47 protein-coding genes, 1 tRNA gene and 1 riboswitch (1 of these 49 running past the window's edge) are annotated in these 57,671 nt (G+C 66.9%); of the genes, 22 read left to right on the forward strand and 26 right to left on the reverse strand.

Features of this window, described 5'->3' with window-relative positions; translation table 11 throughout:
• Positions 1 to 36: 36 nt before the first annotated feature.
• Positions 37 to 1,254 (reverse strand): penicillin-binding protein activator, encoded by a 1,218-nt coding sequence (locus VH567_RS13595; protein WP_423326802.1) that lies wholly within the window; start codon positions 1,252 to 1,254, stop codon positions 37 to 39.
• A 10-nt stretch (positions 1,255 to 1,264) separates the two neighbouring features.
• Here VH567_RS13595 and rsmI point away from each other — a divergent pair, with 10 nt between their 5' ends.
• The 4 genes from rsmI to VH567_RS13615 all read left to right on the forward strand — a co-directional run bounded on the left by rsmI (position 1,265) and on the right by VH567_RS13615 (position 4,399).
• Complete coding sequence (rsmI, locus tag VH567_RS13600; protein ID WP_423326940.1) at positions 1,265 to 2,110, forward strand: 16S rRNA (cytidine(1402)-2'-O)-methyltransferase; 846 nt, start codon at positions 1,265 to 1,267, stop codon at positions 2,108 to 2,110.
• 48 nt (positions 2,111 to 2,158) lie between these two features.
• Complete coding sequence (locus tag VH567_RS13605) at positions 2,159 to 2,557, forward strand: YraN family protein (RefSeq protein ID WP_423326803.1); 399 nt, start codon at positions 2,159 to 2,161, stop codon at positions 2,555 to 2,557.
• Between the two features lie 162 nt (positions 2,558 to 2,719).
• Positions 2,720 to 3,676, forward strand: coding sequence for a glutathione synthase (gene gshB / locus VH567_RS13610; protein WP_423326804.1), 957 nt, complete (start codon positions 2,720 to 2,722; stop codon positions 3,674 to 3,676).
• A 123-nt stretch (positions 3,677 to 3,799) separates the two neighbouring features.
• A complete protein-coding gene (locus VH567_RS13615; RefSeq protein ID WP_423326805.1) occupies positions 3,800 to 4,399 on the forward strand; it encodes a DedA family protein in 600 nt (199 codons plus the stop codon).
• A gap of 1 nt (position 4,400) precedes the next feature.
• On the opposite strand, the gene VH567_RS13620 is transcribed toward VH567_RS13615, so the two are convergent.
• Positions 4,401 to 5,300: a tyrosine recombinase XerC gene (locus VH567_RS13620; RefSeq protein ID WP_423326806.1), complete on the reverse strand. Its 900-nt coding sequence runs from the start codon at positions 5,298 to 5,300 to the stop codon at positions 4,401 to 4,403.
• A 63-nt stretch (positions 5,301 to 5,363) separates the two neighbouring features.
• Here VH567_RS13620 and VH567_RS13625 point away from each other — a divergent pair, with 63 nt between their 5' ends.
• Both VH567_RS13625 and VH567_RS13630 read left to right on the forward strand, forming a co-directional pair.
• Positions 5,364 to 6,824: a diguanylate cyclase domain-containing protein gene (locus VH567_RS13625; protein WP_423326807.1), complete on the forward strand. Its 1,461-nt coding sequence runs from the start codon at positions 5,364 to 5,366 to the stop codon at positions 6,822 to 6,824.
• A gap of 41 nt (positions 6,825 to 6,865) precedes the next feature.
• Positions 6,866 to 9,037, forward strand: a complete 2,172-nt coding sequence (locus VH567_RS13630; protein WP_423326808.1) for a primosomal protein N' — start codon at positions 6,866 to 6,868, stop codon at positions 9,035 to 9,037.
• Positions 9,038 to 9,267: 230 nt separating this feature from the next.
• Here VH567_RS13630 and VH567_RS13635 read toward each other — a convergent pair whose 3' ends face one another.
• From VH567_RS13635 to VH567_RS13655, 5 genes are all read right to left on the reverse strand, one after another.
• Entirely contained in the window at positions 9,268 to 9,522 is a 255-nt protein-coding gene (locus VH567_RS13635) for an ATP synthase F1 subunit epsilon (RefSeq protein WP_093399766.1), read from the reverse strand.
• A gap of 132 nt (positions 9,523 to 9,654) precedes the next feature.
• Entirely contained in the window at positions 9,655 to 11,136 is a 1,482-nt protein-coding gene (atpD, locus tag VH567_RS13640; RefSeq protein ID WP_056488474.1) for a F0F1 ATP synthase subunit beta, read from the reverse strand.
• A gap of 17 nt (positions 11,137 to 11,153) precedes the next feature.
• Complete coding sequence (locus VH567_RS13645; RefSeq protein ID WP_333928625.1) at positions 11,154 to 12,047, reverse strand: F0F1 ATP synthase subunit gamma; 894 nt, start codon at positions 12,045 to 12,047, stop codon at positions 11,154 to 11,156.
• 121 nt (positions 12,048 to 12,168) lie between these two features.
• Positions 12,169 to 13,698, reverse strand: coding sequence for a F0F1 ATP synthase subunit alpha (gene atpA / locus VH567_RS13650; protein ID WP_055873607.1), 1,530 nt, complete (start codon positions 13,696 to 13,698; stop codon positions 12,169 to 12,171).
• A 4-nt stretch (positions 13,699 to 13,702) separates the two neighbouring features.
• Positions 13,703 to 14,257, reverse strand: a complete 555-nt coding sequence (locus tag VH567_RS13655) for a F0F1 ATP synthase subunit delta (protein ID WP_187505215.1) — start codon at positions 14,255 to 14,257, stop codon at positions 13,703 to 13,705.
• A gap of 316 nt (positions 14,258 to 14,573) precedes the next feature.
• Here VH567_RS13655 and VH567_RS13660 point away from each other — a divergent pair, with 316 nt between their 5' ends.
• The gene (locus VH567_RS13660) at positions 14,574 to 15,251 is read left to right on the forward strand and encodes a dienelactone hydrolase family protein (protein WP_423326809.1); all 678 of its coding nucleotides are present in this window, start codon (positions 14,574 to 14,576) and stop codon (positions 15,249 to 15,251) included.
• Positions 15,252 to 15,514: 263 nt separating this feature from the next.
• On the opposite strand, the gene VH567_RS13665 is transcribed toward VH567_RS13660, so the two are convergent.
• Positions 15,515 to 16,360: an oxidoreductase gene (locus tag VH567_RS13665; protein ID WP_423326810.1), complete on the reverse strand. Its 846-nt coding sequence runs from the start codon at positions 16,358 to 16,360 to the stop codon at positions 15,515 to 15,517.
• Between the two features lie 113 nt (positions 16,361 to 16,473).
• Between VH567_RS13665 and ada the strand changes: the two genes are divergently transcribed.
• On the forward strand, positions 16,474 to 17,526 hold the full coding sequence (ada, locus tag VH567_RS13670; protein ID WP_423326811.1) for a bifunctional DNA-binding transcriptional regulator/O6-methylguanine-DNA methyltransferase Ada: 1,053 nt from the start codon (positions 16,474 to 16,476) through the stop codon (positions 17,524 to 17,526).
• Here ada and VH567_RS13675 read toward each other — a convergent pair.
• The gene (locus tag VH567_RS13675) at positions 17,502 to 19,004 is read right to left on the reverse strand and encodes a S1C family serine protease (RefSeq protein WP_423326812.1); all 1,503 of its coding nucleotides are present in this window, start codon (positions 19,002 to 19,004) and stop codon (positions 17,502 to 17,504) included. The two genes, ada and VH567_RS13675, sit on opposite strands and share 25 nt — an antisense overlap.
• Before the next feature lie 135 nt (positions 19,005 to 19,139).
• Between VH567_RS13675 and VH567_RS13680 the strand changes: the two genes are divergently transcribed.
• The 3 genes from VH567_RS13680 to VH567_RS13690 all read left to right on the forward strand — a co-directional run bounded on the left by VH567_RS13680 (position 19,140) and on the right by VH567_RS13690 (position 23,852).
• Positions 19,140 to 20,675, forward strand: coding sequence for a CpaF family protein (locus VH567_RS13680; RefSeq protein ID WP_277983403.1), 1,536 nt, complete (start codon positions 19,140 to 19,142; stop codon positions 20,673 to 20,675).
• A 499-nt stretch (positions 20,676 to 21,174) separates the two neighbouring features.
• Entirely contained in the window at positions 21,175 to 22,392 is a 1,218-nt protein-coding gene (locus tag VH567_RS13685) for a hypothetical protein (RefSeq protein ID WP_423326813.1), read from the forward strand.
• A 2-nt stretch (positions 22,393 to 22,394) separates the two neighbouring features.
• On the forward strand, positions 22,395 to 23,852 hold the full coding sequence (locus tag VH567_RS13690; protein ID WP_423326814.1) for a hypothetical protein: 1,458 nt from the start codon (positions 22,395 to 22,397) through the stop codon (positions 23,850 to 23,852).
• Here VH567_RS13690 and VH567_RS13695 read toward each other — a convergent pair.
• Both VH567_RS13695 and phaR read right to left on the reverse strand, forming a co-directional pair.
• Positions 23,842 to 24,030, reverse strand: coding sequence for a hypothetical protein (locus VH567_RS13695; protein WP_423326815.1), 189 nt, complete (start codon positions 24,028 to 24,030; stop codon positions 23,842 to 23,844). The two genes, VH567_RS13690 and VH567_RS13695, sit on opposite strands and share 11 nt — an antisense overlap.
• Before the next feature lie 12 nt (positions 24,031 to 24,042).
• Entirely contained in the window at positions 24,043 to 24,591 is a 549-nt protein-coding gene (gene phaR / locus VH567_RS13700; RefSeq protein ID WP_423326816.1) for a polyhydroxyalkanoate synthesis repressor PhaR, read from the reverse strand.
• An 89-nt stretch (positions 24,592 to 24,680) separates the two neighbouring features.
• Between phaR and VH567_RS13705 the strand changes: the two genes are divergently transcribed.
• The 4 genes from VH567_RS13705 (at position 24,681) to VH567_RS13720 (ending at position 31,406) form a co-directional block, all read left to right on the forward strand.
• Positions 24,681 to 25,676 carry an alpha/beta hydrolase gene (locus VH567_RS13705; protein WP_423326817.1) on the forward strand — a complete coding sequence of 332 codons (996 nt, stop codon included), beginning with the start codon at positions 24,681 to 24,683 and terminating at the stop codon, positions 25,674 to 25,676.
• Positions 25,677 to 25,709: 33 nt separating this feature from the next.
• Entirely contained in the window at positions 25,710 to 26,912 is a 1,203-nt protein-coding gene (locus VH567_RS13710) for an acetyl-CoA C-acetyltransferase (protein ID WP_423326818.1), read from the forward strand.
• Between the two features lie 147 nt (positions 26,913 to 27,059).
• Positions 27,060 to 30,332, forward strand: a complete 3,273-nt coding sequence (locus VH567_RS13715; RefSeq protein ID WP_423326819.1) for a TonB-dependent receptor domain-containing protein — start codon at positions 27,060 to 27,062, stop codon at positions 30,330 to 30,332.
• A gap of 72 nt (positions 30,333 to 30,404) precedes the next feature.
• A complete protein-coding gene (locus tag VH567_RS13720) occupies positions 30,405 to 31,406 on the forward strand; it encodes a 2OG-Fe(II) oxygenase (RefSeq protein ID WP_423326820.1) in 1,002 nt (333 codons plus the stop codon).
• Here the strand turns inward: VH567_RS13720 and alr are convergent.
• From alr to VH567_RS13755, 7 genes are all read right to left on the reverse strand, one after another.
• Entirely contained in the window at positions 31,399 to 32,427 is a 1,029-nt protein-coding gene (gene alr, locus VH567_RS13725; RefSeq protein WP_423326941.1) for an alanine racemase, read from the reverse strand. The two genes, VH567_RS13720 and alr, sit on opposite strands and share 8 nt — an antisense overlap.
• 102 nt (positions 32,428 to 32,529) lie before the next feature.
• Positions 32,530 to 33,309 carry an ABC transporter ATP-binding protein gene (locus VH567_RS13730; RefSeq protein ID WP_423326821.1) on the reverse strand — a complete coding sequence of 260 codons (780 nt, stop codon included), beginning with the start codon at positions 33,307 to 33,309 and terminating at the stop codon, positions 32,530 to 32,532.
• Complete coding sequence (locus VH567_RS13735) at positions 33,300 to 34,268, reverse strand: FecCD family ABC transporter permease (protein WP_423326822.1); 969 nt, start codon at positions 34,266 to 34,268, stop codon at positions 33,300 to 33,302. The genes VH567_RS13730 and VH567_RS13735 overlap by 10 nt, the downstream gene beginning before the upstream one ends.
• 157 nt (positions 34,269 to 34,425) lie before the next feature.
• Complete coding sequence (locus VH567_RS13740) at positions 34,426 to 35,226, reverse strand: ABC transporter substrate-binding protein (protein WP_423326823.1); 801 nt, start codon at positions 35,224 to 35,226, stop codon at positions 34,426 to 34,428.
• A complete protein-coding gene (locus VH567_RS13745) occupies positions 35,223 to 37,121 on the reverse strand; it encodes a TonB-dependent receptor plug domain-containing protein (RefSeq protein WP_423326824.1) in 1,899 nt (632 codons plus the stop codon). The genes VH567_RS13740 and VH567_RS13745 overlap by 4 nt, the downstream gene beginning before the upstream one ends.
• A gap of 114 nt (positions 37,122 to 37,235) precedes the next feature.
• A riboswitch (cobalamin riboswitch) is annotated at positions 37,236 to 37,450 on the reverse strand.
• Between the two features lie 319 nt (positions 37,451 to 37,769).
• Positions 37,770 to 39,824, reverse strand: coding sequence for a TonB-dependent receptor (locus tag VH567_RS13750; RefSeq protein WP_423326825.1), 2,055 nt, complete (start codon positions 39,822 to 39,824; stop codon positions 37,770 to 37,772).
• Positions 39,825 to 40,211: 387 nt separating this feature from the next.
• Entirely contained in the window at positions 40,212 to 40,637 is a 426-nt protein-coding gene (locus tag VH567_RS13755; RefSeq protein WP_423326826.1) for an organic hydroperoxide resistance protein, read from the reverse strand.
• Positions 40,638 to 40,756: 119 nt separating this feature from the next.
• Here VH567_RS13755 and VH567_RS13760 point away from each other — a divergent pair, with 119 nt between their 5' ends.
• A complete protein-coding gene (locus VH567_RS13760) occupies positions 40,757 to 41,206 on the forward strand; it encodes a MarR family winged helix-turn-helix transcriptional regulator (RefSeq protein WP_423326827.1) in 450 nt (149 codons plus the stop codon).
• A 42-nt stretch (positions 41,207 to 41,248) separates the two neighbouring features.
• On the opposite strand, the gene VH567_RS13765 is transcribed toward VH567_RS13760, so the two are convergent.
• Complete coding sequence (locus tag VH567_RS13765) at positions 41,249 to 41,380, reverse strand: hypothetical protein (RefSeq protein ID WP_423326828.1); 132 nt, start codon at positions 41,378 to 41,380, stop codon at positions 41,249 to 41,251.
• On the reverse strand, positions 41,377 to 41,523 hold the full coding sequence (locus tag VH567_RS13770; protein WP_423326829.1) for a hypothetical protein: 147 nt from the start codon (positions 41,521 to 41,523) through the stop codon (positions 41,377 to 41,379). Before VH567_RS13770 ends, VH567_RS13765 begins: the two co-directional genes overlap by 4 nt.
• Before the next feature lie 180 nt (positions 41,524 to 41,703).
• Here VH567_RS13770 and VH567_RS13775 point away from each other — a divergent pair, with 180 nt between their 5' ends.
• Complete coding sequence (locus VH567_RS13775) at positions 41,704 to 43,185, forward strand: amidohydrolase family protein (protein WP_423326830.1); 1,482 nt, start codon at positions 41,704 to 41,706, stop codon at positions 43,183 to 43,185.
• A gap of 74 nt (positions 43,186 to 43,259) precedes the next feature.
• Here VH567_RS13775 and VH567_RS13780 read toward each other — a convergent pair whose 3' ends face one another.
• Positions 43,260 to 44,264 (reverse strand): serine hydrolase, encoded by a 1,005-nt coding sequence (locus tag VH567_RS13780; RefSeq protein WP_423326831.1) that lies wholly within the window; start codon positions 44,262 to 44,264, stop codon positions 43,260 to 43,262.
• 472 nt (positions 44,265 to 44,736) lie between these two features.
• Between VH567_RS13780 and VH567_RS13785 the strand changes: the two genes are divergently transcribed.
• Positions 44,737 to 46,488: a chloride channel protein gene (locus tag VH567_RS13785; RefSeq protein ID WP_423326832.1), complete on the forward strand. Its 1,752-nt coding sequence runs from the start codon at positions 44,737 to 44,739 to the stop codon at positions 46,486 to 46,488.
• A 200-nt stretch (positions 46,489 to 46,688) separates the two neighbouring features.
• Here the strand turns inward: VH567_RS13785 and VH567_RS13790 are convergent.
• Positions 46,689 to 46,763 (reverse strand) — tRNA-Val (locus tag VH567_RS13790).
• A 44-nt stretch (positions 46,764 to 46,807) separates the two neighbouring features.
• Positions 46,808 to 47,185, reverse strand: coding sequence for a cell cycle two-component system response regulator CpdR (gene cpdR / locus VH567_RS13795; protein ID WP_423326833.1), 378 nt, complete (start codon positions 47,183 to 47,185; stop codon positions 46,808 to 46,810).
• A gap of 136 nt (positions 47,186 to 47,321) precedes the next feature.
• On the opposite strand from cpdR, the gene VH567_RS13800 reads away from it, so the two are divergent.
• The gene (locus VH567_RS13800) at positions 47,322 to 48,206 is read left to right on the forward strand and encodes an N-formylglutamate amidohydrolase (RefSeq protein WP_423326834.1); all 885 of its coding nucleotides are present in this window, start codon (positions 47,322 to 47,324) and stop codon (positions 48,204 to 48,206) included.
• Positions 48,207 to 48,250: 44 nt separating this feature from the next.
• Here VH567_RS13800 and VH567_RS13805 read toward each other — a convergent pair whose 3' ends face one another.
• Both VH567_RS13805 and VH567_RS13810 read right to left on the reverse strand, forming a co-directional pair.
• Complete coding sequence (locus VH567_RS13805) at positions 48,251 to 51,391, reverse strand: TRCF domain-containing protein (RefSeq protein WP_423326835.1); 3,141 nt, start codon at positions 51,389 to 51,391, stop codon at positions 48,251 to 48,253.
• Between the two features lie 242 nt (positions 51,392 to 51,633).
• Positions 51,634 to 52,590: a Gfo/Idh/MocA family protein gene (locus tag VH567_RS13810; protein ID WP_423326836.1), complete on the reverse strand. Its 957-nt coding sequence runs from the start codon at positions 52,588 to 52,590 to the stop codon at positions 51,634 to 51,636.
• Positions 52,591 to 52,722: 132 nt separating this feature from the next.
• Between VH567_RS13810 and VH567_RS13815 the strand changes: the two genes are divergently transcribed.
• On the forward strand, positions 52,723 to 54,537 hold the full coding sequence (locus tag VH567_RS13815) for an IlvD/Edd family dehydratase (RefSeq protein ID WP_423326837.1): 1,815 nt from the start codon (positions 52,723 to 52,725) through the stop codon (positions 54,535 to 54,537).
• Between the two features lie 366 nt (positions 54,538 to 54,903).
• On the opposite strand, the gene VH567_RS13820 is transcribed toward VH567_RS13815, so the two are convergent.
• The gene (locus VH567_RS13820; RefSeq protein ID WP_423326838.1) at positions 54,904 to 55,617 is read right to left on the reverse strand and encodes a FadR/GntR family transcriptional regulator; all 714 of its coding nucleotides are present in this window, start codon (positions 55,615 to 55,617) and stop codon (positions 54,904 to 54,906) included.
• 144 nt (positions 55,618 to 55,761) lie between these two features.
• On the opposite strand from VH567_RS13820, the gene VH567_RS13825 reads away from it, so the two are divergent.
• Both VH567_RS13825 and VH567_RS13830 read left to right on the forward strand, forming a co-directional pair.
• Positions 55,762 to 57,366 carry a sodium/sugar symporter gene (locus VH567_RS13825; protein WP_423326839.1) on the forward strand — a complete coding sequence of 535 codons (1,605 nt, stop codon included), beginning with the start codon at positions 55,762 to 55,764 and terminating at the stop codon, positions 57,364 to 57,366.
• 2 nt (positions 57,367 to 57,368) lie between these two features.
• On the forward strand, positions 57,369 to 57,671 hold the start of the coding sequence (locus VH567_RS13830) for a 2-dehydro-3-deoxygalactonokinase (protein WP_423326840.1). 561 nt of this gene lie beyond the right edge of the window; 303 of the gene's 864 nt are visible here — the first part of the coding sequence; it begins with the start codon at positions 57,369 to 57,371; its stop codon lies beyond the right edge, outside the window.

Below are 57,671 nucleotides of genomic sequence, written 5' to 3' on the forward strand. Positions count from 1 at the left end.
CCCAGACTGGGCACCCGCCTTCGCAGGTGAACACGCTTACTTCCCGAAACCGGCCGGCGCCGGCGAGACCACGGTCGTCGTACCGCTGCGGATTTCCTTCACCTCCAGCGCGCGCTCGGCGACGTTGTCCTTGCCGAAGCGGAACGCGCCGTCGATGCCGGCAAAGCCGTCGCCGTCGCGCAGGCGGTTGACCGGGAACGGCGTGCCGGGCTTCCAGTCGCGGGCGATGCGGACCGTCAGCAGCACCGAATCATAGCCGAGGCTCGACAAGCGGTACGGCCCCGTGCCGAACCGCGCGCGGTATTTGGCGGCGTATTGGCGGTACAGCGTGTCCGACACGCTCGCATACCATGCGCCGGCCAGCGCGGGCTTGGCGGCGATGCCGGGCTCCGAGTTCCACAATTCGGTGCCGAGGATACGCGTCGATGCGCCGCCGCCACGCTTGACCAGCGCCGCCGCCGCCGCCGCGTTCGAACCGCTGTCGGCGATCAGCACCGCGTCGTACGGCGCTTTCGCCGCAAGCCGCGTGACCGCGCCGGAAACGCCACCGGGGCCCCGCGCATACGTCTGGAGCGAGACGACCTGCCCGCCCGCACCCTCGACGGCGCGGAGGAACGCGGTCGAGGCGCGTTCGCCGTACAGGCCGTTCGGGACCAGTCCCGCGAAGTTGGTGACGCCGCGCTCCTTCGCGAAATCGACGACCCGCGCGACCGACTGGGTCGGGACATAGCCCATCAGATACGCACCGTTACCCGCCACGCCGAGATCGTTGGAGAAGCTCAGCACCGGAATGTTCGCGGCGCGCGCGATCGGCGCGACCGCGCGGACATCGTCGGCGAGCAGAGGCCCGAGGATCAGCTGCGCACCCTCGGCGATCGCGCGCTGCGCGGCGGCGGCGGCACCGGTCGCGGTGTCGTAATTGGTGATCCGGACGCGCTGGTTCTGCGTATCGAGCAGTGCCAGCATCGTCGCGTTGGCGATCGAGGTGCCGACACCGGCGTTGCTGCCCGACAGCGGCACGAGCAGCGCGACGCGGTTACGCTCGGCATCGCGCGGGATGCCGGTCTCGACGCCGATCTCGGGGCGATCGGCAGGACGCGTGGTCGGGCGCTGCTGCGATGGCTCGACGGGACCACGCGGGACGATCGTCTGGCACGCGCCGAGCAGGCACGCCGCGGCAAGCGTCGCCCAGCGCCCGATGGCCCCTCGTCGCATGGTACGTGCCGATTGCCCTATCGTCGTCGCGTCTGCCATGACCGTCCCCATGAACCCTGAAACTCTTCTCGATCCCGGTCTCTACATCGTCGCGACCCCGATCGGCAATCTTGGCGATCTGTCGCCGCGCGCCGCCGACATCCTCCGCAGGGCCGACGTGATCGCGGTCGAGGACAGCCGCGTGACCGCCGGTCTGCTCCGCCATGTCGGCACGAAAACGCCGATGGTGCCGTATCACGATCACAGCGCGGAAGGCGTCCGTCCGGCGCTGATCGCGCGCATGGCGACGCAGGCGGTGGCTTTGGTGTCGGACGCGGGGACGCCGCTGATTTCCGATCCCGGGTTCAAGCTGGTGCGCGACGCGCGCGCCGCGGGGCATCTGGTGGTGACGATCCCGGGGCCGTGCGCGGCGGTGGCGGCGCTGACGCTGGCGGGGCTGCCGACCGACCGGTTCCTGTTCGTGGGCTTCCTGCCGTCGAAGCTGCACGCGCGGGCGGAGGCGATCGCCGAAGTCGCGACGATCCGCGCGACCCTCGTAATGTATGAATCGGGCCCGCGGCTCGGCGCGTGTCTGGCGGCTCTGCTGGAAGGGCTCGGCGACCGCGAGGCGGCGGTCACTCGCGAGATCAGCAAGAAGTTCGAGGAAGCGGTGACGGGGACGCTGTCGACGCTCGCCGCCCGCTATGCGGATGCGCCGCCGCGCGGGGAGATCGTGATCGTCGTCGCGCCGCCGGGTGAAGCGCCGCCCGCTAGCGCGGAGGATGGCGACGCGGCGCTGACCGAAGCATTGACGCGGCTGTCGACTGGGCAGGCCGCAAGCGAGGTCGCGAAGAAACTCGGCCTCGACCGCAAGGCCCTCTACGCACGGGCGCTGGAATTGAAGCCGAAGCCCTGATCTCCCCTCCCGCTTGCGGGAGGGGTCGGGGGAGGGCATGCCACGGACATGCCGCCCCCGCCCTCCCCTATCCCCTCCCGCAAGCGGAAGGAGACGCACGACCGAAAGGTCGCGGAGGCGGCAGGTCGGCGCGGCGAGCGGCTGGCCGGATGGTGGTTGCGCCTCAAGGGCTGGAGCATCCTCGATCGCCGCGTCCGCACACCGGCAGGCGAAGTCGATATCGTCGCGCGCAGAGGCAACCTGATCGCCTTCGTCGAGGTAAAAACCCGCGCGACCGCCGCCGAACTCGACTTCGCGATCGACGAACCCCGCCTCGCCCGCGTCGCGGCAGCGGCGGAATATCTGATGCCGCGCTATGCCGGACCCGGCGACGATATCCGCGTCGACGTCATCCTGCTCGCCCCCGGCACGCGCCCGCGGCATATCGAGAATGCCTGGATCGGGTAGCGATCAGGTGAGCGTGGGTGACAAATCCCGCCCGCCTTCCTAAGTCCCGATCCGAACCATCCCAACCCGTCACCCCAGCGGACGCCGGGGTCTCTCCGTAACTGGGAGACCCCAGCTTCCGCTGCGGTGACGGAAATCGGGATGCATGGAAGGAATGCGAGAATGAGCCTCACCGTCGCCGTCCAGATGGACCCGCTCGACAGCATCAACATCGCCGGCGATTCGACGTTCGCGCTGATGCTCTCGGCGCAGGACCGTGGCCACACGCTCTTCCATTACTCGGCCGAGGATTTGAACTACCGCGACGGCCGGGTCTGGGCGAAGGTACATCCGGTCACCGTGCAACGCGTGGTCGGCGATCACTTCAGCGTCGGCGAACCCGTCAACCTCGACCTCGGCGACGAGGCCGATGTCGTGCTCATGCGCCAGGATCCCCCGTTCGACCTCGGCTATATCACCGCGACACATCTGCTCGAGCGGATCGCGGACAAGACGCTCGTCGTGAACGATCCCGCGCAGGTCCGGAACGCGCCCGAGAAGGTGTTCGTGCTCGACTATCCGCAGTTCATGCCGCCGACGTTGGTCACGCGATCGCTCGACGAAGCGCGCAAATTCCTCGCCGAGCACGGCGCGATCGTGATCAAGCCGCTGCACGGCAATGGCGGCAAGGCGATCTTCAAGGTCGAGTCGGACGGCGCCAATTTGTCGGCGCTGATGGAGGTCTTCAACATGACCTGGCGCGAGCCGCACATGGTCCAGGCGTTCCTCCCCGACGTCGCGAAGGGCGACAAGCGCATCGTGCTGATCGACGGCGAGGTCGCAGGCGCGATCAATCGCCTGCCGGGCGAAGGCGAGATCCGCTCGAACCTCGCGGTTGGTGGCTCGGCGGAGAAGTCGGAGCTGACCGACAAGGAGCGCGAGATCTGCGCGGTGCTCGGGCCTGAGCTCAAGAAGCGCGGGTTGCTGTTCGTCGGGATCGACGTGATCGGGGGCACGTGGCTGACCGAGATCAACGTGACCTCGCCGACCGGGATCGTCGCGATCGAGCGGTTCGATGGGACCGATGTTTCCGCGATGATCTGGGAAGCGATCGAGGCGAAGGTCGCGGCGCGTGTCTAACTACTCCCCTCCCGCATGCGGGAGGGGCCGGGGGTGGGCTCCCGGCCAATTCCAATCGCAGCAGCAGCGGACAGCCCGCGCCCACCCCCTGCCCCCTCCCGCATGCGGGAGGGGAAGAAGCGCATGACCGAATTCATCCTCGATCTCATCGCCTGGGGCGGATATTTCGGTATCTTCCTGTTGATGGCACTCGAGAATATCGTGCCCCCGGTACCGTCCGAAGTCATCATGGGCCTCGGCGGCATGGCGGTCGCGCGCGGCAACATGAGCGTCGTGCCGCTGATCGCCTGGGGCACTGCGGGCTCGGTGGTCGGCAACTACTTCTGGTATTATATCGGCCGCAACATCGGCTACGAACGCTTCCGTCCGTTCATCGAGCGCAACGGCCGCTGGCTGACGATGGAATGGTCCGACGTCGAGACGATCCACCGCTTCTTCATGAAGCGCGGCGGCTGGGTGATTTTCGTGTTCCGGTTCATGCCGACCTTCCGCACCGTCATCTCGCTACCCGCGGGGATGACGCGCATGCCGATCTGGCAGTTCGTGATCTGGACCGCGGCGGGCAGCGCGATCTGGAACACCGTGCTGACCTATGCCGGCATCCTGCTCGGCTCGCATTTCGAAGAGCTCGACCGCTATGTCGGGCCAGTCGCCGTCGCGACGTTCGTCGTCATCATCGTCGGCTATGTCTGGCGCGTCGTCACGTGGAAGCCCAAGGGGTAATTCACGCCCGCGGATGGGCGTTGCGGTACACGTCCATCAGGTGCGCCGCATCGACCTGCGTATAGACCTGCGTCGAACTCAGGCTCGCATGTCCGAGCAACTCTTGGAGCGCGCGCAGATCCGCCCCCCGCCCCAGCAGATGCGTCGCGAAACTGTGGCGCAGCGCATGCGGCGTCGTGCGATCCCCCAGCCCCAGCCGCGCGCGCGCCATGCGGACCGAGCGGCGGATCATCACCGGCGACAGCGGGCCCCCCTTGGCTCCGCGGAACAACGGCTCGGCGCGCGCGATCGGCCAGGGCGTCTGCGCCGCATACGCCTCGATCGCCTCCCGCACCTGGGGCAGCAGTGGCACCACGCGTGTCTTCGCCCGCTTGCCCATCACCCGGATCGTCTCGCCAAGCGGCAATACCGCGCCCGTCAGCGCCAGCGCCTCGCCGATCCGCAACCCCGCCCCGTACAGCAGCAGCAGCACCGCCCAGTCGCGCGCCGCGATCCAGGGCTCGGCGGCATCGTCCGCCACCTCCTCGGCCAGCGCCATGACCTCGGCAGGCGAGATCGGCCGCGGCACGCCCGTCTTCACCCGGGGCCCGCGCAACCGTGGCTGCTCCGCCGCCGCGTTCGCCCAGGACAGGAAACCGCGCACCGCCGACAGTTCGCGCGCGGCCGACGCATTGCCCAACCCGGCATCGCGACGCTGCGCCAGATACGCCCGCAGGTCCGCCGCCGTGACCCGTGCGAGCGTGGTACGATCGACCCGCTCGCCCCAATGACCGACCAGAAACGCCGTCAGTCGCTCGGCCGATGCCTGGTACGCGCGCACCGTATGCACCGATCGCCGACGATCGCGGGCAAGGTGCTCGGCCCACCGCATTGACGGCGGCAGGGGATCGATCCTGTCCATTGGGTGGACAGTAGCGCGTTCGAACGGCAAAGAAAATTAACGCACCCCCTATATCGAACAACCATGTCACCAGCCGACCTCACGACCGATGTATTCGCGGACGAAACGCGGCGGGTTGCGGCATTGCACGCGCTGGCGCTGCTCGACAGCGAGCCGGAACGTGAATTCGACGCGCTGGTCGCGCTGGCTGCGGAGATGCTGGATTGCCCCACCGCGTTGCTGACGCTGGTCGACAGCGAACGGCTGTGGATCAAGGCTGCGGCCGGCGGCGAGCGCGGCGAGATCAGCCGCGATATCGGCATGTGCGCCTACACGATCCAGAACGAGGATCCGCTGGTCATCGAGGATCTGGGCGACGACGTGCGGTTCGCGCTGAACCCGCTGGTCATGCCGTCGGACGGCGCGCGCTTCTATGCGGGAGCGCCGATCCACGCGATCGACAGCGGGGGCGAGCGCCACGCGATCGGCTCGATATGCGTGATCGACTCGGTACCGCGCAGCCTGAACGACGCCGGTCGCCGCGCGCTGATGCATCTCGCCACGCTGGCCGAGACCACCATCGCCGCCCGCGCCGCCGCGCACCAGGCGATCGCGATCGCCACCACCGCGGATCGCCAGGCGGCGGCGCTCGCACGGCAGGATCGCATCTTTCGCCAGGCGGAACGGATGGCCGCGATCGGATCGTGGCGCGTGGCGCTCGACGACGAACAAGTCGAATGGTCCGACGGCGTCTATCGAATCTACGGCCTGCCGGTCGGCGACATGCCGGAAATGCCCGTCGCGATGGGCTTCTATCCGCCGCACGCGCGCAAAGAACTGGCGGGGAAACTCGACCGAGCGATCACAACCGGCGAGCCGTTCGACGTCGAAGTCGACTTCACCACCGTACAGGGCGAGGCTCGTCGCGTCCGGGTGCTGGGCGAACGCGAAACCGTCGATGGGACCCCGGTCGGCCTGGTCGGCGTGTTCCAGGACGTGACCGAACGCCACGCGCTGGAAACCACGCTACGTCGCTCCGCCGACACCGATTCGCTGACCGGAATCGCCAATCGCGCCGCGTTCGATCGCGCGCTGGAAGCGGCGATGGCGCGATCGCATGCCAATGACACGCCGCTGTTGCTCGCGCTGGTCGATTTGGACGGCTTCAAGGCGATCAACGACACGCTTGGCCATACTGCAGGCGACGACGTGTTGCGCGGCGTCGGACGCGTGCTGCAGGCGCCATGGCTCAAGAACAGTTTTGCCGCCCGTCTCGGGGGCGACGAATTCGGCCTGATCATCGAGGATCCGGAGATGATCGCGGTCGCGGAGCAGGTCTGTGTCCGGCTGCAGGACGCCCTCCGCTTCCCGATCGCACTGAACGGACTGGCGATGGTCAGCGCCGGGACGGTCGGGCTCGCCGCGCTTGAGCCCGACTGCCATTCGATCCGTGATTTCGTCCACCGCGCCGACACGATCTTGTACCAGGCCAAGCGCACGCGGGTCGGCGAACGACGCCGCAGCGACAACCGCAACGCCGCTTAGACGGTTCACGCGGAGTCGATCTGTCCCCATATACGGACACGATGTCGTCCCGCGCCCGTGTCCTGATCCTCAACGCCGCCCTCGGGCCGCTCGACTACCGCGTGCCTGCCGGCATGGAGGTTGGGCCGGGCTCGATCGTCGTCGCGCCGCTCGGGCCGCGGCAACTGCTCGGCGTGGTGTGGGAGGCGGAGCGGATGCCGTCCGATGCGGAGGTCGGCGACAACCGGTTGCGCAACCTGCTCGCGGTCGCCGACGTGCCACCTTTGGGGGCGCCGCTGCGGCGGCTGGTCGAGTGGACGGCGGATTATTACCTCGCGCCGGCGGCGTCGGTGTTGCGGATGACGCTGGCTTCGACGTCTGCACTGGAGGGCGCGCGGACGGCTATCGAGTATAGGTCGACCGGAGTCGTGCCGCCTCGCCTGACGCCGCAGCGGGAGCAGGCACTGGAGCGGATCGGTGATCGCCAGGGGCTGATCCGCGAACTGGCGACGCTGGCGGAGGTGAGCGACGCCGTCATTCGCGGGCTGGTGAAGGTCGGTGCAATCGAGGCGGTCGAGGTAAGTATCGACGTCCCCTACCCCGTGCCCGATCCCTCGCATCACGAGCCGGTCCTGTCCGACGACCAGCGCGCGGCGGCGGATGCCCTGGTCGCTGGCGTGGCGGAGCACGCGTTCCACCCGACGCTGCTCGACGGCGTTACGGGCTCGGGCAAGACCGAGGTGTATTTCGAGGCGGTGGCGCAGGCGATCCGCGATGGGCGGCAGACCTTGGTGTTGCTGCCCGAGATCGCGCTGACCGAGCCGTTCCTCAAGCGCTTCCACGACCGGTTCGGGTGCGAGCCTATCGCGTGGCATTCAGGGCTGCGCTCGACTCAGCGGCGGCGCGCTTGGCGGGCGATCGCGAGCGGCGAGGCATTGGTGACGGTCGGCGCGCGCTCGGCGCTGTTCCTGCCGTACCGCGACCTCGGGTTGATCGTCGTCGACGAGGCGCACGAGACCAGCTTCAAGCAGGAAGAGGGCGTGCACTATCACGCGCGCGACGTCGCGGTGATGCGCGGCAAGTTCGAGGGGTGCCCGGTGATCCTCGCCTCCGCGACGCCAGCGATCGAGACTCGCCAGCAGGTCGTGACCGGGCGGTATGCGGAGTTGAAGCTGCCGGGGCGGTTCGGCGCGGCGGAGATGCCGACGATCGAGCCGATCGACCTGATCAAGGAACCGCCCGAACGCGGCCGCTGGCTGGCACCGCGGCTTGTGAAGGCGATGCAGGCGACGCTGGAGCGGCGCGAGCAGTCGTTGCTGTTCCTCAACCGGCGGGGCTATGCACCGCTGACATTATGCCGGACGTGCGGGCATCGGTTCCAATGCCCGAACTGTACGGCGTGGATGGTCGAGCATCGCCTCACGCGGCGGCTGGCGTGCCATCATTGCGGGCATGCGGAGCCGACGCCGCGCGTGTGCCCGGAATGCAAGGGCGAGGATACGCTCGTCGCGTGCGGGCCGGGGGTGGAGCGGATCGCGGACGAGGTGACCGCGCTGTTTCCGGAGGCGAAGACCGCCGTGGTGACGTCGGACACGATCTGGTCGCCGGCCAAGGCGGCGGAGTTCGTTGGGCGGATGGAGGCGGGCGATATCGACATCGTCGTCGGCACGCAGCTGGTGACGAAGGGATATCACTTCCCAAACCTGACTCTGGTCGGCGTGGTCGATGCGGATCTCGGGCTAGACGGCGGCGACTTGCGCGCGGCGGAGCGCACGTTCCAGCAGATCCGGCAGGTGTCGGGGCGTGCGGGGCGCGGCGAGAAGCCGGGCCACGTGTTTATCCAGACGCACAGTCCCCGTGCTCAGGTCATGCAGGCGCTGATCACCGGCGATGCGGATGCATTCTACGCCGCGGAGACCGATGCGCGCAAGGATGCGGGGGCGCCGCCGTTCGGGCGTTACGCCGCGATCGTTGTATCGTCGGAGGACCAGGGTTGCGCGCACGATACCGCCAAGCTGGTGGGGCGGAGTGCGCCCGAGGTCGAGGGTATGCACGTCTATGGGCCTGCGCCCGCGCCGCTGGCGATGTTGCGGGGGCGGCATCGGTATCGGCTGCTCGTCCATGCGCGGCGGGCGCTGGATGTGCAGGATGTCATCCGGGAATGGTTGGGGAAGCTGGACTGGCCGTCGAAGGTTCGAGTGACGGTAGACGTCGACCCGTATAATTTCCTGTAGCGGCGGGCGCGCTCCCACACCGGCCTGTGCCACCACCCCGGCGGAGGCCGGGGCCCAATTGGGGGACGCAGGTGACAGGCGCCGCGCTTCGTTACTTCGACCGTTCCAACTGGGCCCCGGCCTTCGCCGGGGTGGAAGCAGAAGAGTAGGAAGAAAATTTGTTCACCCGCGAAGGCGGGTGCCCAGTCTGGATCCCCGCCTTCGCGGGGAAACAATCTTGTTAGGTACGCTTACTCGCCAGCGTGTTCGGCGAGGACGGTCAGGCCCTTGGCGTTGACCTCGGCGAACCCGCCCTTGATCGCGATGATCTCGGGGGTGCCGTTCTGCGTGCGGTATACCTGAACGCCGCCGTCGCGGACCGTCGACATGAAGGGCGCATGGCCTTCAAGGACGCCGAAATCGCCTTCGGTGCCGGGGACGACGACCATGTAGACCTCCTCCGAGCGGACGAGCTTTTCTGGCGTGACGAGTTCGAAATGCAGCATGTCTGGGTCTCACTCCCCTCCCGCATGCGGGAGGGGCCGGGGGTGGGCTCGCGCTAACAGCGTCGCGCGACGTGGAGGGCGGGKGCCCACCCCCCAGCCCCCTCCCGCTAGCGGGAGGGGGAGCAGTAGAAGTTACGCTTCCGAAGCCATCTTCTCGGCCTTGGCGACCGCTTCGTCGATGCCGCCGACCATGTAGAACGCCGCCTCGGGAAGGTGGTCGTATTCGCCCTCGACCACCGCCTTGAACGAGCGGACCGTGTCCTCAAGCTGGACGAACTTGCCGCTGATGCCGGTGAAGACCTCGGCGACGTGGAACGGCTGGCTCAGGAACTTCTGGATCTTCCGCGCACGCTGGACGGTGAGCTTATCTTCTTCCGACAGCTCGTCCATGCCAAGAATCGCGATGATGTCCTGCAGTGACTTGTACTTCTGCAGCGTCGACTGGACGGCGCGAGCCGTATCGTAATGCTCCTGGCCGACGACGCGTGGCTCGAGCAGACGCGAGGTCGAATCGAGCGGATCGACTGCCGGGTAGATGCCCAGCTCCGAGATCGCGCGGTTGAGGTTGGTCGTCGCATCGAGATGCGCGAACGACGTCGCCGGTGCCGGATCGGTGAGATCGTCGGCCGGCACGTACACGGCCTGCACCGAGGTGATCGACCCCTTGTTGGTCGACGTAATGCGCTCCTGCAGCGCGCCCATGTCGGTCGACAGCGTCGGCTGATAGCCCACCGCCGACGGGATACGACCGAGCAGTGCCGAAACCTCTGCGCCCGCCTGCGTGAAGCGGAAGATGTTGTCGACGAAGAACAGCACGTCCTGGCCTTCGACGTCGCGGAAATACTCGGCGATCGTCAGGCCCGACAGCGCGACACGCGCGCGTGCGCCTGGCGGCTCGTTCATCTGGCCAAATACCAGCGCGACCTTCGAGCCCTCAGACTGCGGATTGCCGTCGGCATCCTTGGCGATGACGCCCGCGTCGAGGAACTCGTGGTACAGATCGTTACCCTCGCGGGTACGCTCGCCGACGCCCGCGAACACCGAGGTGCCGCCATGGCCCTTGGCGATGTTGTTGATCAGCTCCTGGATCAGAACGGTCTTGCCGACGCCTGCGCCCCCGAAAAGCCCGATCTTGCCGCCCTTCGCATAGGGTGCGAGCAGATCGATGACCTTGATGCCGGTAACCAGGATCGCGCTCTCGGTCGACTGGTCGACGAACAGCGGCGCCGAGGCGTGGATCGGGGCGGTCGTCTCTGCGCCGACCGGGCCACGCTCGTCGATCGGCTCGCCGATGACGTTGAGGATGCGGCCGAGCGTCTTCGGGCCGACCGGCACGCGGATCTGCGAGCCGGTGTCGGTGACGGTCTGGCCGCGGGTCAGACCCTCGGTGGCGTCCATCGCGATCGTGCGAACGGTGTTCTCGCCGAGATGCTGCGCGACCTCGAGGACGAGCCGGTTGCCGTTGTTATCGGTTTCGAGCGCCGACAGAATGGCGGGCAAATTGTCGGGGAAATGCACGTCGACGACCGCACCGATGACCTGCGAGATGCGGCCGGTGTTATTGGTGGCCTTGGGGGCGAGCGTGGTTCCGAGGGTCTCTGGGGCGGTTGCCATTGTCTGCTTCCTTGGACTTACTTGAGCGCTTCGGCGCCCGAGATGATTTCGACCAGCTCGGTCGTGATCGCGGCTTGGCGGGTACGGTTATACTGGATCGAGAGGCGCGTGATCATGTCGCCGGCATTGCGCGTGGCGTTGTCCATCGCGTTCATGCGCGAGCCCTGCTCCGACGCGGCGTTTTCGAGCAGCGCGCGGAAAATCTGGATCGCGACGTTGCGCGGCAGGAGATCGGCGAGGATCGCTTCCTCGTCGGGCTCGTACTCGACCACGGCCTCGGCCGGAGCGTTCGGCTTGGCCTCTGCGCCGGGGATCGTCGACAGCGGGATCGGAATGATCTGGATACCGGTCGGGACCTGCACCAGCGCCGAGACGAACTTCGCGTAGAACAGATGCGCGACATCGAACTGACCCTCGCCGAAGCGCTTGATCAGGTCTTCCGAGATCTCCTGCGCGTCGCTGAACGCGAGCTTCTTGATCTGGCTCATCTCGTGGTCGGCGAGGATGTCGTTCGGGAAGAAGCGCTTGATCACGCGCCCCTTCTTGCCGGCGACGTAGAACTTCACGGTCTTGCCAGCCGCGATCAGCTCCTCGGCCTTGCGACGTGCCGCACGGACGATGTTGGTGTTGAACGCGCCCGCGAGGCCACGCTCCGACGTCGCGATGACGATCAGGTGGACCTGGTCCTTGCCGGTACCCGCGAGCAGCGGCGAGGCGCCCGGTGCGATGCCGACGCGCCCCGCGAGGCTCGCCATCACCGCTTCCAAACGCTCGGCATACGGACGCCCGGCAACCGCCGCGTCCTGCGCACGGCGCAGCTTCGCAGCGGCGACCATCTTCATCGCCTTGGTGATCTTCTGCGTCGACTTCACCGAGCCGATGCGGATCTTGAGGGCCTTAAGTGATGCCATCGTCTCTTCCTGCTCCCTCGCCCCTCCGGAGAGAGGGTTGGGGTGAGGGGCTGCCAAGGGCGGCACCTCGCGGTACCACCCCTCACCCCGACCCTCTCCCCGCAGGGGAGAGGGAGTTTACTTAAGCGAAAGTCTTCGCGAACGCTTCGAGCGCTGCCTTCAGCTTGTCCTTCGCCTCGTTACCCAAGTCGCGGGTATCGCGGATCAGCTTCAGCACGTCGGCATGGTTCGCACGCATGTCGGCCAGCAGCGCCTGCTCGTAGCGGGTCACGTCGGCGACGGGCACCTTGTCGAGGTAACCGCTGGTGCCGGCGAAGATCGACACGGTCTGCTCCTCGAACGGCAGCGGCGAGAACTGCGCCTGCTTCAGCAGCTCGGTCAAACGTGCACCGCGGTTGAGCAGCTTCTGCGTCGACGCATCGAGATCCGACCCGAACTGCGCGAACGCCGCCATCTCGCGGTACTGCGCCAGCTCGAGCTTGATCGAGCCCGACACCTTCTTCATCGCCTTCGTCTGTGCCGCCGAACCGACGCGCGACACCGACAGGCCGACGTTGATCGCCGGACGCACGCCCGAGAAGAACAAGTCGGTCTCGAGGAAGATCTGGCCGTCGGTGATCGAGATCACGTTGGTCGGGATGTACGCCGAAACGTCGCCCGCCTGCGTCTCGATGATCGGCAGCGCGGTCAGCGAGCCGCCGCCGTTCGCGTCCGACATCTTCGCCGCACGCTCGAGCAGGCGGCTGTGCAGATAGAACACGTCGCCCGGATACGCTTCACGGCCCGGAGGACGACGCAGCAGCAGCGACATCTGGCGATAGGCGACTGCCTGCTTCGACAGATCGTCGTAGCAGATCAGCGCGTGCATGCCGCGATCGCGGAAATACTCGCCCATCGCGACGCCGGTGTAGGGTGCGAGATACTGGAGCGGTGCGGGGTCCGACGCGGTCGCGGCGATGACGATGGTATATTCCATCGCGCCGTTCTCTTCGAGCGTCTTGACCAGCTGTGCGACGGTCGAGCGCTTCTGGCCGATCGCGACATACACGCAATACAGCTTCTTCGACTCGTCGTCGCCGGCATTGGCGATCTTCTGGTTGATGAACGCGTCGATCGCGACGGCGGACTTGCCGGTTTGGCGATCGCCGATGATCAGCTCGCGCTGGCCACGGCCGACGGGGACGAGTGCGTCGATCGCCTTCAGGCCCGTCTGCACCGGCTCGCTGACCGACTGGCGCGGGATGATGCCCGGTGCCTTCACTTCGACGCGGCTGCGCTCGGTCGTGTGGATCGGGCCCTTGCCGTCGATCGGGTTGCCGAGGCCATCGACCACGCGGCCGAGCAGCTCCTTGCCGATCGGCACGTCGACGATCGTGCCGGTGCGCTTGACGATGTCGCCTTCCTTGATCTCGGAATCGCTCCCGAAGATCACGACGCCGACATTATCGGCCTCGAGGTTGAGCGCCATGCCCTGCACGCCGTTCGAGAATTCGACCATCTCGCCGGCCTGGACGTTGTCGAGGCCGAAGATGCGCGCGATGCCGTCGCCGACGCTCAGCACCTGGCCGGTCTCGCTGACCTGGGCCTCGGTGCCGAAATTGGCGATCTGATCCTTGATGATCTTCGAGATTTCTGCGGCGCGGATATCCATTAGCTTAGCCCTTCATCGCGTGCGCGAGAGTGTTGAGACGCGTCTTGATCGACGAATCGATCATCTGGCTGCCGACGCGGACGACGAGTCCACCCAGCAACGATGGGTCGACGCTGAGGTCGACGGAAACTTCACGGCCGACCCGCTGGCGGAGCTGATGCTTCAGCTCGATCACCTGCTCGTCGGTCAGCGGATGCGCAGACGTCACCTCGGCCGCGATCTCGCCGCGATGCTGCGCGGCAAGTGCGCGGAAAGCCTTGATGATCTTCGGCAGTGCGCCCAGCCGGTGGTTCTCGGCGAGCACGCCAAGAAAGCTCTTGGTGGTCGCGTCGACACCGAGTTCGTCGGCGACCGCGGAGACCGCCTTCACCGCGGCGCCACGCGACACCATTGGGCTGACCGTCAGATTGCGGAAGTCCTCGGACTGCGCGAGCGCGTCGCGCACATTCGCCAGGCTCGACTCGACCGCGTCGATCGTCTTCGCGTCACGCGCGAGTTCGAACAGGGCCAGCGCATAACGCCCGCCTAAGCTCGCCTGAATACCGCCGGATGTCTCCACGGAACCTCTATCCTCGCCTGCAACGAATAACCGACCCAAAGGAAGAGAGGGCGCGAAAGCACCTCTCCTGGGACGCGGCGCGGTTAGCATCGGGTTGTCGGATTGGCAACCCGGCGGGAGGGTCGGGGGGACGGGTTTGTGACTGTTTTGTCATTCGTGTCGAGGCGGCCACCCTTCCTATGTCATCCTCGCGAAGGCGGGGATCGATATCTCCGGACCCAGCGCTTTCGCCGCACGGCCTGCCACTATGGGTTCCCGCCTCCGCGGGAATGACGGTATTGGACAGGCCTTACGACCAATCGACGAGGACTGAAGAATGACCGGCACGATGGAAACGATGACGATGTCCGACGGCGCGAGCGTCGCGGTCTATCACGCGCAGCCGACCGGCGAACGCCGCGGTGGCCTCGTGCTGGTGCAGGAGATCTTCGGCGTGACCGACCACATCCGCGATCTCTGCGACGAATATGCCGCCGACGGTTACGAGGTTCTAGCGCCAGCGCTGTTCGATCGCGAGCATCCCGGTTTCGAGGCGGACTATTCGGGTGACGGTCTCGCCCGCGGGGTCGAGCTCGCACGCCAGCTTCACCCGTTCGAGCTGTCGCTGAAGGACGTCCAGACCTGCGTCGACACGCTCGCCCCCGCCGGGCCGGTGTTCGTGGTCGGCTATTGCTATGGCGGCTCGGTCGCGTGGTTCGCCTCGACCAAGCTCACCGGCGTTGCGGCGGCAAGCGGTTATTACGGCAGCACGATCCCCGCCGCGGCGGACGAGGAGCCGAAGGTGCCGGTGATCTTGCACTTCGGTCGCCACGACCACGGTATCCCGATGGAGGGCGTCGAGCAGGTCATCGCGAAGGATTGGCCGAACGCGACGGTGTATGTTTACGAAGCGGGCCACGGGTTCAATTCGGACCGGCGGAAGGATTATCACGAGCCGAGCGCGGATCTGGCGAAGGCGCGGACGCTGGAGTTGTTCCGCGCCAACGGCGGCTGATCGCTCCCTTCCAGTTTCGCGCCACCCCGGCGAAGGCCGGGGCCCAATTGGCAAGGTGGCAATAATTGAGGGATGCGCTCCGTTAGCGACGTCCCCCAATTGGGCCCCGGCCTTCGCCGGGGTGGTCGCTCTGGCGGAAAGCCTCGGCGCAGGCTAGCGCTACAAACGTGAAAGCAGCCCCCGCCGCCTTGTTCTCCCGCGAAGGCGGGAGCCCAGTCTGGGTCCCCGCCTTCGCGGGGAAACAATGCGTAGCGCCTCCGAGATTACTCCCCCGGAAAATCGGCACCAAGGCTGTCCGCCTTATGTACCTCGATCTCCTTCAACCGCTCCGCCAGCTTCGTCGTCACGGCATCATACCCCCAGGCGCCCAGAACCAAATGCCGCGGCGGGTTCGCGTTCTCGGTCAGCGCGATCATCGCCTCGCCCGCCCGCACCGGATCGCCGGCCTGTGTCCCGCTCACCTCACGCGTACCATCGAGCCGCTTGCCCGCCGTCTCCGCATAGTCCGCGATCTTCACCGGCGTCTGCTTCAACGAACGCCCAGCCCAATCCGTCCGGAACGGCCCCGGCTCGACGCAGGTCACATCGATCCCAAGCGGCTTGACCTCGGCGAGCAACGCATCGGACCAACCCTCGACCGCATGCTTCGACGCGGCATAATAACCCGAGCCGGGGAACCCGACCTGACCAGCGACCGAGGTGATGTTGATTACATGCCCGCTCTTCTGCGCGCGCATGATCGGCAGCACGGCGCGGGTCAGTGCAAACAACCCGAACACGTTCGCATCGAACTGCGCGCGGATCTCGGACTCGACGCCCTCCTCGACCGACGCCTGATAACCATAGCCCGCATTGTTCACGAGCACCTCGATCCGCCCGAACTTGGCCTTGGCCTGCGCGACCGCATCGTCGATCTGCGACTGGTCGGTCACGTCGAGCGACACCGCCAGCGCACGATCCTCGACGCCCTCCGCGAGATCGGCGACGCGGTCCGCATCCCGCGCGGTGACAACGGCACGCCAACCGCGCGCGAGGACGAGCTTGGCGAGTTCGCGACCGAACCCGGTCGAGCAGCCGGAAATGAACCAGACGGGCGTGTCGGAGGCCATGAGACATCTTTCGTTATGGGGTATGCGCAAGAGAACGGCCGGGTCGGCGATTGGCTCCGCTTTGACCGCAAGCCACGGGATGCACGCGCGGCGACAGCGCCTATAACCACGCGATGACCACCGCCCCTCCCCTCGACGACGACACCGCCTGGACCGCGTTCGAGGCCCGCGAACGCGCATGGGACGGCCGGTTCGTCGTCGGCGTGAAAACCACCGGCATCTACTGCAAGCCAAGCTGCCCCGCGCGCCACCCCAAGCGCGAGAACGTCACCTTCCACCCCGACCCAGCCAGCGCGCGCGCCGCCGGCTTCCGCGCGTGCCTGCGCTGCACGCCCGACGAAGTCGGCCGTGACCGCATCGCCGTCGCCGCGGCCGTCGCGCTGCTCGAAGCCGCCGAAGACCGCCTCTCGCTCGACGCGGTTGCGGCCAGAGTCGGCTACGCGCCGCACCATTTCCACCGCCTGTTCAAGCGCGCCACCGGGGTCACCCCTGCCGCCTACGCTCGCGCCTTGCGCACCGGACGCGCGGCAAACGCCCTGTCGGAGGACTCGACCGTGACCGAAGCGATCTACGACGCCGGCTATTCCGCCCCCAGCCGGTTCTACGAGGCGGATGCGAAACGGCTCGGCATGGCCCCCAGCGCCTGGGCCCGCGGTGGTGAAGGCGTCACGATCCGCTGGACCACCGCCGACACGAGCCTCGGCGCACTGTTCGTCGCCGCCACCGACAAGGGCCTCTGCCGCGTCTCGTTCGACGAAGACGCAGACGAACTCCACCGCCGCTTCCCCAACGCCACGATCGAGCCCGGCGACGCGGCGCTTGCGGACCTAGCTGCGCAAGTCGTCGCGGCGGTCGAATCCCCTGAGCGCGACCAGGACCTCCCGCTGGACGTCCGAGGCACCGCCTTCCAGGAAGCGATCTGGCAAGCCTTGCGGACCATCCCGATCGGCGAAACCCGTACCTACAGCGAACTCGCCGCACTCGCCGGCCGCCCAGCCGCAGTCCGCGCGGCCGGCACCGCCTGCGGCCAGAACCCGGTGTCGATCGTCATCCCCTGCCACCGCGCGCAGCGGATCGGCGGCGCGCTCGGCGGCTATGCCTACGGGCTCGATCGTAAACGGGCGCTACTGGCGACCGAAGCTCAGCGCGCCGATTTGCAGGAATAGACGAGCTTCTCGTTCGGCAGCGGCGGCAATACCGCACGCACCGCCGCCTGCTGCCCGGCAAGCCGCGCCAGCGCAGCATCGTCCATGTTGCAGACGTTGGGCACGACACCGCGCGCGGTCCGCGCCGCGGTCATCCCCGCCGCCGACAGCAGATAGCGCGTGTTGGAATAGACGCGCGTCGCCGGATCGAACGACAGGACGGATACGGTCTGCTCGGCGTCGGGCACCAGCACGCGATCCCATCGACCGTTCGCCTCGACATATTGCGTCTTGCCGTTGACGCAGCCCTTCGCCCCCCAGTCGATCGGCACGTCGTCGCTGGACGATATCGTGATCCGGCTGCGCTCGGGGATGAGCGTGCACATCAGCTTGCCGAGCGCCGCATTGGGCGTCGAGATCCGTGTCTTGGGCAATGCGGACAGCGGTACGTCGACCTCACCCGAGGGCCGCAACACGAACACGACGATCGCGACCAGCACGCTCAGCCCGCCAACGCCGAGCGCCCACACCGCCTGCCGCCGCTGGCCCCGCGATTCGAGCAACCCCGCGCTCCCGATCACCAGCGCCCCCGCCACCAGCAGCAGCCCGGCGATCGCCATCACGTTCTCCCGGCTGCGCGACGCCTCAGTCCGCGCTTTCTCCAGCGCAACCTCGCGTGCCATCGCGTCCTGTGTCGCGGCGTCACGCTTGGCCGACGCCGCATCTGCGGTCGCCCGCGCATCCGCGTCGGCGTCCTGCCGCAGGCGATCCTCGATCGACGTGCACCCCGTCCCGATCGACGCATAAGGCTGTTTCGCATCGCGCAGGAAGCCGGCGAGCTCCGTATCCGCAATCGCGAACCCGAACGTAGAGTCACCCTCTTCGCCGCGCGTGATCGCCGAGTTCACCCCGATCACCCGCCCGCAACGATCGAGAAGAGGACCACCCGAATTACCACGCGCAATACTCGCCGTATGCAACAGCACCTCGACATTGCTCAGCACGCGGCGGCCCGAAAGCACGCCCTCCGACCGCACCGGCGTCATCGGCCGGATGTAATCCGCCGCCGACCGCGCGGTCGCCAGGTCGACATTGCCAGGGAAGCCGAGTGACACCACTGCGTCGCCCTCGCTCATCGGCCCAGTATACAGCGCGCTCGGCGGCAGGCGCGCGCCGGTGAACTCGATCAGCGCCAGGTCGCGCTGCGAATCATAGGCGATCACCTTGCCCTGGTACGACTTGGTACCCTCCGTCGGGACGATCCCGACGACGACATTGTCGGGATAGCGCTCGGCGAGATCGACGACGTGCGCGTTGGTGACGATTCGGTTGGGCGCGATCGCGAAGCCGCTGCCGTGACCGAAGCCGACCACCTGATCGTCGACCACCGCGATCGTCACGACGCGCACCACGCCGCGCCCGGTGGCGGCGATGTCGTCGGCAGACGCGGAGCTCGCCAACCCGAAAGTCAGCGCGAGAAGGAGCAGCAGGCGGATCATTCCCCAGCCTTCGGGGAGTTCTTGACCGCGATCAACCCTAGGCACTCATGAGACGACATCCACCATTCCGGTTTGGTTAGCGAATTATCAAGCCTTCGCGCCTAACCCGGTACGCACTTATCCGGGGATTTGGGCATGAGTGCATTCGGGCGTCGTAATGGCATGAGCGGGGGGCAAGCGGCCCGGCCCGCATTCGGCGTCGCCCGTCCCATGCAGGGCGGTGGCCCCGCGCCGCGGTCCGAGCCCGAGGGCGGCTCGCAATTCCCGCCGATCGAATCGCTGCCGATGCCCGGCGAATCCGACGGCTTCGGCCCCGGCACGATGCCCGGCACGCAGATGGACGCGATGCAGCGCCTCTCCGACCGCCAGAACGCAAGCGGCGAGGCCGGCAACAGCCGTGTCGAGGGTTTCGAACAGTCGATCCACAAGATCAAGGAACAGGTCCTCCCGCGCCTGCTCGAACGCGTCGATCCGGAGGCGGCCGCGACGCTCGGCAAGGACGAACTCGCCGAGGAATTCCGCCCGATCATCGGCGAAGTGCTCGCCGAGCTGAAGCTGACGCTCAACCGCCGCGAACAGTTCGCGCTGGAAAAGGTGCTGGTCGACGAACTGCTCGGGCTGGGGCCGTTGGAGGAGCTGCTGGCGGATCCGAACATCACCGACATCATGGTAAACGGCCCCGAACAGACCTATGTCGAGCGCAAGGGCAAGCTCGAACTCGCGCCGATCCAGTTCCGCGACGAGGAGCATCTGTTCCAGATCGCGCAGCGGATCGTGAACTCGGTCGGGCGTCGCGTCGACCAGACTTCGCCGCTCGCCGATGCCCGCTTGAAGGACGGCAGTCGCGTCAACGTGATCGTCCCGCCGCTATCGCTGCGCGGCACCGCGATCTCGATTCGTAAGTTTTCCGCCAAGCCGATCACGCTCGACATGATGGCGGGGTTTGGATCGATGTCGCCGAAGATGGCGACCGCGCTGAAGATCGCAGGGGCGTCGCGGTTCAACGTGGTGATCTCGGGCGGTACCGGCTCGGGCAAGACGACGATGCTCAATGCGCTGTCGAAGATGATCGACCCCGGCGAGCGCGTGCTGACGATCGAGGACGCCGCCGAACTTCGCCTGCAACAGCCGCACTGGCTGCCGCTCGAGACGCGCCCCGCCAATCTGGAGGGTCAGGGCGAGATCTCGATCCGCGATCTCGTGAAGAACGCGCTGCGTATGCGGCCTGACCGGATCATCCTGGGCGAAATTCGTGGCTCCGAGTGTTTCGACATGCTCGCGGCCATGAACACCGGGCACGACGGCTCGATGTGCACGCTCCACGCCAACTCCCCGCGCGAGGCCTTGGCCCGCATGGAGAACATGGTGATGATGTCGGACATCAAGGTGCCGAAGGAAGCGATCTCGCGGCAGATCGCCGACTCGGTCGAGCTGATCATCCAAGTGAAGCGCCTGCGCGACGGTTCGCGACGGGTCACCAACATCACCGAGGTGATCGGCATGGAGGGCCCGGTGATCGTCACGCAAGAGCTGTTCAAGTTCGAATACATGGACGAGTCGGCGGACGGGAAGATCCTGGGCGAATACCGCTCGATGGGGTTGCGGCCGTATACGCTGGAGAAGGCCAAGCAGTTCGGGTTCGACCAGGCGTATCTTGAGGCGTGCCTGTAGGGGAAGCACTCCTGCTCTGAGCCTATCTCTTCCGACCGCCACCACCCCGGCGAAGGCCGGGGCCCAAGTGGAGAGGTAGCAGTAACGGAGCGCCGTCCGCAGTTATCGCCGTCCTCCAATTGGCCCCCGGCCTTCGCCGGGGTGGGGCATTTTTCGGGCAGTGCGCGTGTTTCGCGGCCGCGATACTCGGGAGAGTTGCCCGGTTGATTTCGACAGTCTCGTCCCCCTTTTGCCGTCCTCACACAAAATCCCCAACGATCCTCCTCTGCCAGGGAGAGGATCCCCGATCTGCTTTGACGCATCAAACAAGAGAAGAATGTTTCCCCGCGAAGGCGGGGACCCAGACTGGACTCCCGCCTTCGCGGGAGAACAGGGTAGTGCGGACTGTCGCTGGAACTCGACAACGGCCTTGCGGCGAGGCGATAAGTACCTTCTTCGATACGCGCGCGCACCCGCCCCCGCTTGTACCCCGCTCCCGACTCGCTAGGGACGGCCCCACATGCGCCGCGCTCTTCTCACGCTCGTCCCGCTACTCGCGGTCCTCATCGTCTCCGCGCGCGAGCCCGCCGCGCCGACACCCGCCATCTCCCCCGCCGCCCGAGACCGCGGCACCTACCACCTCGCCACCGACGCCGAAGCGCGCTGGGTGCCGTTCGATCTCACCCCCGGCAACCAGGTCCGGTTCACGATGCAGCTCGATGGCCGCGACGTGACCGCGATCCTCGACACCGGCGTCAGCTACACGTTGCTCGCCAAGGCCTCCCCCGCCGTCGATACCACCAAGCTGGTCGCAGGCGGCAGCGCCACCGCGATCGGCGGATCGGTCGCACTCGGCTGGATGCCGACACGCACGATCGCGCTCGGCGGCCTCGCGCGGACCGGTGGCGGCGTAACGGTCGCAGACCTCCCCGCGATCGCCACCGGCAGCGCCGACGCGGTCGACCTGCTCGTCGGCGCGGACATGCTCGCCGGTCACGCGCTCGACATCGACTACGCCGCGCACCGTTTCCGCCTGCTCCGCTCGGGCCGCCTGCCGTTCAAGGGCGCGACCGCCCCCTTGCGCGTCTCGACCGAACGCAGCGTCTACGAAAGCGCGATCACGCTCGGTAGCCGGCGGCTGGCTCCGGTCGTGGTCGATACTGGCGACGGATCCTCGATCACCGTGACCGCCCCGGGCTGGCAGGCGGCGGGCCTGAAAACCCTGCGCACGACGACCGCGATCGCGTTCGGGCTGGCAGGGCCGGCGGTGAGCGGTCTCGCGATCGCCCCCGAACTCCGCCTCGGCGAGATGGTCGCGCGTTCGGTCGAAGTCCGCATCGAACCCGCGGGCGGCTTCTCGCAGTCGATCGGCACCGCCGGCCGGATCGGCTCGGGCTTCCTCCAGAATTACCGCGTGCTGCTCGATCCCGGTGCGCGCCGCATGGTGCTCAGCCGCGGTGCCAAGGCCGACATCCCGCCGCTCCGCTCGACCAGCGGGCTGCTGGTGGGCGTCGAAAAGGACCGGCTGAAAGTCCTCCACGTCATGCGCGGCGGCCCCGCCGAGGCATCCGGCTGGAAGGACGGCGACATGATCTGCGCGATCGACGGCGCGCCGATCCCCGCGGACTATCCGACCAACCCGATCGCATCCTGGTCGGCCGGAGCGCCCGGCCGCGTCGTCGCGCTCGGCCTGTGCGACGGCACGACACGCCCCCTGACTCTCGGGAATTTCTATTGACCTTGCGTAACCGCTGGGCGCCCGCGCTGATCCTGCTGCTGGTCGCGCTGGCGATCCGCGCCTGGGATTTCGGCAATCCGGTCATCAAGGTCGACGAGCAATATTACCTGCTCGGCGGCGACCTGATGCTGCGCGGTGCGGTGCCGTTCATCGACATCTGGGACCGCAAGCCGCTTGGGCTGTTCGTGCTGTTCGCAGGCATCCGCATGCTCCCCGGCAACGGCATTCTCGCCTATCAGCTGCTGGCGACCGCCTGTGCCTGGGCGACCGCACTCGTTATCGGGCGCGCGGCGAAGGCGATCGGTGCGAACGATCGCGGTGCGCTTGCGGCAGGCGCGGCCTATCTCCTCGGCATCTCGCTGGTCGGCGGCGGCGGCGGCCAGGCGCCGGTGTTCTACAATCTGCTGATGGCGGCCGCCGGGTTGCTGACGCTGCGATTGCCCGCAAAGGCCGCGGCCGGTCGCACCGGCGCGATCGTGGTGAGCGGTATCGGCGCATGCCTGCTCGCGGGCATCGCGATCCAGCTCAAATACACGCCGATGTTCGAAGGCGCGTTCTTCGGCGTCGCGCATATCTGGTTCTTCCGACGCGCGGGCGGATCCTGGGCAAAGCTCGTGCCCGCCGCGGCGATCTGGGCGCTGATGGGCCTTGCCCCGACGCTCGCCGCGATCGGCTGGTATCTTGCCAAGGGCCCGACAGCGTTCGACGCGTTCTGGTTCGCCAATTTCGCCTCGATCACGCTGCGGCGCGGCTATCCGGCGGGGCAGCTGGCCATGCGGCTGCTGGGGATCGCGGGACAGCTGTCGCCGCTGCTGATCGCGACCGCCCTGACCTGGCGTGCACGCGCACGGGGCGGCGTGGCCTCCGAGACGATGGTCGTCGGCTATGCATGGCTGGGCTCGGCCCTGGTTGGATTCTTCGCGATCGGGACGTTCTTCGATCATTATGCGCTGCCGCTGGTCGCGCCGCTCGCGATCCTCGCCGCACCGACGCTCGGCCGGTCGATCCGCATGCTGGCGCTGGCGATCGCCGTGCCGGTGGTCATTCTGGTCGTCGAACGCGTGGTCAATCGAAATGATTCGAAGGGTGCCTATCAGGTCGCCCGCATCGTCGAGGCGAACAGCGGCGGCGAATGCCCGTACGTCTTCATCGGCGACACGATCACCTATCACCTCGCGCACGCCTGCGTGCCGACGCCCTACGCCTTCCCCAACATGCTCGCCTACGCGACCGAGCAGGGCGCCACCGGGATCGACGAAGCCGGCGAAGTGCGCCGCATCCTCGCCGGCCGCCCGCCGGTGATCGTCACCTCGGACCGGCGGCTGTCGGTCTGGAATCCCGGGAGCCTGCATGCCGTGAAGGCAATCTTGGCGCGCGACTACCGCCCGGTCTTCACGACGCCACGCAACAAATGGCACACGATCGTCTATCTCAGGAACGACCGGCCGTTCAGGTCTTGAATGCGAGACCTACGGTGACGGCGAGGGCGATCAGCGCCAGCATCTGCACCGTCGGCCAGTCGACCCACCCGACCAAATCCGGATCGCGCCGCCTTCGCCTGCGACGCTCACCGAACCCCGCGACGATGGCAAGCGCGGCTAGGCCGCCACTCGCACTCCACAACACCGGCACCCCCATCAGTCCAACCGATCAGCCGAGCTTCTCGACCTTTTCCTGCAGCTTCGCGAGTTCGGTGCGCAACGCCGCGATCTCGTCGTCCTTATTGGCAGCAGGAGCAGGACTTGTGGCGGGCGCGACCGGCGTCAACGCCTGCGCCGCAACGTCGAACATCGCCAGGTTGCGCTTGGCGATATCCGCGAACGGCGAATTGGCGAACGCACCTTCGACCGCCGACTTGAACTGGTCGTGGTTGCGGCGAAAGCTGTCCATCGACGCCTCCAGATAGCCCGGCACCATCGTCTGCATCGAATCGCCATACATCGAGATCAGCTGGCGCAGGAAATTGACCGGCAGCATCGTCTCGCCGCGGCTTTCCTCCTCCATGATGATCTGGGTGAGGACGTTGTGCGTGATGTCCTCGTCGGTCTTCGCATCGACCACCTTGAAGTCGCGGCCTTCACGAGTCATCGTCGCGAGATGATCGAGCGTGATGTAGGATGAAGTCTCGGTGTTATAGAGTCGCCGATTGGCGTATTTCTTGATGATGACGATTCCGTCGGCAGCCGGTTGCTTCTTCATGGATCCCCCGTCTTATGTTTGAAACGGAGGCTACAGTCTTTGATGACGCACCGCAACACGGTCCGCAGCATGGCCCAAGGCCCTTACCCTTGTTCCTGTCCGTGCTGCGCAGCGAGACCGCAGCATTCCCTGACCGGATGGCGCGCGCGCTAGCCGGCTTGCGCGCCTACCAAGTGGCGCCCCGAGAGCGACGGCCCGATCCGAAGCCCGCGATCCACCGCGCCGGGCGCGTGTCGTTGCGCGATTACGGCGGCACCGGACGCCCCGTCGTGTTCGTGCCGTCGCTGATAAACCCGCCCGACATCCTCGATCACGCCGCAGAGACTTCGCTGTTGCGGTGGATCGCCGGACAGGGATTCCACGCGTCGCTGGTAGATTGGGGAACACCCGGCACCGACGACCGCGACCTCGACCTGGCGGCGCATGTCGAGCGATTGCTGGTCCCGCTGTTGCAGGTGTTCGACGAACCGCCGGTCGTGGTCGGCTACTGCCTCGGCGGCACGCTGGCGCTCGGTGCCGCCGCCATCATGCCGCTCGCGGGCGTAGCGACGATCGCCGCACCGTGGCACTTCAGCGGCTATGGCGAAGGCCGCCCCGCACTCGCCGCAACCTGGGCCACGGTCCAGCCCGCCGCGGCGATGCTCGGCCTCCTGCCGATGGAAGTCCTGCAAGCCGGCTTCTGGCAACTCGACCCCGCGCGGACGATCGCCAAATACGAAGCGTTCGCAGACCTCGCTCCCGACAGCGATGCCGCGCGCGCGTTCGTCCGGCTCGAGGATTGGGCGAACGCGGGCGCCCCCCTCCCCTACGCCGCCGCCGCGTCGCTGTTTGAGGACTGCATCGCCAACGACCTGCCCGGCAAGGGCGGCTGGGTCATCGCCGGCACGCCGATCGATCCGCTCGCGCTCGCCTGCCCGACCGTCGAGTTCGTATCGCTCAGCGACCGCATCGTTCCCGCCGCCACCGCGATCGGGCTCGCCGACCGCCGCGATCTGGGCGCAGGCCATGTCGGCATGATCGTCGGCCGCTCCGCCCGCACGCGCCTCTGGGAACCGCTCGCCAACTGGATCGCCGCGCTCGACTGACCTACATGGGGTCCAAACATAGAGGATCCTGACATGACCGACCCACGCCCGACCGCCCCCCTCCCCGGCGACGTCGTCATCACCGCCGCCAAGCGCACCCCCGTCGGCAGCTTCCTCGGCGCGTTCGCCACCACGCCCGCGCACGAACTCGGCCGCATCGCGATCGAAGCCGCGCTCGAACAGGCGGGCGTCGCAGGCGAAGACGTCTCCGAAGTTATCCTCGGCCAGGTCCTCACCGCCGCGCAAGGCCAGAACCCTGCGCGCCAGGCCTCAATGGCCGCTGGCGTGCCAAAGGAAATCCCAGCGTGGGGCGTCAACCAGGTCTGTGGCTCGGGCCTCCGCGCGGTCGCCCTCGCCGCCCAGGCGATCCAGACCGGCGACGCAACCATCGTCGTCGCAGGCGGCCAGGAATCGATGTCGCTCTCCGCGCATGCACAATCGATCCGCGGCGGGCAGAAGATGGGCAACCTTGCCCTCGTCGACACGATGGTCAGCGACGGCCTGACCGACGTCTTCAATGGCTATCACATGGGCATCACCGCCGAGAACCTCGCCGAGCAATACCAGGTCACGCGCGGCGAACAGGACGCCTTCTCGGTTGCCTCGCAGAACAAGGCGGAAGCCGCACGCGGCTCGGGCCGCTTCAAGGACGAGATCGCGCCGGTCACGATCAAGGGCCGCAAGGGCGACACCGTGGTCGCCGACGACGAATACATCCGCGCCGGCGCGACGATCGAGAGCGTCTCAGGCGTGAAGCCCGCGTTCAAGAAGGACGGCACCGTCACCGCCGCCAATGCCAGCGGCCTCAACGACGGCGCCGCCGCGCTGGTGATGATGCGCCGCGACGAAGCCGAACGCCGCGGCTCGACCATCCTAGCCACGATCAAGAGCTGGGCCTCGGCTGGCGTCGACCCGTCGATCATGGGCATCGGGCCCGTCCCCGCCACGAGGCGCGCGCTGGAGAAAGCCGGCTGGTCGCTCGTCGACCTCGACCTGATCGAAGCCAACGAAGCCTTCGCCGCGCAGGCCCTGTCGGTCGGCAAGGAACTCGGCTGGGACGCATCGAAGGTCAACGTCAACGGCGGCGCGATCGCAATCGGCCACCCGATCGGCGCCAGCGGCGCGCGCGTCCTGACGACGCTGATCTACGAAATGCAGAAGCGCGACGCGAAGCGCGGGCTGGCCACCCTTTGCATCGGCGGCGGCATGGGCATCGCGATGTGCATAGAACGGTAAAACTTATTACCAGTTGTTGCATCTTTGTAACACGAGACGTTCAATAATGGCGCCACGTTCATCATAGCGTAATAAACCGTTGCGTGGCCGCCCCCCCCGCGTCACTTTGTGGCCATCACGGCACAAATGCCGAAACGGGGGATTTTCATGAACTTATCACGCCTTTTGGGTGCGACCGCGCTGGTTGGCGCTTTGTCGCTTCTGCCGAGCCTCGCCGTTGCGCAAGCCGTTACCGACGCGAACTCGCCGCCGGTGAACGCAGATGGCACCACGCCGACCCAGACCGCACAGGGGGAAAATGCCGGGACGGAAGAAATCCTGATCACGGGATCGCGCATCCGCCGCGCAAACGACGAGTCGCCCAATCCGATCACGACGGTCACCGCCGCTGACATTTTCTCGTCGGGGCGCGTTTCGGTTGGCGACGTTCTCAACGACCTGCCGCAGCTGCGCAGCACGGTCAGCTCGCAGAATTCGACGAGCGGCCTCGGTGTTCGCGGCCTCAACCTGCTCGATCTTCGCGGTCTCGGCACTTCGCGCACACTCGTTCTGGTGAACGGCCGACGCCACGTCTCGTCGGAGATCATCAACAACGGCAACAGCCCGGACATCAACACCTTCCCGACCGACTTGATCGAAAAGATCGACATCGTGTCGGGCGGCAATTCGGCAGTTTACGGGTCGGACGCGATCGCGGGCGTCGTCAACTTCGTCCTCAAGGAAAATTACGACGGCCTCGATCTGCACGGCCAGACCGGCGTCAGCAAATATGGCGATGCAGGCAACCAGTATCTGTCGGCAGTCGCCGGCAAGAATTTTGCCGACGGTCGCGGCAACATTGCCGTCAATCTCGAATATGCTCATCAGCAGGACTATTACGCCTCGGGTCGCCCCAATCTTCGTCAGAACGACGCTTTCGTCATCGTCGATACGGATCCGGCAGGCGCAGTGAACGGATCTGACAGCATTCCTGATCGCGTCTTCATCCGCGATATCCGCTCGACGACGATTTCGACCGGCGGCCAAGTCGGCATCCGCTACGCAAACACTGCGACTGCACCATGCGGTGTGGATTCAGTGGGTAGCTCGTTCACCTGCGCTTATCTGTTCCAGCCGGGCGGTGCGCTAACCCCGCAGACTGGCACCCGCGTCGGCCTGGGGCCGAACGGCAGCTATGTTGGTGGGAACGGGTATATCGGTCGCGAAGGCCAGCTGCTCGTGCTGTCGCCGGAACTCAACCGTTATGCTGCCAACCTGATCGGCCATTTCGAGATCAGCCCGGCACTCGTGCCGTTCATCGAAGCCAAATATGTCCGCTCGGAAGCCCGCGGTTCGCAGAGCGGACCCTTCTTCTCGCAGGGGCAGACGCTCGCCGACGGCATCTCCGTCGCCGGCTTCAACGATCGGTCCTACGTTCTCACCAACCCGACCGGCAATGGCCCCGTCAACCGCGAGGGCATTCGTCTCGACAACCCGTATCTCGATGCTGGCGCACGGGCGACGCTCGCAGCGCAGCTGACGGCAGCGGTGAACTCGGGCGTCAATCCGAACACCGGTGCCGCGTTCGGCACGACTGCGACCGGCATCGCGCTGCGTAACGCCACCTTGGCGCAGATCGCAGCCGGAACGTTCCGCTTCTCGTCGCGCCGCAACTATGTCGATCTCGGCATCCGTGACGAAAACATCCGGCGCGAGACCTACCGCATCGTCGGCGGGGTCCGTGGCGATTTCAACACCGACTGGCATTACGAATTGTCCGCCAACTACGGCGAACACCGCGAACGCAATGTCATTCAGGGCAATATCAACCGCCAGCGCTTCCTGCTCGCCAACGATACCGTCCGCAATGCATCGGGCCAGATCGTCTGCCGCTCGCAGGTCACCCCAGCCTATGCCGGTACCGACCGGGCAGGTAACCCAGCGGTCTTGGCAGCCGACGTCGCGGCCTGCGTTCCGCTCAATCCGTTCGGCGACGGATCGATCAGCCAGGCGGCTCGTCAATATCTGACCGTTTCGACCGAAGCGACCGGCAAGGCGACCCAGTTCCAGGGCATGGGCTTCGTATCCGGTGATCTCAGCCAGCTGTTCGAACTTCCGGGCGGTCCGATCGCGTTCTCGGTGGGCGGCGAATATCGTCGCGAGACGCTGTCCTATGATCTCGATCCGGTAACGCAGGCCGGATACGCGTTCTACAACGCGATCCCCGCCTTCCGCTCGCCGGCATTCGAGGTGAAGGAAGCGTTCGGCGAAATCTCGATCCCGCTGATCAAGGACGTTCCGCTTCTGCAGGAACTGACGATCAACGGCTCGGGTCGAGTCGCGGACTACAAGGGTTCGGTCGGCACGGTTTATGCCTATGGCGGCGGTGTAAACTGGCGTCCGATCCGTGATCTGATGGTGCGCGGTTCGTATTCGAAGTCGGTGCGCTCGCCCTATCTTGGCGACCTGTATTCGGCCCAGAGCCAGAACTTCACGCCTGCACCGAACGATCCCTGCTCGGCCCGCAACATAGGCACAGGTTCGGCTACCCGTGCAGCGAATTGCACCGCCGCCGGTGCTCCCGCTGGTTATGACTATGTCTACAACTCGTCGCTGGAGATCATCAGCGGTGGCAACCCGCAGCTAGAGGCGGAAACCTCGAAGTCCTATACGATCGGCGGCGTGTTCCAGCCGCGCTTCCTGCCGGGCCTTTCGATCTCGACCGATTACTACAACATCACGGTCGACAAGGTGATCTCCGCGGTTGCCGCGCAGAACATCCTGAATCTCTGCTACGACTCGCCAACCCTGAACAATCCGTTCTGTGCCCTGTTCAAGCGCGCAGGCGCCGGTGGCGGTCCGCGCGGTGAAATCCCCTTCCGTGTTCTCGAAGGCTCGTTGCTGCAATCGACTGCCAACTTCGCCAAGCTGAAGGCGACCGGCATCGATACGAACATCGCCTACAACCACCGCTTCGGCTGGGGTGAAGTATCCGCCAAGGGCATCTGGACTCATGTGATCCAGCGCGACAACTTCACCAATCCGGCTGATCCAAGCTTCAAGAACACGATCACCGGCGAGTTGGGCGATCCTTCCGACCAGTTCAACATCACCGCAGACGTCAAGATCGGCAAGGTCTCGTTCGGCTACTCGGTACGCTGGATCGACAAGATGTACCTGAACACTTTCGAGGACTATAACTCGGTGAATGGTCAGGCGCCGCAGAATGCCGACTATGCAACGATCGAAAAATACCCGGCCGTCACCTATCACGATATCCGTGCCGGAGTTGACGTGACCGAGCGCTTCAACATGTATTTCGGTGTGAACAACGTCAGCAACAAGCTGCCGCCGTACGGTCTCACGGGTGTCGGCGCAGGCAGCGCGATCTATGACAACCGCGGTCGGTTCGGCTATATCGGGGTCACCGCTAGATTCTGAGCAATCGGAACGGCAAGTTTAGAAAAAGGGTCGAGGAAACTCGGCCCTTTTTTTGTTTTCCGCGTTGGTGCTTTGCGCGCTCCATCTGATACGAAACCGGGCATGACACAAAGCGCTGCATCCAAGGCTCTGCACCTGGTTTCGATCGGCCAAGCACCGGAAGCCCTTGTAGTTTTGAACACCGGCGTAGAGCGCGGTGACGTCGATGCAGTGATGCAATTGGCGGTATGGTATCTCGCTGGCGACATCGTTTCCCGGGACCTCGCCAAGGCTCGCACGCTATTGGCCAGGGCCGTTTCGATCGGTCATGTCGATGCCGCGCTGATGGAGATCGCGCTGACGGCCAACGGTAGCGGCGGCAAGGCCGACTGGCCGGCCGCTCTGGCCCTGTTGCGAACCGCGGCACGAAACGATCCGATCGCGCTGGAGCAATTGGCGCTGCTCGAGGCGATGGCCATCGATGTTGCGGGCGCGCCGATCGCTTTGCCGGCGCAGGAGATACTGAGCGCTTCGCCCGATGTGATCCGTTTTCCAAAATTTTTCACCCCTGCGGAATGCGCACATCTTGCCAGCGTCGCGGCAACGATGCTGGAGCCTGCCCGCGTGATCGATCCGCGCACAGGTCGCTGGATCGCGCATCCGATCCGGACCTCGGACGGGACCGCGATCGGGCCTGCGCGCGAGAATTTGGTCGTTCGTGCGCTCAACCAGCGCATTGCGGCCGCAAGCGGAACGAAGATTGCTCAAGGCGAACCGCTCACGATATTGCGGTACCGACCAGGGCAGCAATACCGGCTGCATCTGGACACGATCCAGGATGCCGCGAACCAGCGCATCGCGACCGTTCTGATCTATCTGAACGAGGGTTATGGCGGCGGCGAAACACATTTCCCCGCAAGCAACCTGACGATCACGCCCCGCGGCGGCGATGCGATCGTCTTCCGGACGCTGACCCGGGACGGCGCGATCGACCAATCCAGCCGGCACGCCGGATTGCCTGTAGTGCAAGGGGCGAAATGGCTGGCCACGCGCTGGATCCGCGCAGAGCCAATCGATCCGTGGACTATCAGCTAGTCGTCCACGCCCGCTCGAACCGCTGGCCAAGGCCGGTGAGCAGCTCATATTGCGAAAGCCCCGATGCGGTTGCGCTGGTGGGCAGGGCGTAGTCCAACTCGATCCAGTCGCCCTCCGCCAGATCCCGGGCCGCGTCGATGTCGATCGCAACCAGATCCATCGACACCCTGCCGAGGACGGGCAACACCCGGCCCGACGCGAACGCTGCGCCGACATTAGTGAAATGCCGTCGATAGCCGTCCGCATAGCCCAGGTTCACGATCGCGACCTCGGTATCTTCCTCGGCGGTCCAGAGTGCGTTGTAGCCGACGCTGTCGCCCGCATGGACGCGACGGCGTTGCAGGATCTGTGCCTCGGGGCGAACGACCTGCCGGATCGCGCTTAGTTCGTTCCGGGGAACGCCGCCGTAGAGCGCGAGGCCGGGACGGGTGAGATCGAACGCATAGCCGTCGAGCGCGATGCCTGCGGAGTTGGCGAGGCTCATGCGCTTCGCCGATGTCGCGCCTGCGAGTGCGGCAAACCGGTCGCGCTGGACCGCGTTCATCGGCGAGTCCTCGTCGGCACAGGCCAGATGGCTCATCAGCGTCTCGATATCGAGGTGGTCGAGCAGCCCGCCTGCGATGTCGTCCGCGGACACGCCGAGGCGGTTCATGCCGGTGTCGACCATCACATCGCACGCACCGCCGCCTGCGGCTTTCCAACGGGCGACCTGGGTGGGCGTGTTGAGGACCGGACGGGCGAAGCCGGTGGCCGCGGCGGGCATGTCCTCGTCGCGGACGCCGTGGAGGACGGACACGGTCAGGCCCAGCGGCGCGAGTTCGGCGGCTTCCTGCCAGTTCGAGACGAAGAAGTCGCGGCAGCCGGCGTCGGCGAGGCGGCGGGCGACTTCGATCGCGCCGAGACCGTAGCCGTTTGCCTTCACCGCCGCGCCGCAGGCCGCGGTGCCGCTCATGCGGTCGAGCGTGCGCCAGTTCTGGACGAGGGCGTCGCCGTCGAGGCGCAGGCGAAGGGGGGCGGGAATGTCGATCACCCGGCGCGGGATAGTGAACCGGGCCCGGCGCGTCGATGATCTTTCACCTCGCCGACCCCGGCTTAGCCTCGATCCACCGGGCGTGTCGCTTGGCTAGCCGATCTCGACGCGCCCGACCGGGACCAGCAACCGGCGGCCGCCATCGTCGAGCGGCGCTACGCGGACGCCGAACACGCGCGCGAGCGTGTCCGCGGTCATCACCTCGGCGACCGGACCGAACGCAACGATCCGACCGTCGGCGATCAGCAGCGCGTCGTCCGCCGCGCGCTGCGCCTGGACGAGGTCATGGAGGACGATCGCGACCCCTGCCCCGCTGGCGGGATAGGCGCGCAGGCGGGCGAGCAGGTCGATCTGGTGAGAGGGGTCGAGGCTGGCGAGCGGTTCGTCGGCGAGCAGCCAGCGGGGTTCGCCTGCGAACACGCGCGCCAGCAGGACGCGGGCGCGCTCACCGCCGGAGAGTTCGCCGACCGGGCGATCGGCGAGGTGCGCGGTCTCGGTATCGTGCATCGCGCGCTCGACGGCGGCGTGGTCTTCGGGCGATGGCGCGGCATGCGCGCCGAGGTGCGGCAGGCGGCCGAGCGCGACGACGTCGCGCGCGACGATGTTCCAGTGGACCGTCGCGTCCTGCGGGAGATAGCCGATCGCGCGGGCGCGGGCGCGCGGGTCCATCGTCGCGACGTCCTGCGTGTCGAGCCGGACGCTGCCCGCGCTGCCACCGACGAGCGCGGCGGCTGCCTTGACCAGCGTGCTCTTGCCGGCGCCATTGGGACCGAGGATCGCGGTGACTCGGCCGGGGCGGAGATGCGCGGACACGTCGTGAAGGACGGTGCGCTTGCCCAGCTTCACGCGCAGCACGTCGACGATCAGATCCATGCGCGGCCCCGTTCCTTGACCAGCAACCCGAGAAAGAACGGCGCGCCGATCAAGGCCATCGCGACGCCGAGACGGACTTCGCCGGCGCCAGGGGCGAGGCGGACGAGGCTGTCGGCGGCGAGCACAAGCGCCGCGCCGCCTAGCGCCGAAGGCAGCAGCAAGGCGCTCGGGCGGTGGCCGAAGATCGGGCGCAGCAGATGCGGCACGACGAGGCCGACGAAGCCGATCACGCCTGTCACGGCGACGCCTGCACCCACTACGAGCCCGGTGCCGAGCACGACTAGCCACCGGACACGCCCCATCCGTATCCCCAGCGACCGCGCCGCCACCTCGCCGAGCGACAGCGCATCGAGCGAGCGGCCGGTGAGCATCAACAGGACGCCGCCGAGCAGCATCGGCGGCAGTGCGAGCTTTATGTCGGTCCAGCCGCGGTCGGTCAGCGCGCCCATGATCCAGTCGATCACCTCGGCGACCGCATAGGGATTCGGCGCGATCGAGATCAGGAACGCGGTCAGCGCGCCGGCGAGGCTGGCGAGTACGGTGCCGGCGAGGATGAAGGTGATCGCGCTCGGCGACCGCCATGTCAGCGCGGCGAGCAGCGCGACCGCGCCGCCTGCGCCGAGCATCGCGGCGACGAAGATCGCGGGTCCCGAACCGAGGCCGAAGATGATCGCAGCGACTGCGCCAAGTGCTGCGACCGACGATATGCCGACGACGGCGGGGTCGGCGAGCGGGTTGCGGAGATAGCCTTGCAGGACTGCTCCCGACAGCCCGAGTGTGGCGCCGAGCACGAGGCCGAGGACCGCGCGCGGCAGGCGGAGTTCGAGGATGATCCACCAGCGCGGGTCGCTCGAGAACCAGGCGTCGAGCGGCACCCAGACTTTGCCGCAGCCGAGCGACAGGCCGAACAGGAGGATGACCAGCAGGCCGAGCCCGATGAGTTTGGGCGTGCGGGTCATCAGAACGCCTCCTCGCTCATACCAAACACCGCCGCCACCCCGGCGAAGGCCGGGGCCCAATTGGGGGACGATCGTGACGGCGTGCAGCGCTCCATTATTTCCACCATTCCAATTGGGCCCCGGCCTTCGCCGGGGTGGTTTTGGTATGGGTGTCGCATCACAGCCTTGCCCTGATCGCGGCGAGGTGTTCGAGCGCGGGCGGAATGGTCGGGCCGCCGCAGTTGATCAGGACGCGGGGGAAGACGGCTTGCGGCGTACGCGGCAACAACCGACGGCGCAGCGCGGTGCCGCGGCTGGCGCGTTCGGGGGCGATCACGATCGCGGGGGGCTGCGTCACGATCGTCTCCGCCGAGAGCGTGCCGGTATGCGTCAAGCCGTAGCTCGCGGCGGCGTTGCGGAAGCCAACACGCGTCATCATCTCGTTCAGCAACGTGCTCCCCCCGGTTGCGAGATCGCCGCTGATATAGAGCAACGCGCTCGGCGACAGTCCATCCGTCCGACTCCAGCGCGCCACCGCGCGATCGATATCGGCGTTGATCCGCACGCCACCCGCGGGCGCACCGACCGCGTCGGCGATCTGCTTCACCTGTGCCTGGCTCTCCGCGATCGAGTCCGGGATACCGAGCAGCAGCGTCTTCAGCCCGGCCCGCGCGTAGGCCGCCTGGGTCGCCGGCGGCGTATACGTGCTGGCGATGACGAGATCGGGGTGGAGCGCGATCACCTCCTCGGCGGTCCCGGCGATTCCGCGAAACCGACGCGCGACGTCGAGCGGGATCGAGGTCGCGGACGGATCTTGCGAATAATGGCTGATCCCGGCGATCCGCGATGCGGGCAGGATCCGGACCAGCACCGAATCCACGCACGGATTGGTCGAGACGATCCCCCCGCCACCGCCCGCTCCGGGGGATTGCGCGCAGCCCCCGAGCAGGAGCGCGAGGAGGATCGGCCTTCGCCTCACTTCAGCCGCAACCGCACGCCGCCATACGCCGCGCGACCGTAATTGCCGTAGCCCGCGACCGTCTCGTACCGCGAGTCGGTGAGGTTATCGACGCGGCCGTACAGTGCGATCTGGTCGGTGATCGGCATTTCCGCGCGGACGCCCGCCAGCGCATAGCCGTCGAGCCGCACGGTGTTGGCGGCGTCGTCGAAGCTGTCGCCGACCATCGTCACGGTACCGCCGACCGACAGTCCGAACGCGAACCGGTAATCGGCGTCGACGCTCGCAGTCTGCTTGGGACGGCGCGCGAGATCGTTGCCGAAATCGCTACCGATCGTGCGGTTCTCGGTGTCGATATAGCTGTAGTTCGCGGTCAGCGTCAGCGCGTCGACCGGGCGCAAGGCCAAGGTGAACTCGACGCCGTCCGCCTCGGCGCGGGCAATGTTGTCGTAGACGCCGAACGGGCGGTCGACGCAGATCGAACCGGCGGTCGTCTGCTCTGCAGGGCTGCAATCGCGGAAGTCGATCTGGTTGCGCGTCCGGCGGTTGAAATAGGTCACGCCTGCGCGGACCCGGTTGGCGAGGAACGCCTGCTCGACACCGACGTCGAAGTTGCGCGCGGTCTCCGGATCGAGGCCGCGATTCCCGTAGTCGGAGAAGAGCTGGTACAACGTCGGCGCCTTGAAGCCTTCGCCGTAGCTCGCGCGGACGGTGGTGCCGGTGCGCAGCGCCAGCGCGGCGTTTGCGCCGAACGTCGTGTGGCTGCCGAAATCGTCGTGATCGTCGTTGCGGACGCCGCCGGTGATCGTGAGGATGTCGAGCGGCTTGACGATCAGCTGGCCGTAAACGCTGTTGATGCCGGTATCCGCGAAGGTGAAGCCGTCGTTGAAGCGGCTGTTCTCGCGCTCGACTCCGGCGACCACGCGGACCTGGTCGAACGGGCGGAAGTCGCCCTGGTATTCGTAGCGTTCGCTGCGGCCGCGGCCGATGAAGGTCGGATCGCTGCCGAAGCTCGGGTCGTAATTGTCGCGGTTGATGTCGGCGATCGTGAACGCGACGCGGTTGTTGATCCGACCGTCAGCGAAGTTCGCGTGCAGCCCGGCATAGCCGTAAGCCTCGCGCGTCTTCGAATATTCGGGCGTGTCGGCGAGCACGTAATCGGGGGCCGGGAAGCCGTCGATCTCGACGCGGCTGTCGGCGAAATAGCCGCGCAGGTCGAGGCCGATGCCTGGTGCGAACTCGACGCCCACCCGTCCGGTTGCGCCATATTGGCGATAGCCGTCGCGCTCGGTGCCGCTGGCGGCGGACGAGATGCCGTCGGTGCGCAGATAGCCGCCGGTCAGCGAGCCCGATACCGGCCCGGACTTACCCGACACGCCTGCGCTCGCGAACACGCTGTCGGCATAGCCATATTCGGCGTTGGCGCGAGCTTGCACGCCTTCGGTCGGTGCGGCGGTGATGATGTTGACGACGCCGCCGATCGCCTGGCTGCCCCACGGCACCGAGTTCGGGCCGCGCAACACCTCGATCCGCTCGACCGAGCTCGACAGCAGATTGCCGAAGTTGAAGCCACCGCCGGTCGACGACGGATCGTTGACGCGGACGCCGTCGATCACGACGAGCGTCTGGTCCGCCTCTGCACCGCGGATGCGGACGCTGGTCAGCGCGCCGACGGTGCCGTTGCGCGTGACGGTGACACCGGGCGTGGTCGCGAGCAGATCGGAGACGACAACGGTCTGGCGGCGCTCGATCTCGGCGCGGTCGATGACGGTGATGGCCTGGCCGATCTCGCTGGCGGGCTGTGCGACGCGGCTCGCAGTGACGACGAGTTCGGGAGCATCGGTATCGGGGATGGTCTGGGCATAAGCAGGCGCTGCGATCGCCGCGGCGCCGAGTAGAAGGAAGAACTTCGTCATGGGGTACGTCCTGGCAGAACCGCCCACGACCATTCGGGAGCGGCAGACGTCTCTCGCTCGAGGAAGCCCGGCTGAACCGGAGCACTCGTCCGCGCCGGAGCACCCGCCCGCGCAGTGGATCGACCGTGAAAGGCAGGTTTCCTGGCTTCCGGGTCGCCGCGCCCACCCCGCCTTCCCAGGTCGAAACCCAGTGGCATATCGGGGTGGCCGCTATCCGGTCACAGTTGCGGGTACAGCGCCGGTCTTGCGGATTTGGATCGTGACGACCCGGCCCGCGCACCGACTTCCCTTTTGATCCCGTCGCCGGGACCCTTCACGAGAGCGGCATTAGTCGCGCGTCGTGCACGGGTCAACGCGGGGAACGCTCTACAGTCGTTCCCGCCAAGGGGGTGCGCTGGGGTAAGCTGGCTCACCGTCCACAGCGCGACCCCGGCGGAGGCCGGGGCCCAGTTGGCAAGGTCACAGTAACGAAGGACCGCGCTTAGTTAGCGACGTTCCCCAACTGGGCCCCGGCCTCCGCCGGGGTGGTGGCGTGTTGGTCAGGACGTCGCTTTCCCTTCCTTGTTCTCCCGCGAAGGCGGGAGCCCAGACTGGATCCCCGCCTTCGCGGGGAAACACGCTGTCTTCGTTTCCCTCAATGGAGAAGTATCACCGAAGCCCGTACCGCAACCCCACCCAGATCGTCCGCGGCGTGGCCCGTTCGACTATGTTCGCGCCACTGATCCCCGCCTCGATGCGCTCGCCGAACAAATTCTCCCCGCGGACCTCGGCCACCAGCGACCGCATGATCGGCAGCGCGGCATACGCATCCAGCGTCGTCGCGGCCCCAAGCACCCGCGTATTCTGATCGTCGTCGAACTGCCGACCGATATGCCGCACGGTCAGCGACAGCGCCGCCGCATCGTGCCGCCAGTCGACCGTTCCCGACACCTGGTCACGCGGGGTCTGCGCCGGTTGCAAGCCGTCCAGAGCGGCGGTGATCCCCGAACCCTCGACCTTCGAGTTCGTGTGCGACCACGATGCTTGCACGCCCAGCGGACCCGGCCGATACGCCGCATCCAGTTCGAACCCATGCGCGCGGATCGCATCGAGATTCTGGCGGACGCGGTAGGTCGCGACCCCCGGCAGCACCTGCGGCGGGTTGGTCGTTGTGACGTTGGCGATCGCATCCTTCAGCCGGTTGTAGAAATAGGTCGCGGCAATGCTGACCCCCGGCGCAGGCGTCAGGGTGACGCCACCCTCGACCCCGGTCAGCCGCTCCGGCGATAGCAACGCGTTCGCCGCAGTCGCATCGTTGCCGACACGGAACGGCCGATACAGTTCGTTGAGTGTCGGCAGTCGCCAGCCCCGATACCCGGCAGCGCGCAGCGTAATCGCTTCGACCGGCTGATACGCCACGCCCGCCCGACCGGTCGTCTCGCTGCCATCGCGATCCGCATAGCGCAGATTGGTCAGCGCCGCCCCGCCGGCCAGCGGCCGTTCCGTCAGATAGCCGCCATCGATCGACCACCAGTCGACCCGTCCGCCAAGGCTGAAGGTGAAGTCGCCCGCCACGAGGCTCCCATCCGCGAAGACACCGGTCGTCGTGGTGCCGCCGCCAGCCTCGCGCCGCCGCGTCGGCGCCGCGTTGACGAACGTATAGAGTTCCTGCGTCTTGCCGCTCACGTCGCGGATATCCGCCCCCAGCCTCAGCGTGATGCTCTCGCCGAGCGGCGGCGCGATCTCGATCCGTCCGCCCAGCCCGGTGGCAGGCGTATTATACTGGTTCAACGACTGGATCGCGGTCGTCCGCGCGGCATTGATGCTGTTGAAGCTGCTCGCGAACGCCCGTGTCTGCAGATACGCCAGCGCCGAATACCCCCAACGCCCGCGCCCGATCAACCGGACGCTCGCATCCGCCCCCTCGCTCTTGTTGTCGGTAAAGTCGCTTCCCCGGTCGCGCCGATCGGTGAATGCGCTCGCATTCATCTGCAATTCGGTCTTCGCGCCGATCCCGACAACGGTCCGCAGCGCGCCCGACGCCTGCTCATACGGCGCGGCCCGATCGACGATCCCGCGGCTCTCCTCGACGGTCGGCGTAAAGCCATCCCCGCGCGCGTAAGCCCCCGACAAAGTCGCGAACCCCGACCCGCGTACCAGCGCCGCCGAGCCCTGCGCGTCGACCGAATCGCGGCTGCCATAAGCGACGCTGCCCTGGAACGGCGTCAGTTGATCGGGCGTCGCGCTCTCTAGTTCGACCGTCCCGGCCAGCGCGCCCGGTCCCTGATATCCACTGCCACCACCCCGCGTCACGCGGATGCGCCCGAGCCGCCCCGTCGCATAGGCCGGAAACGCGACCCAGCCGCCGAACGGGTCCGCCTGCGGCACGCCGTCGAAGATCAGCAGCGCGCGACTGGAGGCATTGCCGCCGATCCCGCGCAGCGAAATGCCCTGGCTGGTCGGGTTGGCGCTACGCGAGTCCGACCGCCGGAACTGCTGCAATCCGGCGACGTCGGCGAGCACGCTCTCCAGCCGATTGCTTGCATTCGCCTGGATCCGGTCACGCTCGATCGTGACGATATCATAGGCCCGATCGCCCGGCGCATCCGCCAACCCGCGCCCGGTGACGACGATCTCGGGCGCAGGCTCGGCAGATGGCGTGGCGGGCGGCGTGGCGGGCGATTGCGCCGAGACCGCGGTCGAGGACAAAAGGAGGGCGAGCATGGAGGCGGTTCGAATCATGCGCGGCGCATGCCAGCTTTCGCATTTTTTTCAAAAGCTTCGAATGGTCGGAATGCGACGTGTTGGGCGATGTCGTGAACGGGAAATAGGTCGTCGCGTCGTTGTCGCGCGCGGCGCGGCGCAACTGGCCGACCTTTGACGAGATGGCGAATTCGCCGCGTGCTTGCTGGCGAGCAAGCACCCGAAGTGGCGTTCGGCCAGGCCGAAATCGGTAGGCGGACGATAGCACCGTTGTACCATAGCGCGCGCCTCTCAGAGTCCTTCGAGGTGCTTAACTCTGAAACGAAGCAGTTCTTCCCGAACGCCAGAACGATGCCGACAGGCGGGGATGCCACCCCGCCCGCCGTCCATAGATCAGCCGCCTATCGATCAGGCAAGCGTCAGGCCGACATCGACATTGCCGCGCGTCGCGTTCGAATACGGGCAGATGTCGTGCGCCGCATCGACCAGCGTCTGTGCCTGCTCCCGATCGAGCCCGGGAAGCGTGACGGTCAGGTCGGTGGTGATGCCGAAACCACCCGCAGCGCGCGGGCCGATGCCGACCTTGGCGGTGACCGCGACGTCGTCGGGCACCTTCACCTTCAGCTGCTGCCCCGCGACCTTCAGCGCGCCGATGAAGCAGGCGGAGTAACCCGCCGCGAACAGCTGCTCGGGATTGCTGCCGTCACCGCCCGCACCGCCGAGTTCCTTCGGCGTCGACAACGCGACGTCGAATCGGCCGTCCTCGGATCTGGCATGGCCGTCACGCCCTCCGGTTGCGGTGGCGGTTGTGGTGTACTTGACGTCGATCGACATTACATATCTCCATAACGTTTATTGCGATAAGATATTTAGGAAGAGAGTGGCGGCCTGTCCAGCATTAGTTTGCCGCGATAAGCATTATCGTGCTATTGCGAGTGCGAAGGAGTTCTGCCGTGCCCACCCCCCTGCCGCTGGACGACCAGCTCTGCTTTTCGCTGTACGCCGCGACGATCGCGATCAATCGCGCCTACAAGCCTGTGCTCGACCGGCTCGGCATCACCTATCCGCAGTTTCTCGTTCTCCAGACGCTCAACGAGACCGACGATGGCCGGTCGATCGGCGCGATCGCCGACCGGCTCGCGCTCGAACCCAGCACGATCACTCCGCTCGCCAAGCGGCTCGAAGCCGCCGGGCTCGTCACTCGCATCCGCAATCCCGCGGACGAACGCCAGGTCCGCGTTCGCCTGACGGAAGCGGGCAAGGCATGCTGGGCGGAAACCGGCTGCCTCGGCGCACTGATGGTCGAGCGTACCGGCATGACGCCCGATCGGCTGGCAGCGCTGAATGCCGAAGTGGCCGCGCTGCGCCGTGCGCTGGCGGGCGAACGGAGCGTCACGCAGTGACCGCGTTACGCTGAAGCCACCCAAGATACGCGCGGCGTTGTTCTAAGCGTAGCTGGCATACCGCGACGCGAGGTCGCGGATCGCGGTCACGATCGCCAGCGTCTGGGGTAGATCGAACACGTCGCTCACCCCGTTCGGCGTCGCGTCGGCAAAGGGCGGGTTGGTGAGGATCATCGTATAGGCGCCGGCATCATCGCCCGGCGGATGAACAACAGATAGGTGAGCTGTTCGACGCCGGTCAGCGGGTTCGATACGCCTCCCGACCACATCGCATCGCGCAGCTTGTCGACCTGGCTGCAGATTTCACGGTTCAACACGGCAGTACCCCTTGGCCGTGTGTTGGCCGTGTGCGCCAGCCAATCGCTGTTCCAAGCTGTCCAGGCAAACCTTCGCGACCACCGCGCGGCAGATTGCCCGAAGACGGACGGCGCGATCGCGGATCAAATGACGGGACAGGAACGGTAGACCATGGAAACCGTCACGGATATGTCCAGGTCATGAAGCTGATCCTGACCGCCGCCGTCGCGCTGGCGACGCCCGCCGCTCCCGTTGCGGCACAGGTTGCCGCCCCCGTTGCGGCCCCCATTGCGGCCCAGCGCGCCGACGCCGTCATCCGCCACGTCACCATCGTCGATGTCGAGCATGGACGGGCAAAGGCGGACCAGGCCGTGGCCTGGCGCAACGGCACGATCGTCGCGGTCGGTGCCGATGCGACGATCGCGCGGCGCTGGCGGACCACGTCGGTCATCGACGGCAAGGGGCGCTACCTCATTCCGGGCCTGTGGGACATGCACGTCCACTTCGGCGGCGGGCCCGACCTGATCGCAGAGAACAAGGCGCTGCTGCCGCTTTACATCGCGCACGGCATCACCACGATCCGCGACTGTTCGGGCGACCTGCCGGACCAAGTGCTGGCATGGCGCGGCGAGATCGCGCGCGGCACGCTGTTCGGCCCGCGGCTGCTGACGTCGGGCGCCAAGCTGGAAGGCATCAAGCCGATCTGGAAGGGCACGATCGAGGTTGGCAGCCGCGCCGATGTCGACGCCGCCATCGCGCACGAGAAGACGGTTGGCGTCGATTTCGTCAAGATCACCGACAACACGCTCGATCCCAAGCTGTTCCTGTACGCCGTCTCGCGCGCGCGTGCCGCGGGCCTGCGCGTATCCGGCCATATTCCGATGCAGGATACCGTCGGCCAGGCGATCGACGCGGGCATCAGTTCGATCGAGCATCTCGATTACGCCTACAAGGCGGGCGTCAGGGACGAGGCGGACATCGCCGCCGATTTCGCCGCGGGGCGGATCGACCGGGCCGAGGCCAACCGCCGGATCGACACCGGCTTCGATCCGGCCACCGCGATGGCGGCCTATCGCCGCATGGCTGCAAAGGCCGTCTTCGTCACGCCGACGCTCAACATCAGCAGCATCACCGCGCATCTCGACGCAACGAGCCACGCGAACGACGCGTATCTCGCCTATATCGGCCCCGGCCTGCGCAAGACCTATGACTGGCGGGTCCAGCGCGCGGCGACTGCCACGCCGGCCGAGATCGAGGCACGCCATGCCCATTTCGATCGGGTCGCGGCGATCCTGCCGATGCTGAACAAGGCCGGCGTGACGATCATGGCGGGCACCGATGCGGGCTTCCTCAACAGCTATGATTATCCGGGCGTCGGCCTTCACGACGAACTGGCGCTGTATGTGAAATACGGGCTGACGCCGTCCCAGGCGCTCGCCTCGGCGACGCGCGTGGGCCCGGCGTGGTTCGGCGAGATGGCGCGCTATGGCGGCATCGCGCCGGGCAAGGCGGCGGACCTCGTGCTCCTCGACCGCAACCCGCTGCAGTCGATCGCCGCGACGCGCGCGATCCGGATGGTCGTGCTGCGCGGACGTTCGTACGATCGCGCGGCGCTCGACGGCATGCTTGCCGCAACGCGCGCGAAAGTCTCCGAATGGAACGCGGCTGCCAAACGGAATTGACAGGAGGCCTTTGCCGAGGCGCTTCGATTGTCCAGAATAAGCCAATTCGATCACGCCGGAAAAAGCGCGACCAACTATCGGCCTGCGGTCGCCACGACCGCCCGGGTCACGTCGCCCATCAGCCGCATCCGCACCGGGATCGGCTCGCGGGTGCTGGCGATCATCACGGAGACGGCATAGCGGTGCCCGTTGGGTGCGACGAGCAATCCGACATCGTTATAGCCGGTCGAGAGTGTATCGAGATCCTGCCCCGTCCCCGTCTTGTGCGCGAGCGTCCAGCCGGGGCGAAGGCCGGATTTGAGGCGGAGCGGGCCGGTCTTGCTCGATCGCATCAGCGTCAGCAACGAGGCGGTCGATCGCGGGCTCAACAGCTTGCCCTGCGCCAGCAGCGACAATCCCAGCGTGACGCCATTGGCGGACGCACCATCGAGCGGATCGGCGAGATAGCGGCGCAAGGCCTTGTCGCGCGCTTCGTACGTCATCGCCGCGCGCGCCTGGAGGAAGCCCCAGCCCCCTGCCCATTCCGGCCGCCATTCGAGGCCTGTAGTGCGGGCCTGCAACTGCCGCTCGCCAGGGCCGAACTTGACGCCGGCGATGCCTTTATCCGCCAGCATCCGGTTGATCGCGGTCGGCCCGCCGACCCGCCAGAGGAGCATGTCGTTGCAGGTGTTGTCGCTGCGCGTCATCGCCCCGCGCAACAGCTCGCCGATCGTCGTCCTGTAGCCGTCCTTGCCGACGAGCGTCCGGATCGGCTGGTGGAACAGCGTCAGATCCGACCGTGTGACCGTCACCGGATCGGCGAGCGACAACCGGCCTCGATCGACCGCATCCATAACCGCGATCGCAACCCAGAACTTGCTGACGCTCTGCTGTGGACGAGGACGATCGCCTTCCCACGCGACCACCCAGCCCTCGTCGATATCGCGGACACTGATACCGGCCGCGCCCTTGAATCCCGCGCCCAGCGCCTGGACCGCGTTGAGCAGATCCGCCGACGGCTGTGGTCGCGTTGCCCCCGTCCTTGGCGGCGTCCTTGGCGGCGTCCGGGCGGGTATGGTGGTCTGGACCGTGATCGGCACGGAGGCTGGCGATGCCGGCTGCCTTCCGGCCGGGACACAAGCGGCAAGACCGGACAGACCGGCAACGACCCCGATACGACGACACAGCAATTCAAATGGCAACGGCACTTCCCTTTTCAGGCTTTGTAGTGCGCTGACCCTGGAGCGAAACCGGAGCCCGGCGACTTCGACGCGCCCAACGCTCCGCTCGGCGCAGAGACGACCTTGGATACGCCGATGGTCAGGCTGCCCCCGCCAAGATCTTTCCCGCCAGGATTGGCCCAACGAGATTCGCATAGCCGGGATCGGGACTTGGGTTTAACCGGTGCGATGTGCCTCTCCCGCTCCCCTGCCCGCGCATTGCTCGTCCCTGCTCTGCCGGCCGGGATAACGGATGCGGGATGCACGACGACGTGAACCGTCTTCGTGGCCTTCGCCGTGCTCCCTCGCGGTTCCGAGCGCGCCGCACCACGGTGCCTCGGCGGAAGCAAATGTGACCCCGGACGTCAGCGCGATACGATCCGCAACCGCCTGGTTGCGCCAACGCCTGCGTGCGAGTGAGGCGGTCCTGATCCTGCTGGCAGTGGCGATCGGTGGTGCTGCCGGATTGCTGAGCGTCGTGCAGGGTACCGTCGCGCGGTCGCTACAGCATCTGCTCTTCGCCTTGCCGACCGGGCAGCGCCTGAGCGCGACGCCGGCGATTCCCGTGCTGGTCCTCTTCGCCTTGCCGGTCGGCGGGATCGCGCTGGTTCTCTTCTCCTGGGCCACGAAGGCGCGGGCGCGGCACATGGTCGACGCGGTCGAGGCGAACGCGTTGCACGGCGGTCGCATGTCGTGGAGCGACAGCTTGGTCATTTCCGGACAGACGATCATCTCGAACGGGTTCGGTGCGTCGGTCGGGCTGGAGGCCGCCTATGCCCAGCTCGGCGGGGTCATCGCATCGATTGCCGGCGGCTGGTTCAGGCTGCGGCGCGCAGACCTGCGGATCCTGGTCGGTGCCGGCACGGGCGCGGCGATTGCGGGCGCGTTCGGCGCGCCGCTCGCCGGCGCGTTCTACGCGTTCGAGATCGTCATCGGCGCCTACACGCCCGCCGCGATTGCCCCCGTCGCTGCGGCGTCGCTGTCGGGCGTGCTTGTCGCGCAGGCGTTCGGAGCAGAGCCCTATCTGGTCGATGTGGCGGTGGCCGAACAGGTGCAGACGCACCATTACCTGCTTTATGCCGGGCTCGGCGCCATCGCCGCGGTGGTCGGAATCGCTCTGATGCGCGCGGTTGCCGAGGTCGAGGCATTGACCCGCCGCCTGCCGATCCGGACGTCGTGGCGGCCTGTGCTCGGAGGCGTCCTGCTGATTCCCCTGGCCCTGTTGACGCCGCAGGTGCTGTCGGCCGGGCACGGCGCCCTCCACATCGATCTCGAATTCGGCGTGCCGCTCACGTTCCTGGCCGCCATTTTCGTCATGAAGTGCGCGGCGTCGGTCGTCTCGCTCGGCTTTGGCTTTCGCGGCGGACTTTTCTTCGCCTCGCTGTTCCTCGGCAGCCTGCTCGGCCAGCTCTATGCGGGCGGATTGGGCTGGGTCGCCGGTCAATCGCTGGTCGATCCCCAGAATGCGGCGCTGGTGGGCATGGGGGCGCTGGCCGTCGCGGTCGTCGGCGGTCCGATGACGATGGCGATGCTGGTGCTCGAGGCGACGCACGACTTTTCGCTCGCCGGTGCGACGGTCGCCGCCGCGCTGGTCGCGTCGACCATCGTCCGTGAGACGTTCGGCTACTCGTTCTCGACGTGGCGGCTCCATTTGCGCGGGGAGACGATCAAGAGCGCGCGCGATGTCGGGTGGGTCCGTACGCTGACCGCCGGACGGATGATGCGAAAGGTGGAGCGCGCGACGCCTGCCCGGATCACGGTCACCGAGTTTCGCCGGCTGTTTCCGCTGGGGTCGACCAGTCGCGTGGTCGTCGTCGACGCCGAGAATCGTTATGCCGGCGTGGTCCAGACCGCCAGTGCGTTTGCCGAGGGTGTCGTGTCGACCGAGGCGGTCGGCACGCTGGCGATCCACCGGGACCATGTCCTGTCGCCGGATGCCGACATCAAGGCGGTGATGGCGGCCTTCGATACGGCAGGTGCAGACGAAATGGCGGTCGTGGCGGGCGACGGCACCGTGTTGGGGATCTTGTCCGAATCCTACGTACGACGCCGCTACGCAGAGGAACTCGACAAGTCGCAACGCGAGATGTTCGGCGAAGCATAACCTCTCGGCGTCATGCGACCACCGCGAACCGCTACAAGGCGAGGTTACCGATCGGCGGCGGGACCAGCCCGACCCCATTCCACGAACCGCTGAGCGCGCCGTCGTCGATGCCGTCTATGCTGAGGAACCCGCGAACCACAATTCAGCGGCTGCTAAAACGTAAAAAGCCTTGGAAACCCGAAGGCTACCAAGGCTTTCTATGGTGGGCGTGGCAAGGATTGAACTTGCGACCCCTGCGATGTCAACACAGTGCTCTACCACTGAGCTACACGCCCGCCGGAGGGCTCCACTAGCCGCGGTTATCGCGGGGCGCAAGCGCTCAATGCATGCCCGTCACATTATCCATCTCGAACAGCCGATCGACCTCGGCGACCAGGTCGCGCAGGTGGAACGGCTTCGAGAGGACGCGCGCCTGCGGCATCGCCCGCCCGGCCTTCAGCGTGACCGCCGCAAAGCCGGTGATGAACATCACGCGGAGGTCCTTGCACATCTCGCCGGCGCGCTGAGCAAGCTCGATGCCGTCCATCTCGGGCATGACGATATCGGTCAGCAGCAGGTCGAACGTCTCGGTCTCGAGCAGCGGAATAGCCGCGGTACCGCGATCGACGGCGGTCACGGCATAGCCCGAGCGTTCGAGGGCGCGCGTGAGATATTCGCGCATGACCTGGTCATCCTCGGCCAGCAGGATTCGCAACATCGATCTAAAGTCCCGTTTTCGCACAATGTTTGGCGCGGTGTTCGGCGCCGAGTTCGCAAGCACCGACCTACGCGCAAAGCGGTTAAGATTTCCAGATCGATTGCCCGCGCGGACAGGTCGTCCTAGCGTGTCCGCCATGCATCCGTCATCGCCTGCCCCCGGTCCACACAGCAACCCGGACGCGCGCTCGTACGATCGCTTGGGTGCGACGCCGCCCGCGAGCCCGGTAGTGATCTCGGTACCGCATGCGGGGCGTGACTATCCGCTGGCCCTGATGGCCGCGTTGCGCGTGCCGTTGGCGGGCGTGCTGCCACTGGAAGATCGCCTGGTCGACGCCGTCGCACGCGCCGCGCGCACCGACCAGACGACGATCGTCCAGACGCGGGCGCGGGCGTGGATCGACCTCAACCGGCGCGAGGACGAGCGCGATCCGCTGGTCGACGAAGGCGCGGCCGTGCTCCCGCTGGCACAGCAATCCGCCAAGCTGCGCAGCGGCCTGGGCCTCGTGCCGCGGCGTGCGTCCGGGGCGGGCGACCTGTGGGCGCGGCGGTTCACCGGTGCCGACGTCACCGCGCGGATCGCAAGGGATTACCGCCCGTATCATGATGCGGTGTCGGCCGCGCTGGCGGCGGCGCGGGCGCGGTTCGGGGTGGCGGTACTGCTCGACGTGCATTCGATGCCGCCGCTGGGGCCTGGACAGGCGCGTGTGGTGCTCGGCGACCGGTTCGGCCATGCAGCGGACGCGCGGTTCGTCAACCGGATGGCGGCGACCTGTACCGCACACGGATTTTCGGTGGCGCTGAACACCCCTTATGCGGGCGGCCATATCCTCGAACGGCATGCCAATCCCGCCACCGGGATCCACGCGATTCAGCTCGAACTCGATCGCACACTGTATCTCGATCGCAAGCTGCACGCGCCGGGGGCGGGGTTCGCGCGCGTGGTCGATCTGGTGCGGGCGACGCTGGCGGCGCTGACCGAAGAAGCGCTGGCGGTGCCATTGGCTGCGGCTGCGGAGTAAAAACAACGATCCTCCCCCTGGCGGGAGAGGATCGATCGGGCCGCCTACTCGATCATCGCGGCGAGCAGATCCTCGATCCGCCCGGCGCGGTCGATCGGGTCGGCGATCGCCTCGGCGGCGATCCAGCGGCCGGTCTTCTCGATCAGGTCGCCTGCCGGTTTCGCCGCGTCGCGATCCTGCGGTGTGAGAGCGATCGCCGCCGGTCCCGCGTCGATCCGCCGGATGCCCGCCGCCCGCGCCAGCATGCGGATACGCGCGACCTGCAGCAGGTGCCTGGCCTCCTCCGGCATCGCGCCGAAGCGATCGTCGAGCTCGGCCTCGAACCGGTCGAGCGCGGCGACGTCCTCCAGCCGGGCGAGCCGGCCGTATAGCGACAGCCGCACTTCCTCCTCGGGGATCCACGCCTCGGGCAGGCAGCCGCCGACCTCGATGTGCAGGTCCGGTACCCAGTCGTCGACAGCTTCACCCTGCGCGAGCCGCAGCGCCCGCGCGAACAGATGCTGGTACAGGTCGATGCCGATCAGCTTCATGTGCCCGGCCTGCGCCTCGCCGACCAGGTCGCCCGCACCGCGCAAATCGAGATCGCGCGCGCTGATTGCGAACCCCGCGCCGAGCCGGTCGAACGCCTGCAGGGTGCGCAGCCGCTTCAGCGTCGGCTCGGCGATCGTCGCGTCGCCATCGGTGAGCAGCATCACCTGCCCGCGCCGTCCGCTACGCCCGACCCGACCGCGCAACTGGTGCAATTGCGACAGACCGAAGCGGTCCGCATGATGCACGATCATCGTGTTCGCCCGCGGCACGTCGAGCCCCGCCTCGATGATGTTGGTCGCCAACAGCACATCGCCGTCGCCTGCGGCAAATGCGACCATCGCCTCGTCGATCTCTACGGCGGGCATCTTGCCATGCGCCTGGACCAGCCCGAGTTCGGGTACGAGCTTGGCGAGTCTGGCGGCAAGCGGCGCCATGTCGTCGATCCGCGGGACCACGACGAAGCTCTGCCCGCCCCGCGCGCGTTCGCGCCGCAGTGCCGCGCGCACGGTGGCATCGTCGAAGCTCGCGACCGACGTCCGGATCGGCTGGCGACGCGCGGGCGGGGTCGCGATGATCGACAGCCCCTGCAACCCGATCATCGCCGATTGCAGCGTCCGCGGGATCGGCGTCGCGCTCAGCGTCAGCGCATGGCCGGCGCCGAGTGCGTGCAGCTTGGCCTTGTCCGCGGTGCCGAAGCGCTGTTCCTCGTCGATCACGACGAGCGCGAGATCGTGATACGCGACGCCTTTCCCCGCGATCGCGCCGGTGCCGATCACCACGCCGATCGACCCATCGGCGAGCCCGGCCTTCACGCGCGCCTTTTCCTTGGTACTCGACAGCCGCGATAGCCCGGCAACGGTGACACCGCTCCCCGCAAACCGCTTCGTGAACGTCTCGATATGCTGGCGGACCAGCACGGTGGTGGGCGCAGCAATCGCGACCTGTCGCCCAGCCGGCGCCACCGCGGCGGCGGCGCGGAGTGCGACCTCGGTCTTGCCGTAGCCGACATCGCCAATCACCAGCCGGTCCATCGGCTTGCCGCTGGCGAGATCGGCGAGCGTCGTCGCGATCGCGCGAGCCTGGTCGGGGGTTTCGGTGAACGCGAACCCCGCCGCGAAGCGCTCATATGCCGCACGGTCGGGCTCGATCGGATCGGTCGTCCGGGCGTCGCGTTCGGCGGCGAGCTCGGCAAGATCGCGGGCGCTCTCTGCGATCGCCGCGTCGATCGCGCCACGCCGTTTCTGCCACGACGATCCATCGAGCGCGTCAAGCGTCACCACGTCGGCGTCCGCACCATAGCGCCAGATCCGGTCGGCCTCCGCGACCGGCACCAGCCGGCGCCCCTGCCTGGCATATTCGAGGACGATCGCATCGCCCTTGTCATCGGGCAGGCGTTCGAGCCCGCGGACGACGCCAATCCCGAACACCTCGTGGACGATCACGTCGCCGCACCGCAGTTCGCTCGACAAGCCGAGCGCATAAGCACCGCCACGCACGGCGATCTCGTCCCCGCGCGCACGGCCGCCGAGCAGGTCGGCGCTCGCAACCACGGTGATCCCGCTCGCGACGAAACCACGATCGATCGGCGCGGTCAGCAGCATCGCGCTACCCGGTTTGGCGGCGACCGCATCGGCCCAGCAGGCGACTGGCTCGAACGCGATCTTCGGACCAAGCCTGTGGAGCAGGAAACGCAAATCGCGCGGCGAACCGACCACTAGCAGCCGGCCGTCGGCCAGCGCGTCCTTGGCGTATCGCACGAACGCGCGCGCGGGATCGCGGCGCTCGACGAAGCGCGGCGGCATGTCGTCGAGCGTCTCGAGCTGAAGCGTTTCGCACTTCGCGGTTGCAGCGGTCCATGCCTTGGCCTCGACCAGGTCGGCCGCTGCCTTGCGCCGCGGCAGGCCATCTGCCGCGATCGCCAGGAAGCGCGTACGCCGACGCTCGGCATCGCGGTCGAACGCAAGCGCGGCGTCTGGCAGATGAGCAAGGATCGCCACGCCGGCCTCGACCGCCGGTTCGGTCGCGCGACCGACCTCGATCGTCTCGATCATATCCTGGCCGAGTTGGGTGACCGGGTCGTAGGTCCGCAGCGCCGTGATGCGCCCGTCCGTGAACTCGATCCGGACCGGCGCCTCTCGGTCGGCCGGAAAAATATCGATCACGCCGCCCCGCACCGCAATCTCGCCGGGTTCGTCGACCCGGTCGTCCGCCACATAGCCGACCTCTGCCGCCATCGCCGCGAAGGCATCGGGGTCGATCGTGTCCCCAGTCGCAAGCCGGGGCGGCGCCGCGTCGAACGACGCCGGTTCGGGATAGCGCACCGCCGTCGCCTCCGCGGTCGTGACCAGCAGGATCGGCGCGGTACCGGACTCGACGCCTGCCCGTACCTGGCGCAGTGCGGCAACGCGGCGACCGACATTGGCGGGCGACGCCGGCGCTTCGTCGCCCGGCAGCGCATCGCTCGACGGCAGCTGGACAACCAGCGCATCGGGCGCAAGCGCAGCGGCGACCGCGGCGATCTCGGTCGCGCGCTGATCGTCCGCTGCTACGTAGATCAGCCCGTCCTCGCGAAGTCGCTCCACCAGCGCCGCCGCGACCGGCGCCACCGCCGACACCCTATCCTCGTTCGCGATTTCCCGACTGACCTGAAGCATCGATCCGTATCCTCGTTTTGCAGATCAACGTGACCGCAGACGGGGGCGTTCCGGCGATCCTATCGTGGATCAGTCAGGTAGGCGGGATAGCGCAGCGGAAAGTAATCGAAGATACTTTACAGCTTCCCGCACCGGATGTGCCGGGAAGCTGCCCGCATCGTATCTCAGCCTTGCCGTTCCTGTTGTTCGCGGGGAAACATTCCGCGCCGTATCCAGAGGTCATATCCCCCGATCGGTTTCCGTCACCACGCGAACGCAGGCACGATCTCGCGCCGGCCGACCAGGAACGCGTCCGCGACCAGGCGGAGCGGCGTCACGTCGACATCGCTCGCACCCGCCCGCACGAGTTCCGCGAATTTTGCGTACAGCCGCGGATACTCGGCATCCGGGGCCTCGGTGACCTGACCGTCGATCTCCAGCACCGATCCGCCCATCCGCAACGTCAGCGGACCGGCATCGGTATCGACGACGATATCCCATTGCTGCGGGCCTTCGTGGAGAAAATCGAACGCCGCAGTCGCAGGGACATCGCCGCACGTCATGCGCAGATCGGCGGCGAGCGGCGACATCCGTCCCTCCGGCACACGCAGATCGGCCGAGTCCACCACCCACGCCCCACGGACGATCTCGGTCGCGATCGACAGCGCGTTGATGCCCGGGTCGAACACGCCGAAGCCGCCTGCCTCCAGGATCCAGTCCTGCCCCGGATGCCACCGTCGGATATCCTCGCGCCAGTCGATCGTCACGCGCTCGATCGTGCGTTCCGCCAGCCACGCGCGCGCCGCCGCGACGCCTGCCGCCTCCCGCGAATGCCAGGTCGCGAACAGCGTCCGCCCGGCCGCCGCGGCGTGCGCCTCGATCCGCGCGATCTCAGACAACGTCGCGGCGGGCGGCTTCTCCAGCATCACGTGCAATCCGGCATCGATCGCCGCCATCGCGATCGTCGCGCGGCCGACCGGCGGCGTGCAGATCGATACCGCATCCAGCTCATGGCCGGCTGCCAGCAGTTCACCGATGTCGTGATAGTTCGCCACCCCCTCGACCGTCGCGTTGCGGCTGACCGCAGCGACCAGTTCGAACCGCGGATCGGCCGCGATCGCCGGCAGATGCTGGTCGCGCGCGATCTTGCCGACCCCCACGATCGCCAGTTTGATAGGCGCCAGGCGGACCGGCTGTGCAGTCGAAGCGTCCACGGCCATTCGAAAATCCTCTCTATTTATCTTACTTATCGATTGTAACGTGCGGCGCGCCCGCTATCAACGGGGCGAATAGGCGGCGGCACTAGTCTTTCGACTCAAGCCCTTGATATGCCGGACTTCGGAGACGACGACATGACGGACAAGATCGACAACGGCTCGGCCAGCCACGGTCAGGGCAGATTGCGGTCGCGTGCGTGGTTCGACGATCCCAGCAATCCGGACATGACCGCACTCTATATCGAACGCTACCTCAACTACGGGCTCAGCCTCGAGGAACTCCAGTCGGACCGGCCGATCATCGGCATCGCGCAAACCGGCAGCGACCTCGCGCCATGCAACCGCCATCACCTCGTGCTGGCGCAGCGCGTCCGCGACGGCATCCGCGACGCGGGCGGCATCCCGATCGAATTCCCGATCCATCCGATCCAGGAAACCGGCAAGCGTCCGACCGCCGGGCTCGACCGCAACCTCGCCTATCTGAGCCTGGTCGAGGTGCTGCACGGTTACCCGATCGACGGCGTCGTGCTGACGATCGGCTGCGACAAGACGACACCGGCCTGCCTGATGGCCGCCGCGACCGTCAATATCCCCGCGATCGCGCTCTCCGTGGGGCCGATGCTCAACGGCAATTACAACGGCCAGCGCACCGGCTCGGGCACGATCGTGTGGAAGGCGCGCGAGCTGCTCGCGGCGGGCGAGATCGACTATAAGGGCTTCATCGCGCTGGTCGCGTCGTCGGCGCCGTCGACCGGCTTCTGCAACACGATGGGTACCGCGACGACGATGAACTCGTTGTGCGAGGCGCTCGGCATGTCGCTGCCCGGCTCGGCGGCGATCCCCGCGCCGCACCGCGATCGCCAGGAATGCTCGTGGGAGACGGGCCGCCGGATCGTCGAGATGGTCGCCGCCAACCGCCGTCCCTCGGATGTGCTCACGCGCCAGGCATTCCTCAACGCGATCCGCGTCAATTCGGCGATCGGCGGATCGACCAACGCGCCGATCCACCTCAACGCCATCGCGCGTCATGTCGGCGTCGAACTGACGCTGGAGGACTGGGAGAATCACGGCGCGGACGTGCCGTTCATCGTCAATTTGCAGCCCGCCGGCGAATATCTCGGCGAGGACTTCTACCGCGCGGGCGGCGTTCCCGCGGTGATGGGGCAGTTGTTGGCGAAGGGCATGATCGACGGTTCCGCGCTGACCGTGAACGGCAAGACGGTCGAGGAGAATATCGGCGGCCAGACGACGCGCGACGTCGACGTCATCCGCCTGCTCGACGCGCCCTTGCTCGCCAATGCGGGGCTCACCGTGCTGCGCGGCAACATGTTCGACGCCGCAGTGATGAAATTGAGCGTCGTCTCGGACCAGTTCCGCGAGATGTACCTCAGCAATCCCGACGATCCCGAGGCGTTCGAGGCGACTGCGGTCGTGTTCGATGGCCCGGAGGATTATCACAAGCGGATCGACGACCCCGCGCTCGGCATCGACGAAACCTGCATCCTGGTGATGCGCGGCACCGGCCCGATCGGTTATCCGGGCGGCGCGGAAGTGGTGAACATGCGCCCGCCCGCCGCCTTGATCCGCGCGGGCATTCACGCTCTCCCATGCCTTGGTGACGGGCGCCAGTCGGGGACGAGCGGCAGTCCGTCGATCCTCAACGCCTCGCCCGAGGCGGCGGCGGGCGGCAACCTTGCCTTGCTCCAGACCGGCGACCGCATCCGCATCGACCTGCGGGCCAACCGCGCCGACATGCTGGTCGATGATGCCGAACTCGCGCGACGGCGCGCGGCGGTGGATGCCGACGGGTATTTCTTCCCGGTATCGCAGACCCCGTGGCAGGAAATCCACCGCAACATCGTCGGCCAGTTCGACGGCGGCGCGGTGATCGAAAGCGCGGTGAAGTACCAGCGTATCGCCGAAAAGGGCCTGCCGCGCGATAGCCACTGAGGGGGCAGTCCCGCGTCCGTTACGTTGGACGTGTTCGGTGCATATTTCTTCCGCACAAGGGCGAGTCCGTAATCTGACGGTACACACCTTTCCTTGTTCTCCCGCGAAGGCGGGAGCCCAGTCTGGATCCCCGCCTTCGCGGGGAAACAAGCTTGGTAGAAAAGGACACCCGCCGTCATTGGCGGCACCCAACTGGATCCCGGCCTTCGCCGGGGGGTGGCGTCCTTCGATCCCCCCCCGCCAGGGGGAGATGGCTGGCTTTTGCCAGACGGAGGGGGCGGTAGAGAGAACCGCTGTTCCGTGTCCTCCCCCTCCGTCGCCCTCGGCGCCACCTCCCCCTAGCGGGGGAGGATTACAATTCGCCCCCTATTCCTCCCCGATCAGCGTCAGCACGTCGCCGATGATCCGCGTCATCGCCACCTTTGCCCCCTCGGGGTCCCGCGCGATGATCGCGTCCGCCACCGCCGCGTGATCGGCCACGTTCGCGGACCGGCCCTTGATCTTGTTGGTAAAGCGGATCGAGGTGCGCAGCGCAGTCGACACCACCGACTGGAACTGCGCGTAGAACGGGTTCTTCGACGCGCGCAGGATCGCGACGTGGAACGCGATGTCCGCCTCGAGCGGATCGGTCAGCCCGGCTTCGCCCGCCTCCATCTGCTCCAGCCCGCTGCGGATCGCCAGCAGGTCGGCCGCATCGCCGAACCGCGCCGCCAGCGCCGCCGCCTCGGGCTCGATCCCTACGCGCAACTGATTGAAATGCCGCAACAGCTCGACCGAGAACTTCCGCTCCAGCGTCCAGCGCAGCACGTCGGTATCGAACAGGTTCCACGCACTCGCCGGCTGCACCACCGTCCCCTGCCGCGGCCGCGCGCTGACCAGGCCCTTGGCGGTCAGCATCTTGACCGCCTCGCGCGTGACCGACCGACTGACGCCGTGCGTCTTGGCGATCTCCGCTTCGGTCGGGAACGGCCGGCTCTCATACCGCCCGGTCACGATCGCGCGCCCCAGCGTATCGAGCATGCCGTGCGTCAGGTTGCGCCCGAGCACGGCGGCTGCGGGAGGAATTTCGCTGTCTGTCATATCGGTCGCCATTTCCGCAGGTTCTGGCGCAACACCGTCACCGTGTCACGCGTCCAAGCGTTACGCTAGACTTTCGATATTTGTCGTATAAATGTCGAGTATCTGGCCTGTAATCGACGGGAACCGGGTGGAAGAGGAACGTCCATGAGCCTGTCCGGCATCGATCTGATCGTCGTCATCGTCTACGCGATCGGCATATTCGGCCTCGCGCAATGGGTGTCGCGCGACAAGGGCGGCAAGGCCAAGGACAGTTCCGACTATTTCCTCGCGTCCAAATCGCTGCCGTGGTGGGCGATCGGCGCCTCGCTGATCGCCGCCAACATCTCCGCCGAGCAGATCGTCGGCATGGCCGGGTCGGGCTATGCGATCGGCCTCGCGATCGCCTCGTACGAATGGATGGCGGCGCTGACGCTGCTGATCGTCGGCAAATTCTTCCTGCCGATCTTCCTGCGCAACGAGATCTACACGATGCCGCAGTTCCTGGAACAGCGCTACGGCCCGTCGATCCGCACGCTGATGGCAGTGTTCTGGCTCGGCCTGTACGTGTTCGTGAACCTCACCTCGATCATCTGGCTCGGCTCGATCGCGGTCAACCAGGTCGCCGGGATCAACCAGGATTTCGCGCTGATCGGCCTAGGCCTGTTCGCGTTGCTCTACCAGTTGAAGGGCGGCCTGAAGGCGGTCGCGCTGACCGATATCGTCCAGGTGACTCTGCTGGTCGTCGGCGGGCTGATCGTTTCCGGCCTCGCACTGAGCGAACTCGGCGGCGACGCAGGCATGCTCGGCGGCTTCGACAGACTGGTTACCCAGGCGCCGGGCCATTTCCACATGATCCTGTCGAAGGACAATGCGTTCTACAAGGATCTGCCGGGCATCTCGGTGCTGGTCGGCGGCATGTGGATCGCGAACCTGAGCTATTGGGGTTTCAACCAGTATATCATCCAGCGCGCGCTCGCCGCCAAGTCGCTCGGCGAAGCGCAGAAGGGCATCGTGTTCGCCGCCTTCCTGAAGCTGCTGATGCCGCTGGTCATCGTCCTGCCGGGCATCGCCGCAGTGATCCTCGCGCCCGATCTCGCCAAGCCGGACCAGGCCTATCCGACGATGATGCGCCTGCTGCCCCCCGGCCTTCTCGGGCTGGTCTTTGCAGCGCTGATCGCCGCGATCGTCGCGTCGACCGCATCGAAGATCAACTCGATCGCGACGATCTTCACGCTCGATCTCTACGCCAAGCGCCGCGGTGCGACCTCGATCGCCGAAGATGGTTCGACGAAGGTCGCCGATCCCGCGGTCGAGCGTAACCTCGTCAAGGTCGGCCGCATCGCCGCCGCCGTCGCGATCGTGCTGGCGATGATCACCGCGCGGCCTTTGCTCGGCAAGTCAGACCAGGCGTTTCAGTATATCCAGGAATATACCGGGTTCTTCACGCCGGGAATCGTCGTGATCTTCATGCTAGGGCTGTTCTGGAAGCGTGCGACCGAGGCTGGCGCGTTGATCGCCGCGGTCGCGTCGTTCGCGATCTCGCTGCTGCTCAAATACGCCGCGCCGGAAATTCCGTTCATGAACCGGATGCTGATCGCGTTCGTGATCGCGCTGGTGCTGGCGGTGATTGCCTCGCTGGTCCGCCCGCAGTCGAGCGCGGCGAACCGGATCGTCACCCGCGACGTCGACTATACGACGACGCGCGGATTCAATATCGCGTCGGTCGGCGTGGTGATGATCCTCGTCGCGCTGTATGCGACATGGTGGTGAGCATGGGCGCATTCATCGCAGTCGACTGGGGCACGACCAACCGCCGTGCGTTCCGGATCGAGAACGGCCACGTCGTTGCGACCGAGCGGGACGATCGCGGCGCGGCAAACGTCGCGGCAGGCGAGTATGAGGCCGAAGTCGCGAGCATTCGCGACCGGCTCGGCGACCTGCCGATGCTGCTCGCGGGGATGGTCGGCTCGAACATCGGCTGGCGTAGCGTGCCCTATGTCGCAGCACCCGCAGGATTGACCGAAGTCGCCGCCGCGCTCGACCGGATCGACGACCGCACGGCGATCGTACCGGGG

This window comes from Sphingomonas sp. 4RDLI-65 (assembly GCF_049472435.1).
Classification (GTDB): Bacteria; Pseudomonadota; Alphaproteobacteria; order Sphingomonadales; family Sphingomonadaceae; genus Sphingomonas.

Excerpts from the sequence above, each read along its gene's own strand:
- VH567_RS13595 (WP_423326802.1), bottom strand. The coding sequence starts at position 1,254 with ATGGCAGACGCGACGACGATAGGGCAATCGGCACGTACCATGCGACGA.
- rsmI (WP_423326940.1), top strand. The coding sequence starts at position 1,265 with ATGAACCCTGAAACTCTTCTCGATCCCGGTCTCTACATCGTCGCGACC.
- VH567_RS13605 (WP_423326803.1), top strand. The coding sequence starts at position 2,159 with ATGCCGCCCCCGCCCTCCCCTATCCCCTCCCGCAAGCGGAAGGAGACG.
- gshB (WP_423326804.1), top strand. The coding sequence starts at position 2,720 with ATGAGCCTCACCGTCGCCGTCCAGATGGACCCGCTCGACAGCATCAAC.
- VH567_RS13615 (WP_423326805.1), top strand. The coding sequence starts at position 3,800 with ATGACCGAATTCATCCTCGATCTCATCGCCTGGGGCGGATATTTCGGT.
- VH567_RS13620 (WP_423326806.1), bottom strand. The coding sequence starts at position 5,300 with ATGGACAGGATCGATCCCCTGCCGCCGTCAATGCGGTGGGCCGAGCAC.
- VH567_RS13625 (WP_423326807.1), top strand. The coding sequence starts at position 5,364 with ATGTCACCAGCCGACCTCACGACCGATGTATTCGCGGACGAAACGCGG.
- VH567_RS13630 (WP_423326808.1), top strand. The coding sequence starts at position 6,866 with ATGTCGTCCCGCGCCCGTGTCCTGATCCTCAACGCCGCCCTCGGGCCG.
- VH567_RS13635 (WP_093399766.1), bottom strand. The coding sequence starts at position 9,522 with ATGCTGCATTTCGAACTCGTCACGCCAGAAAAGCTCGTCCGCTCGGAG.
- atpD (WP_056488474.1), bottom strand. The coding sequence starts at position 11,136 with ATGGCAACCGCCCCAGAGACCCTCGGAACCACGCTCGCCCCCAAGGCC.
- VH567_RS13645 (WP_333928625.1), bottom strand. The coding sequence starts at position 12,047 with ATGGCATCACTTAAGGCCCTCAAGATCCGCATCGGCTCGGTGAAGTCG.
- atpA (WP_055873607.1), bottom strand. The coding sequence starts at position 13,698 with ATGGATATCCGCGCCGCAGAAATCTCGAAGATCATCAAGGATCAGATC.
- VH567_RS13660 (WP_423326809.1), top strand. The coding sequence starts at position 14,574 with ATGACCGGCACGATGGAAACGATGACGATGTCCGACGGCGCGAGCGTC.
- VH567_RS13665 (WP_423326810.1), bottom strand. The coding sequence starts at position 16,360 with ATGGCCTCCGACACGCCCGTCTGGTTCATTTCCGGCTGCTCGACCGGG.
- ada (WP_423326811.1), top strand. The coding sequence starts at position 16,474 with ATGACCACCGCCCCTCCCCTCGACGACGACACCGCCTGGACCGCGTTC.
- VH567_RS13675 (WP_423326812.1), bottom strand. The coding sequence starts at position 19,004 with ATGATCCGCCTGCTGCTCCTTCTCGCGCTGACTTTCGGGTTGGCGAGC.
- VH567_RS13680 (WP_277983403.1), top strand. The coding sequence starts at position 19,140 with ATGAGTGCATTCGGGCGTCGTAATGGCATGAGCGGGGGGCAAGCGGCC.
- VH567_RS13685 (WP_423326813.1), top strand. The coding sequence starts at position 21,175 with ATGCGCCGCGCTCTTCTCACGCTCGTCCCGCTACTCGCGGTCCTCATC.
- VH567_RS13695 (WP_423326815.1), bottom strand. The coding sequence starts at position 24,030 with ATGGGGGTGCCGGTGTTGTGGAGTGCGAGTGGCGGCCTAGCCGCGCTT.
- phaR (WP_423326816.1), bottom strand. The coding sequence starts at position 24,591 with ATGAAGAAGCAACCGGCTGCCGACGGAATCGTCATCATCAAGAAATAC.
- VH567_RS13710 (WP_423326818.1), top strand. The coding sequence starts at position 25,710 with ATGACCGACCCACGCCCGACCGCCCCCCTCCCCGGCGACGTCGTCATC.
- VH567_RS13715 (WP_423326819.1), top strand. The coding sequence starts at position 27,060 with ATGAACTTATCACGCCTTTTGGGTGCGACCGCGCTGGTTGGCGCTTTG.
- VH567_RS13730 (WP_423326821.1), bottom strand. The coding sequence starts at position 33,309 with ATGGATCTGATCGTCGACGTGCTGCGCGTGAAGCTGGGCAAGCGCACC.
- VH567_RS13735 (WP_423326822.1), bottom strand. The coding sequence starts at position 34,268 with ATGACCCGCACGCCCAAACTCATCGGGCTCGGCCTGCTGGTCATCCTC.
- VH567_RS13745 (WP_423326824.1), bottom strand. The coding sequence starts at position 37,121 with ATGACGAAGTTCTTCCTTCTACTCGGCGCCGCGGCGATCGCAGCGCCT.
- VH567_RS13750 (WP_423326825.1), bottom strand. The coding sequence starts at position 39,824 with ATGCTCGCCCTCCTTTTGTCCTCGACCGCGGTCTCGGCGCAATCGCCC.
- VH567_RS13755 (WP_423326826.1), bottom strand. The coding sequence starts at position 40,637 with ATGTCGATCGACGTCAAGTACACCACAACCGCCACCGCAACCGGAGGG.
- VH567_RS13765 (WP_423326828.1), bottom strand. The coding sequence starts at position 41,380 with ATGATCCTCACCAACCCGCCCTTTGCCGACGCGACGCCGAACGGGGTG.
- VH567_RS13775 (WP_423326830.1), top strand. The coding sequence starts at position 41,704 with ATGAAGCTGATCCTGACCGCCGCCGTCGCGCTGGCGACGCCCGCCGCT.
- cpdR (WP_423326833.1), bottom strand. The coding sequence starts at position 47,185 with ATGTTGCGAATCCTGCTGGCCGAGGATGACCAGGTCATGCGCGAATAT.
- VH567_RS13800 (WP_423326834.1), top strand. The coding sequence starts at position 47,322 with ATGCATCCGTCATCGCCTGCCCCCGGTCCACACAGCAACCCGGACGCG.
- VH567_RS13805 (WP_423326835.1), bottom strand. The coding sequence starts at position 51,391 with ATGCTTCAGGTCAGTCGGGAAATCGCGAACGAGGATAGGGTGTCGGCG.
- VH567_RS13810 (WP_423326836.1), bottom strand. The coding sequence starts at position 52,590 with ATGGCCGTGGACGCTTCGACTGCACAGCCGGTCCGCCTGGCGCCTATC.
- VH567_RS13815 (WP_423326837.1), top strand. The coding sequence starts at position 52,723 with ATGACGGACAAGATCGACAACGGCTCGGCCAGCCACGGTCAGGGCAGA.
- VH567_RS13820 (WP_423326838.1), bottom strand. The coding sequence starts at position 55,617 with ATGACAGACAGCGAAATTCCTCCCGCAGCCGCCGTGCTCGGGCGCAAC.
- VH567_RS13825 (WP_423326839.1), top strand. The coding sequence starts at position 55,762 with ATGAGCCTGTCCGGCATCGATCTGATCGTCGTCATCGTCTACGCGATC.